The following is a 57,671-nucleotide window of genomic DNA, read 5'->3' on the forward strand; positions in this document are numbered from 1 at the left end:
CTGCGGGCCCCCTCCCGCCGCCCGGGGAATGAAGATTTGCGCAGATAATTCAACGGCTCCGCTTGGCGTCATGTCCACTCCCGCAGCAAGTACAATGGCCAAATCATTGATTTCCTTCCTATCCCAGCAGCCAGGCAAAACAAGCAGAAGAGAGAGGATTAGGGTGATATGGCCCCCTCGTTCCACCAATAATCGCCAGCTCTTTAATCCTGTTCTCCAGACGTTCATTCGGGTGAAGGAGACCGGCTTTTCCGTATGGCTGCAACAAGCAGCAGAAGGCCGGGCAGCAGAATCAGGGCAAACAACGTGTATAGGTTGCCTATGGCGCCAAGCTGGCTAGCCAGCTCGCTCTGATTGGATATCACCCAGAACGAGAAGGCGACAGTCAGGAAAGCCAACGGAAACACCAGCGGCCGATAATCCTTCAGTTGCAGCAATTGGGCAACGGAGAGCGCGTTCAGATAGAGAAAAAAAGAAATTTTAATCAGGATCCCGGTTATCCAAATCGTAATGATTACTGCCTCCAGATGCTGCAAAAAATCCGCATAGCTAATATAACGCGCTGCGATCATCATCGGATAGACGAACCTGTCCGCTACATCGCCTAACAGGAACAGGCAAGAAATATTGACGGCCATCATCGTGAAGGTCGTCACACCCAGTGAGATCAATGAAACCCGCCATATGCGCTCCCGCTTTGTAACGAAAGGAAGTACAAAGCTGAGAAAGAAGTATTCGCTTAGCCAACTGGCCGGAGCCACCGCACCTTTGAAAATCGGCTTCACCCCTTTTTCCGCAAACGGAAGCCATTCGTCGGTTCTCCACTCTGGAATCAGCAACAGCAAGACAATGGTCAGAAGGGCCGCCATCAGCGTCATGAGAATGACAGCGGTTCTGCCTAGCACTTCTAAGCCGCTGATCACATTGACTGCGCATAAGAACATCAGACTGCCCATAACGACAAAAAGAGGCGTCTGCGGAAGGATAGCGCTTAGAATGAATTCCCCGTATTCTCTAAGCACGATTCCGTTCAGTTGAACCAAGTAGAATACAAAAAACAGGCCTAAAAGTCTACCTGGCACTTTGCCCAATATCAAGACGCTAGATTCGATAGGTGTCAGTTGCGGATGACGAATGTTCAGACGGTAGGCGATGTAGATCGCCAGCAATCCTACGAGAGAAGCCAGCAAGGGTGTCATCCACATGTCATGACCTGCATAGCCCATCGTTACACTAGGGACGCTGAGAACTGCAGTCGCAAGAATGGTCGGGAACATAATTGCACTCATCTGCAAAGGGGGAATTCTACCTTGTTCCATCATTGTTCTTACCTCTTTTCATATCGACATTCCCGCGATTCGGCTTCTCGGGTCCCTGATCAGCGCTCAACAGCTCGGGATTCCCCGTACCGCTCCAGATCGGTGCGCGCATAAACACATCCTTAAATTCACGCAATCGAGTCGGTGTGACCGGAGTGAGATACGGAAGCCCGAATGAACGAAGTCTGCACAAATGAATGATCATGGCGATTAACCCGAGCATGACGCCCACGAGACCAAGCGTACCGGCCAAGAACATGATCGGGAATCGCAGCAGCCGAGGCGGAATGCCAAGAGAATAGCGCGGAATCATAAAAGAGGATATCCCTGTGATCGCAACGACAATCACCATGGGCGCGGATACAATGCCCGCCGATGTAGCCGCCTGCCCGATCACAAGTGCCCCGACGATACTGACGGCTGAGCCGACCTGCTTCGGAAGCCGCACCCCTGCTTCCCGCAGAGCTTCAAACGTAATTTCCATGATAAACGCCTCAACCATGGCCGGGAACGGGATCTCCTCTCGTGATTTGGAAATATTGAGGAGCAGCACGGTTGGAATCATCTCCTGATGAAAGGTCGTGATCGCGATATAGGCTGACGGCAATAGCAATGAAATGACAAAAAAAACGTAACGAAGCCAGCGAATAAACGTGCTTACAATAATATTTTGATAATAATCCTCAGGTGATTGGAGCAACGAGAACAGACCGACTGGCGCTACCAGCGCAAAAGGGGTGCCGTCGATTAGAATAGCGACACGTCCTTCAAGCAAATTAGCACACACCACATCGGGTCTTTCGGTTGAAAGCAGTTGAGGAAATGGAGAGAATGGATTATCCGATATCCACTCCTCAATCATTTCGCTTTCCAGTATCCCTTTTGCCTGAATAGCCTCCAGACGTCGGCGTATCTCCTTTACCAGTTTCGGATTAGCTAGATTTTTTATATAGAGGATAATCACTTCTGTCTTTGAGTAGCTGCCGACAGTTGTGCTAACCGTTTTCAAGTCGGGCGTTTTAAGCCTCTTGCGTATAAGAGGGAGATTGACCCCGATCCCTTCAGTAAACCCTTCACGCGGCCCTCGAACCGTTGATTCCGCCACAGGCTCTTCGACTTGACGATGATCCAGCTTGATAAGGTTGAATGACCAGGCTTTGGCAGAAGCATCCAGAAACAGGACGGGATAACCGCCACAAATTTTATCCACGATTTCATTGATCCCAGCATGCTCGGTAGGGGACACCGAATTAATGCGATCCTGCAACAATCCGTCGTAGGATTCGAGTGCATCGTCAGTAATAGCGCCAATCGCCGATAGCACCTGTTTTTCGAGTGCCAACGTGTCAGAGTACCCCAGTACGTATACAACGCAGCAGCGGACAGCATCCGCAATGGTAGAAAAGTGGAAAACGATATCGTAACAATCCTCAAAGACATCCAGAAGGTAGGATATATTGTCATCCAGCGATTCCGACAACTCCACATCACATTCGGCGGCCGAATTGGAAAGAGGGAAAGGGTCTGCCTTGAGCATTTCTGTTCATCTCCTATGACAGGGAGTGTATGCTTTCTAGTCCATTCCCATTATTCCCATTCCATGAAACTGTAAACTTTCTCTACCCGCTGAGCTCCAACTTCAATTGACTTCGGACCCTCGAACCTCCGCATTCAATATTCTCACTTCAAAATGCGGCTTGATGAGCAGTTGAGGATAATCCTTTCTCCACTCCAACGTTGTCCACAGAACTGGGTGAAATGCTCTTAACTCCTTCCAAATGCCAATAACGTCGGAATTCGCTTCTTTCCAGCTCCAGCAGGCAGCCCAATTGGTTCGCACTCTGGAGCACTTCGCTAAAATAGCTAGGTAAATAATTTCCCAAAATCAAAAGATGCAAAAAAAGGAACTTCGATGAAAGATGCAATCAACAATAGGTCCGGTGCTTGGCATCCTTGTATAGTCTGGAACGATGTCGAAGGGCATTCAACACTGATCTTGCTCGTGGCTGGATCGTTATTCGTCACATTTCTCTGCTGACCCACGCCGCGGCCGTTCGTAATACGACCCGCAAGCGTACCATATTGCTCTGTGTTCGGAGATAGAATTGGATTATTCAGCTGCGAAACTGCTGCCACCGTAATCGATTGCGAATCAGCTTTGAGCACATCTCCAGAATTAAAACCGCCACCAGAAATTTCAGCGCATATTGTTTCTCCATCATTGTGAACATTCGCTGCATCCCCAGGTCCCTCTACATAGTTATTTGAGCTGTACGCATCTGATCCAGCAAACTGTGTGAGTCCAGATTGAGTTCGTTATGCACGAATTCATTATAGACCAGCGAAAAAAAAGAACACACNNCTGTAAAGATGGCATATAAAAAAAAAAAAGCAACACTGTCTCTTTCATGGGACTTATTCGATCTGCCCTTTGGATAATTCTTAATCAAACTGGGAACTTTATTTTTATTATTTTTGTCTATGCTAGATTTAGGGGACAATCAGAAGTCAAAATTATACCGAGAAGGGAAGACATCTTACTTTGGTAGTCGTCATTTTTCTCATGTTCGCATGGTACTGTATCCTCTTACAAATCACGCTCCCGAGTAAGCTGCCTTTGTTTGTCAACCTGCTTTTGTTTATGGCAATTGAAGTCATACTCACAAACAAACTGACCATAATTGGTTATAATCTTGGGCTATTCCAAATCAACACAAAAAGTATCCCCCACTTTCTATCTATGATTCTTCATAATGATCTCACCGTTACTTTCGTCCTCCTTACCTTTGCCAACGTATTCCTAACTACCACCAAAGTCAGCATTCGTTGGGCAATATCGGTATATGCGTTTCTCTTCCAATTGTTAATCGGAGCGATGCTTCGATGGAACTACGTCCTCATCGATACTGGCTGGAATTTCGGAATGGAATCCATAATGATCCTAGTTGTAATGATCTATACACTGCTATTGGGATATCTTTTTCAACGAATGGCATATAAGGAAGGATGGGTACGTTGATGGAAAATATCATTTATGACAATCATTTTAATAAGAATGAATGGTTTGTCATGGGAGTAATTCTAGTTAGTTTGGTGCCAATTTGGTTGTTTCCCCGTCGGTTTTCGCCTACCCAAACTATCTTTAATATGCTTATTGGTATTGCATTCGGACTTGTTTTCGATCATACAGTCGCGACACCTCCATTTGACCTTTATGATCTAGGAGACGAATCAACATTCGAGTTGTTTGACCTGTTCTCTTATATTATGTATGCACCGACGGGGTATTGGTTTATTTATTGGTATGAACGTGCACGGATGTTCGAAATAATGACGATTATCTATATTCTCTTTTGGGCCGGAATGGCAGTCGGACTCGAATGGTTGGGAGTAAAGACTGGAGAATTCCATTACAAAAACGGCTATATGCTGCTTTACTCCTGCCCAATCTACTTGTTTCTAATGAGTATTCATCTATTCTTGTATCGTATGGCGTTCACATCGGAGCGTTGGCAGGGGAAAATAACAAGAGAATAGGCCGCCCCAAATACGGGACAGGCCTAGCTGTCGGCGGCATTCGCCACAACGCTTATTGCACCAAGATCGCGCCGTAATGCCCCTCAACCGTGAGCGTGACAGAACCGTTGGAAACTGTGTAAACGGTTCCACTTTATTTTGTCGGTGACTGTGCTGCCGTTAATAATGCTTACTTTGTTCACAGGTACGGTTACAGAATGGCTTACAAAATCATTGTTCAAGACAACTGCGATGCGGTTCGTATTGTCAAAGCGCGCATAGGAATAAATCTTGTGGAGATCGTCTGTCAATAAGGTCATAAATGATCCTATACGCAGAGCTGCGTACGAATTGCGGATCGCTATAAGCTTTTCGTTAAAGCAACGGCACTGTTCGATGTCGTGCCTTGATTCCAATCGATGGTGCGTCGGTTATCCGGATCTGCTCCCCCTTGCATGCTGTATTCCTCGCCAACAGCATTCATTCTTCATCAGCAGCTGTGATATTCCATAAATAATTAGAAAACGGAACCGAAAACCCGCTCGGTTTCGTTTTTGTTGTTCCAGATTTGTTTAGAATTCAATGAACTCCAATACAAAAATCAAGGTTTGTTCCTGAATTCTTTAGAAAAATTGCTCCTGCCACTTGATCATCAGGAATCATCTTTTTTAATCCCCATCGGTAGCGCTCTGTGTTGTATGCGAGCATATATTCGTTGACTCTTTGTCGTAGCTCTTGAATAGTCAGACAGTCTTCATATTCTAGTTCGTCCTTCATGTGGCCGAAAAAGGATTCCATGGGGGCGTTATCCCAGCAGTTTCCCTTCCGGGACATCGATTGCTTAAATCCAGCTTTCTTCACCTTATTCTGAAAGACAGGATGGGTATAATGCATACCTTGATCAGAGTGCAGAATAGCTAGCTTCTGGGTGAATCGTGTAGTTCATATTGCTTAGGAGCCCTTCTAATGTTTTTTCCATAATCCCAAGTTCCAGGGACGTTGAGAGAAAATGTGCAAGTATCTGGTACGTTGACCCGTCTTTGACACAGGGAAAGATACGCCTGCTGTCCATTGCCGTATTTCATGTAGGTAATATCCGTTAACAATACTTTTATTGGGCTCTCCTTGGTTAAATTGCCGCTTATGTACGATGGGGTAGGATGCCTTGCCATATGTGGAGGCTATCAACTGCTTGGCAATTATTACATGACCTCGGACGGTACGCCAATCAAAGGGCTGGATGTTTGTGAGTTTTATTCGGAAGAGAAAAAAAATCGCATGGTAGGCAATGTTGTCGTAGACACACCGGACTTTGGACACCTTCTGGGATTTGAAAATCATTCCGGGCGAACATTCCATCAGTATGAACCATTAGGCAAAGTGATCAAAGGTTATGGCAATAACGGTGAGGATGGAAAGTAAGGTCTCGTCTATAAAAATTTGATCGGATCCTATCTTCACGGCCCCCTCTTACCCAAAAACCCGCTTCTGGCCGATCGCATTATAGCTGCAGCCCTCGATAGGAAATACGGTAAGAAAGCGTTGCAACCGCTGGATGACCGACTTGAACATAAAGCTCACTCGATTGCCAAAGAGATTAGTTTGCGTTCCCCTGTTTGACCCTCGAAAAAAATGTAAGAAGGTTTGAACAGGCGGCTTGCCTGCTCAAACCTTCTTGATGTTACTTATTCTTATTAATTCGAGTCAGTTCTCTATTTAGGGCATATAACAGCTTGTCAGTGAAGTGGTCGGGCGCCATTTCCGCCAAGGTATCGATCTTAAATCCTTGCGTCATGCTATACGTCGGTCTCTCTCTAAAGCTTTCTCCTAAAAACTGATGTAATACCGCTGCTGCTTCTTCATTCTCGAAAAGCTCTTTAAACGTGCAACGCGTCGAGTAAACATCATCCGTGATATGTAATTCTTCTAGTTCTCCATCCAAATCAGGCATTTGGAACCAGTTCTGAACTTCTTCACCTTTTTCCTCAACAGGAGCCTCGTAACTTGGATTTGGTTCGTCTACTTTGTTAAATTTCGCAATATCTACATAGAAATCATTATCTTCAGCGGAGACTGCTCGTATTTCATTCATACCCTCCATTAAGGGGACATGCTCGAAAATGAACACTTTATCATCACTGATTTTGGTTTGAAACTCTATTCCATTAATATACAGCGTTACTTCCTTGCAATTTGAATACACCTTCACACACATGCTGCTCTCTGCTCGGTCCACATGGCGCTTGCTGGTGATGTGAACAAATTTATCGTCCGACCAATGCGCTTTATACATGTAAAAGGCATCTTTCTTGATCTTTCTGTCATAGGTAACAAGCCCTTTATTATTTCTTCCCTTCACGCCGCCTTCATCTCTGATGTTCGCTCCAAAATCAAACATGTTCCATACATACGTCGCCCACAGGAATGGTCTTTCCGCGAAGGTTTTCCAAACGATTTCATGGAATAAGGCATGATATTCTTCCGTATAATCTTTTACCTTTGGATCCGCACTATGGTATTGAACAATGCCTTCTGCCCCATATTCGGATATACACAGCGCTACATCGGGGTTAATGCGGTGAAACTTATCCAGCCAAGGTGCAAAATCCTCAGCCTTCCCGTGGTACCAACCATAATATTTGTTGTAACCAATCACATCCGTCATCCGGTTGTATTCATCTTCCTCATTGACAAATAGAACATTGGCCATCGTCGTTAGCCTTGTGGGGTCTTCCTTTTTCGTCAATGCATTCAGCTCTCGAACGAGTCTTCTCACCTCTGGCCGTTCGCCGCCGATTTGAATTTCGTTCTGAATTCCCCAGAAGATGATGGAGGGATGATTATAGTTCTGCCTGATCAACTCGATCATCTGCTGCTTCGCATTGATCCCATCTAATTCATACTGCGACATAATTGAAATGAAGGGAATTTCTGCCCATACGACCATGCCTTCTTGATCACATAAATCATAAAAGAATTGACTGTGCTGGTAGTGGGCTAACCGGATGGAGGATGCACCGATTTCTCGAATATATCCCATGTCTTCTACCTGCTCTTTTTCCGAAATGGCCCAGCCCATGTCCTTCCTGTCTTGGTGTCTGGATACACCGTGCAAAGGCAGATGCTCGCCGTTTAAGAAGAAGCCTTTTTCAGGATCTACATGAAAGTATCTGACGCCAAAAGGAATCGACAACGCATCGATCGTATCATTAAAGCTAATCAACGATAGGCTGGCACTGTACATATACGGATTTTTCCGCCCCTGCCATAGCGTTGGATTGTCAATGATGCAAGGCAGCTCTACGGTTTGGGACTCTCCAGCGGTTAGCACAACTTCCTTCGTGGCATAGGTGACAATTTGATGATTCGCATCGTAAATATCGACCCAAAGATTAACCTTTTTCTCTTCTCCACCGTCATTAACAACGATTGTTTTAATATTCAGCTTGGCTTTTTCTTTCGATACTTGTTCCTGAACGATATAAACACCCTGTGAGCCATAATCCATCAAGTCAAAATGAACAGGCGCCGTAACAACCATATTCACATCGCGGTAAATCCCTCCGTAGAACGTAAAGTCTGCTTTCTGCGGATACACATCATCAGCTACAGTATTGTCCACTTTTACCGCGAGTACATTGGCAGTGCCGTAGGTAACGACGTCAGTCACGTCAAACCTGAAGGTGGCGTATCCACCTTTATGCTGACCCAAATGTTGGCCGTTAACATAGACATCCGTAATGCTGTTCGAGCCCTGGAACTCAATAAAAAGTCTATTTCCTTCGCAAGAAGGCTCAACTGAGAAAGTCTTCCTATACCAACAGGCGCCTTGATAATATTCATAGCCATTTGCACCATCAATCGCGTTCCATGTATGAGGAATCGTTACATGCTGCCAATGCTCATCGTTGAACGCTTTACGTTCAGCTTGCTCCACGTCTTGACGAATAAATTTCCAAGCCTCATTCATCCCAATCGTTTTTCTCATTGTGCAGCCACACTCCCAACTTGAATTGTAAACTGATATTCGCCGCTTCCCACCGTAACTACTATGCGTCCATCTTCATACCGCGTATCTGGGTAATCGCCCAATACAACCTTGAGATCATCTTGCGTGCCTGGCAGCATGATCGTCGCCGTCGTATTTGCTGGCACCTCAAACTGATAGGTTACGCCTTGATCCGTTATTTCCCAGTTTGATTTGATCGTGCCGTAAAGGGACTCATAGGTCGCCGATGCTTCCGTCAACGATCCGCCAACCAAAGGCTTCAACATAAAATGCTTGTAACCAGGCGTCTCCCATACAGGACGAATGCCCGCTATACCCGCAAAGAGGAAGTTGCACACGGCTCCATACGAATAGTGATTCAGAGACCCCGACAATTCGCCGTCAGGTTTAATCCCTTTCCAACTCTCCCAGATGGTCGTCGCGCCGTTGCTGACCGCATACAGCCATGAAGGGCACGTATCCTGCTCCAACAATCGGAAAGCGATATCCGCGTATCCGTAGTCCGCTAACACTTGAAGAACGAAAGGGGTGGATAGGAAGCCCGTATTCAAGTGGTACCCCTGGTCCACAACCAACTGCGCCAGTTTGTCAGCGACCGCTTGTTTCTTATCCTCAGACGCCAAGTCAAAGGCAAGCGTACGGACATTCGGTGCCTGTCTGCCTTCCAAGATGTAGCCATCGTCTTTAATCAGATACTGGTTGTATACGCGTTTAATTTTCTCGTATAACGCTTGGTAATTGTCTGCTTCCTCCGTCTTCCCGAGCACAGCTGCCATTTCAGCCAACAAACGCGTCGAATAGGCGAAGTACGCGGTGGAGACATCCGGATGGTTTCCTTTTGTTTTGGTCAAAACGGCCATGAGATCTTTCATTTCAGTGTCCGTTTCAAGCCACTCCCCCCAATGGAACCTCGTATCCCAGATGTAATCAGCATCCCGTTCCCCATCCGTAAAATGTTGATAAGCAGGCGAATCTTGAAATAGCTCATTCGCATTCTTCGCACTGGCAGCCATGTAATCGACCCATGCTTTCGCTGAATCGAACTGCTTATCTAAGATCGCCTTGTCTCCGTAACAAAGATACATCGTCCATGGAATGATAACCGCCGCATCGCCCCAGCCGGCAGAACCGTCAAGAATACTGGCTGTACCGGGCTTGGGTCGGCGCATGGCCGCCATCGGATTTTTGTTTTCAGCCATGAATCGTTCCCATTCTTCCATGCTGTGGTGCCCAATAACGGTTGGCACCGTACTGCCGACGGAACCGTCAGCAAATTGCTCTGCTGCAACGTCAGCCATCCACTTCTCAAAGAAGGGGTACACATTCATGAAATCTGACGCTGTTCTACAGAACACTTGCGCATCCCCCGTCCATCCCGCTCTTTCCCGAGTTGGACAATCGGTAGGCACCTCCATGAAGTTGCCCTTCTGGCTCCATTTGGCGTTAGAAACCAGCTTGGTGATTAATGGGTTCGAACAAGTGAAATCACCCGTTTCGTCTAAGTCGGAATACACAGCAACAGCTGTAAAGTTCTCGGGTGTTATTTCTCCCGGATAATTCTTAACGCGTACATAACGGAATCCAAAAATCGAAAAACGTGGACAATAACTCTCTACACCATTGCCCGCTGTGATGTAATGAACCTCTTGGAAATCCTCCACTGTTCCATGCTCGGCTAGGTTTTGCAAGGTGAAGTTGCCGTGCTGATCTAAGGCTTCCCCATGAATGAGCACAATCTCAGTCCCTGCATCGCCTTGCACTTTCATTTCGACCCATCCCGCGATATTTTGACCAAAATCGAGAATCGTCTCTCCATTTGGCGTGCGCATCACCTGTGGAGTAAATCTTTCCTTCTCTCTTACAGGGACGCTTCGAGTACCGATCAAATGATCGAATCCATCGGTTGTGAGTTGGACGGGCGCCCAAGCAGAATCGTCATACGACGGTTGATTCCAACCATCGATGTTGATTCTAGCATCATACACATCTCCCGCCTTCATATCCGATTTCAGCAAGGGGCCGCGGGAAGTTCGAAAAGAATCGTCACTGCCGATGATTTCACGGCTGCCATCTTCGTAGTCCAACACGAATTGTCCTAAGAAAGCTAATTTATAGCCAAAATTGTTCTTGAGATTTGCTCCGCCTGTAGCCCCTCTCCACCAACCGTCTCCGAGGATGACACCTAATGCATTAGAGCCTTCTTGCAGCAAGGACGTGATGTCGTAAACCTGGTACTGCAAACGTTTATGATAGGAAGTGAATCCTGGCGTGAACAGATGATCCGTACCTTCAATACCGTTTAGATAAAAACGGTATAACCCCTTCGCGGTAAGGCAGGCTCTTGCCGATACGAGTCCTTTTTTTACAGTGAATTCTTTACGAATATAAGGGGCAGGTTTATACACGGCTATGTCCACTTCTGCCTCCGGTTCAATCCAATGAGCCACCCATTCCGAAGCATGCAACATCCCCGTTTCAAAGAATACCGGATCACTTAAGGTGCACTCGCCTTCTTGATTGCTCCAAACTTGAACTCGCCAGTAGATGCGCTCAAGCGATCTTAACTCCGGCCCTTCATACACAATGCCCTGCGACTGACTCGTCTCCACCTTGCCGCTGTCCCAGACTGTGTTCGTGAAGCCCTCGGTTGCTGAAGCTTGAACTTGATAGGCAATTTGTAAGACATTCCTGCCGTCACTGCGGAGCTTCCAGCCTAGACGCGGCCTAGCTACATCCAGTCCCAATGGGTTTTCCAAATATTCCGTTCGCAATGCTATGACTTCCAACATGTTGACGACCTCCCAAAACTACGATTTATCTTTATAAGCTCCTTATTCATCAGATACAGCAGCTTTTCTTTGCGAGGATCCTGCGAGAAGGCAGTCAGATTTTCCAAATTCATGGAAAGTACCCTATCATTCATGGAGCCCTCCATCCTTTTGAACAATTTATCCAAGTACTTCTCCGCAATAGCCTTTGCTTCTTCATTAGCCAATAGCTCACGCAGCTCAACTTTTGTCGAAAATACATCATCCGTGATTTCAAGTTCCTCCATGAGGATATCTTCCACATTCGGAACCGAAAACCAGTTGGAAACCGCTTCTCCCTTTCCTTTTTCCGGAGATTCGTAGCTCAGGTTTGGTTCTTGGACCCGATGAAACCGGGCGACATCACCGAATGTTAGACCACCCTGCCTCGATACGGCCTTGATTTCATTCATGCCGTCTTGCAGCGGAATATGTTCAAAAATACAGATGCGGTTATCGCTTGTTTTCGTTGCTACTTCGGTCCCGTTGGCGTATAGCGTTATCGCTTCACAGTTGGAATAAATTTTGACTGTGATCTCGCCGTCTGGACGATCCACATATCGTTTGCTTGTAATATGAACAAACTTCTCATCCGACCAGTTGGCTTTATACAGATAGAATGCATCTTTTTTCATTTTACGATCGTAAGTCACTAACCCTTTATTGTTTCGTCCTTTTACTCCGCCTTCATCCCGATGGCTAGCGCCAAAATCAAACATGCTCCATACATAGGTTGACCACAAGTACGGACGTTGGGAGAAAATGCCCCAAACCTTCTCATGACACAAAGCATGATATTCCTCTGTGTAATCTTTCACCTTCGGATCCTTGCTGTGGTACTCAACAATCCCCTCCGCACCGTATTCAGAGATTCCAAGGCATACGTTCGGATTTTGTTTATGGAAGCCATCCAACCAAGGGGCAAAATCCTCACATGTCCCGTTGTACCAACCGAAGTAACGGTTGTAACCGACCGTATCCGTAATGAAGTTATACGCATCATCATCTTTCACGGTGTAGACATTGGCCATCGTGGACAACCGAGTGGGGTCTTCTTTCTTGGTCAGTTCATGTAACTCTGCGACAACTCTCCTTACTTCCGGTCGATCGCCGCCGATTTGGATTTCATTTTGAATCCCCCAAAAAAGGATAGACGGATGATTAAAATTTTGACGGATTAATTCGATCATTTGCTGCTTGGCGTTGATACCTTGCAATTCCGAATTCGACATCATCGTAATAAACGGAATTTCCGCCCACACGGCCATGCCCTCACGGTCACAGAGATCATAGAAAAATTGATCATGCTGGTAGTGCGCTAACCGTATGGAGGTGGCTCCCATTTCTTTAATCAATGCCATATCTTCCTCTTGATCGTTCTTCGTGATCGCCCAGCCCACATCTTTACGATCCTGGTGCCTGGAAACGCCGCGCAACGGAAGATGCTCCCCATTTAGAAAGAAACCTTTCTCCGGATCTACATAAAAATGACGAACGCCGAATGGAATGGAGATTTCGTCCAGCGTATCATTGAAACTTGCCAAAGATATCTTGGCTTCATAGCAATACGGATTTTTCCGCCCTTGCCATAAGATCGGTTGCTCGATCACAGCCGGCATCTCGACTTCCTTCGTTTCACCGGCAGCCACAATCACTTCTTTTGCCGCATAGGCCACTTGCTTCCCTTCTGCACTAAGAAGATCTGCCCACAATCTCACTTTTCTCTCTTCATCGCTGTCATTGGCAACCCTTGACTTGATCGTTAACTGAGCTTGAACGGCGGAAACCTGATCTTGCACGAGATAAATTCCCTGTGAACCGTAATCTAAGAGGTCAAAATGAAGCGGATCTACAATTACCACATTTACATCGCGATAAATACCGCCATAAAACGTAAAATCAGCAGCCTGCGGATATACATCGTCGACGACGGTATTATCAACCTTCACAGCCAGCGTGTTGATTTGGCCGAACTCAACCGCTTCCGTTATATCAAACCGGAAGATGGAATAACCCCCTCGGTGCTGACCGAAATGCCGTTCGTTCACATAAACGTCCGTCACACTGTTGGAACCATGGAATTCAATGAATATTTTATTCTTTTGTTCTTGCGACGGAATGACGAACACTTTCCGATACCAGCAAGCCCCTTTGTAATAGTCAGACCCGCTTGTACCGTCAATGGCATTCCACGTATGCGGTAAATGAATGGCTTCCCAATGGTCGTCCAAGTAATCCTTATGCATGGCGCCGCCTTCATCTTGTCGAACGAATTTCCAGTTCATGTTTAGGTTAATCGTCTTTCTCATGCACGCATCCCCCTTTTTTATCATCATAAGATTTTATCAAAATGCGCACTAACACTCTCACGACGTATCCATAACGTTTTACCGACCTCTTCTCCAAAAAACAAAAGGCCTTCTAGAGATGCTTTCTAGCAGGCCTTAGATTTTAAGCTATGATTTCAGCCGTAATTGTTTCCTTACTCGATTACTGTGAAAATTCCGCCTTCCGTTATTCCCTTTTCATTAAAAGCATCCACTCTAACATATACAGACTGGCCTTTGATCAATGCACCGATATCGACCTGATTCCTCCCGAACACCATATAACTGTGATACAATTTATCCGGCGCGAAGCCCCAAAGCACATTGTATCCGACAGCATCACCGTCCTCCCATGTTACGGACAGGTCCAGTTCGCTTAAGAGTTTTGTTTGAACGCCATTTACTATCCTCGGCAGTTCACCTTCACCATTCCCGAACACGCGCAAACCGGAAATGCATGCATTCTGGTTAAACGGGAGCTCCTTTACGGTGCATCTGATATACCGTGCTTTAACTCCGCCTTCTTTTACAACAAGGTCATGTGATAAATCGGTATCTGCCTCCGATTTATCTTCTATTACAAAATATTCGATTCCGTCAACCGAGCCCTCTAGGAGCCACCTGGTAACATGCTGCCGCTCGTCAAGGTATCTTCGCGTTTCACCGACTTGCTTTAGAGTTGCTCCCTCAGGAAGCGGAAGGTTCATCTGATCATCCGCAAAATTAAGTTGTACGGCATGCACATCGCAGACATGCTTCAGATCAACCTCAAGCCATTCACCAGACGCATTGGTTGCTGCTTTCCACCAGCTTTGAACATTCTCATTCGTAGCCTTCGAAGCTTCTTTTCCCTCTTCACAGGAAGACGCCTTGGCCGGCTTGCCATATGAGAGAAGCATCCATTCAGGATCACTCCATGGATTCATTGCAACCTGTTCGATCTTCATAGGCCAGTCGCCATAGCGTTGGTTGCAGAATAATTCCCCGTCTTGGTCGAAGCCGGCAGGCCACAGTCCCAAACGTCTTTCAAAAATGTGATTGACACTAATTCTCATCGTTGACGCATGCCACCAATTTCCGTACTTGTCCTCGAGCGTGGATCCATGGCCGGCGCCGGGCATAAATCCGCCCGGCTTGTACGAGTAAGGGTTATTTTTAGCTAAAGTAAACGGTCCCAGCGGATTGTCGGATACGTAAACGCCATCGGAGTAAACATTATATTGCGTTCCAGGGCTGGAATACTGTAAATAATAGGTCCCATTGTATTTATCCATCCACGCCCCCTCAATGTATGGATCGCTGTTGCTGAGAGCAGCCCTTATCAGAGCCATCTTCTCTTCAGGCAAGTTCAAGAGTTTGGCGTAGGTTTGAACCATTTCCTCAATTTGTTCCGGAGTTCTATTGATAACATGATGTTCACCGTTTCTTTCAAACCCATGCAGGGTTGTGTTGCTATAAATTAGCTCGGCCGGCTTGCCTTTCGGTTGCATATCCTCTGGATTCAGTTCCACTCCATAAAGAGGCGTTATATTGGAGCAACCCCAATAGAAATAAACTCTCCCATCGTCATCAATGAACAGATTCGGATCCCAAAAGGGAAAACTCCCAGGTATCTCCTCGAACTCCCCTCGTACGGGATCTTTGGTCCTGAAGAAGGAGCAGCTATCACTTTTGGAAGATGCGGAAAAATACATGTATTCACCGATTACCCGTACATCCGGAGCATAGTCATAAATCGGTACGTCTTTCAGGGGATGGAACTCCCAATCTGCGAGATTATCACTTATAAGAAAACCGGCTGTCATCGACGGAAAAAGGTAATACTTATCTTTAAACAGAATCAATGACGGATCCGCCGCTTCTCTGTTAATCATCATCTTTCCCATGTCGATATACTGATATTTGTATTCCATATTGATCGGATTACATATAAATTTCATCTCAGACATCTCCTTTAATAAATAGGATTTCCATTAAATAGCCAGCATGGTTAACCGTTTCGCTGATCAATGGAAATCCCGTTTCGATCTTCTTTATTTTTTGTTTGCAGCTGCCCATGCATCGAGTTGTTTTTGCTTCTCTGCGATGACTTTATCAATACCCGCTGCTTTCAGTTTGGCTCTGAACTCTGGTAATTTATCGGCCGGATCGAGGGTGCCTGACTCCAACCCTTTCACATACTGATCAGTTACATTCTTAAGCGCCGTTACTTCATTCTTGACCGGCTCCGCATTGAAAGTGAAGCCCAGCGCTTTTGATTTGATCGCTTTTTGATTGGCTTCCGATGTTAATTTCCACATGTCTTGCAAATCGGATTTCATAAGATAAGCAATGGATGGATTCGCATACAACCAGCTATCCCAAGAATACCCTACTGTCTTCTTATCAATTCCAGTTGGATAATCAATCGTATTATCCGACACTTTCACATAGTGCTTCCCTTCAATGCCATAGACGAACAAATTGGCAAGATCCTTATCCGTGTACATGAGATTCAATAACATCATAACTCGTTCAGGATTCGTGGAATTTGTAGATATGGTCCACAATCCCGCCTGTGTGTCAGTTGTAGTCGCATAGATGTTGGACATGACCGGTGCGAAGACGAGATCTGTGCCATAGGTGCGGATTTCCCTTTCCAGGTTGCCCGGTTTAAGGCCGATGAAGTAAGAAAATGCCTTGCCTGCTTTCAACAAATCCGCTCCGCTAGCTTGTGTTGTAGCGGCATCTTTGTTGAAATACCCCGCCTTATTCCAACTATGCATCTTATTCAAATAGTCTTCATACTCTTTGGTCTCAAACAGGTTCACGATCTTTAGCCCATTGTCATATCCAGGCAATACACCTAACCGATCCCCCAATTTATCATACCAAACATACGTTTGCGATGGCAGGGATAATCCAGCTCCCAATGGAACAACATTGGGCTCATTGTCCTTAATCGTCTTGTAAATCCGATCAAGGTCGTCGATATTCTTGATGGAGGATACATCAATTTTGTACTTTTCCACGAGATCTTTTTTCATAAGAACGCCTGGTACCCCTGTGGTATAATCCTTGTAAACAGGGATGCCATAGGTTTTGCCATCAATCTTGGCACTGCTTAGATAAGCGGAATCAATCTGTTTTTTGATGCCCTCGCCATATTTATCCAGAAGATTATCAACGGGAACCATTTTTCCCGCTGCCACACCGGTACTGTATCCCGCACCGAATGTAAAGTATAAGTCCAGTTTCTCCCGGCCCGAGGTCATCAGATTCATTTGCTGCTCCCATGCTCCGATACTGATGGGCATGATCTTCACCGTTGCATTGATTTTGGCTTTCGCGATTTTGCTGATTTCATCTTGCACGGCTTGCATATCCTTCGAGACTGCTCCGAATACCGGTATGGCAATAGCAATCTCATAAGATTCCTTGGGAGCACTACTCGAACTTGTGCTGGCAGCTGGAGTTGCATTAGCAGCACTACTCCCTTCATTTTTCGAAGATGAACACCCGGCAATCACTCCCGTTAACATAACTGTAGCAAGCGAGAGTGTGGCAAATTTCGCTTTCCTATTCATCGTATTCCCCCCAGAAGTATCATTGATTACACCTTCATCATAACGTTCAATCGCTTGAGCAACTAACACTCTACCGACATCATAATAGCGTTTTCACGACTTATTGATCTTTGTTGTTTTGACTTCTATATTCCATCGGCCCTACTCCGACATGCTTCTTGAATAGCTTGGTAAAATAGGAGAAATTCGTGTAACCTAAGGTTGATGCAATGGCACTTACAGGGCGCTCCGTTCGAGACAATAGCTCTTTGGCCACTTTAACTTTTTCAAGAACAATATAATCGGATAGAACCAAACCCGTCTCTTTTTTGAAAATTCTCGTTAAATAATCGGGATGAAGAAAGACTTGATCTGCGATCATTTCGCGCGTCATATCTTGATCCAAGTTCAGCGAGATATACGCTTTTACGGTCTGAACGATCTTTTCTGTCTCTTTAACCGCGTCGGCATGAATCATCGCTTTACTCACAGCATGGCGAACCCAGACTAACATTTCGGATATGGACCGCACCGCTGACTCCGAAATGTGTCTTGACGCTTCATCACCAAATAATTGATTGGCCTCAATGCCTCTCAAATTCAGATAGGAGAATACGACTTGGGTGAAATTTTGATTGAATTGGTGTAACATTTCAGCATTGATGCCATGATTATTGATAAGACTCCTTACAATGGATTCCACTTCATGAATGACTGCATCCTTCGTCGCTGTCTTCATAAGCGAGGCGACGACGCCCAAGGCTGGCAGCTTTGCATGCGGTATGGCGGCTTCGAATTCATGATGAAGAAAGACTTGATTCACGAAGGCAACATTGTTTCGATCATGTCTCCGCAATTGTGCGACCATTCCGGCCATTTCATAGGCTTCTACGGCATTTCCAAAATAACAGGAGAGATCACAATAGAAATAAGCGTTACAAGAATGGATATATCGTTCGCATGCTCGGTAAAGCCGTTCATAATCCCAATTCGTTCCCCTATTTGCGACCATGATGACCAAGAGCACTCCTCGATCCAAATGGAAACAGATCCCGTTAGCACCGTCCCCGATCAGAATTTCCTCAGCTGAATTTTTAAGTGCATACTCAAGGATCTTCTCGTCTCTTCGATTCATCTCTTTTTTCCATTTTTGGACCGAAATGAGGATGGGAAGAAAGACCGACTCTTCGGTAATCGGAATATGATGCAAATCCACTTGATCGCGTATCGCGGCTGGCTGACTAGGTATGGAATGGTTAATTAAATCCACCCAGAACCTTTCAATAATAAAAGCATGATGCTTGAGCCATAATTGATGGGATTGACTATTTCTTTGGAATTCACTGTTTCGCTTAATAATGGCCTGTGCTTTGAAAATGGCCGCTTCCAAGTCAAGAGCACGAACAGGCTTGAGTAAATAGTCAACACTCCCCAACTGCAGCGCTTCTTTTGCATATTTAAAATCAGCATGACTTGTAAAAAAGATCGTCACCGTATTCGGATGATGCTCTCTTACCCAGGTCAGCAATTCAAACCCGCTGCCTTGCGGCATTTCAATATCACACAGTAAAATATCGATTCTTTCCCTCTCAAACAGTTCCTTAGCTTGTCTGATATTAATGGCCGTGAATAGCTGGCTGATGCCCAACTTCGTAAGATCAAGATCAGATTTCACCCCTTCAATAGCGAGAACCTCGTCGTCTACGATGAGCAAATGAATCTTCATCTGGTTGCCTCCATTCCAGGATTCGTAGGAATAATCAACTCTATTGCAGCTCCATGCCGATCTGTATCATTATCAAATACAAGGGATGCGGAATCACCGTACAACAGGCGTAATCTCCGTTCCACATTCCAAATCCCCGTATGCTCTCCACGTTCATTCTCCACGCTTCGACCTGCCTGCAACTTATCGAGGATTTCAGCCTTAAATCCAGGCCCTGTATCACGAATGCTGATTTTCATTCTGGAGCCGATCTCTTCAATTAGAAATTCAATTCGAACCACAATAGTCAGCGGCTCATCCAACGTAACCGCGTGTTTAATGGCATTCTCAACAAAGGATTGAATGACGAGCGGAGGGATAGGAACATCTACCAAGAACTCCGGTGACTCAATGGTCCACTTTAATTTCTCCGGAAAGCGTAAACTCTGGATTTTCAAATAATTACGCGTATGATTAAGTTCGTCTTTGAGCGGTACAAAAGAGGTATTGCTGCGGAACATAAATCGGAAATATTCAATTAAAGACATCGTCATTTCCAAGATCAACTCGTAATTCTTTATTTTAGCCAGATTATAAATGATGTTCAGTGTATTCAGGAAAAAATGAGGATTGACTTGCAACTGCAGCCGCTGTAATTCCTCTTTTTGCTTATTTAACTGCTCTTCATAGACGTTAGTGCGGAGCCGTTCAACCTCTGACATCATGGCATTAAACGCTCCGCCCATCAGTTGAAATTCCCCGGAAGTATGGCTAAGCGCTACCCTGCTGCTCCAATCTCCTTCTCGAACCTTCTTCATCGTGCGCAGCAACCGATATAAGGGCACCAAGACAGATTGCCTCATGGCATACAGCCCTATAGGAATAAATAGGAATGCAGCAATCGTGATGAACCAAACGATGGACTGTAGATAGGGAAGCTTCGCCAATATATACTGATCGGGTATTAATGCGATTAAATGGAAGTCGCCTCGGTTAGACGGGGCTCCAACTACAAGAAATCTCTTCTTGGTACCTGAAAGATAATACGCGTTTATTTGTGGTTGCAGTTCAATCCCATATTCGCTTACTCGTTGAGAATCGGAAATAGGTTCGCCTTGCCTATTGGCTAAGAGAACCTCTCCCTCTTCACCAATCTGAAGAGCGCGAAGGGGCTTCAATAATTCTTCCGTACTCACCAAAGCACCAAGGAAGGCGTCTCCTGCTTTCACAATGTCTATGAGGTAATTTTCTTGATTAATCTGAACATATTTCCAAGCTTTCGAGGAACTCCCCTTGGAAAATTGATCAGCATGAATATAATCAACAATATAACTTTGTATGATCTCATTTTCCTTAATGGCAGAAGGGTTATTCTTTGAAATGTTAAAATAATCTTGCCTGTGATCCGTATAAACAAAAAATGAACTTATCGGATTGTACAAGTTAATATCTTTCGTCAGCTTATTAAATAAATAAATTTTAGAGCTATAATACTCGCCATCGTTAACCTCTTGGCTAAGTGATAGCAAATCATAACCAGAACCAGCTAAGGTTCGCATATACGAGTCAATATCGTCTAACTTGGAATCGCTTTGAGTCGTGTACAGATTCAGCATGTTGTTATAGGAATCCGCAACCTGACCGCGAACGACATGGATCGCATAATAGTTGTTGTACAAGAGCATCCCCACCAGCGGCATCGTCATGATCAATACGCTGATGATTAACTTTGCTCGCAATGAGGCACCTCTCCAGTACCGTGTGGGGGTAAACATGATCGTTACAGCTCCTTTCGGGAAATAGATGTAAACCTATCATACTCCTATACGAACTGACAACGCCACAACCGTAGTCAATCAGTTGTGGCGTTGAACATATCTAGATGCATGCGGCCTCTTATCCTTTAACAGCACCAATCATAATGCCTTTGATAAAGTATTTTTGGAAGAAAGGGTACGCCACCAGAATCGGTAGAACCCCAATGACGGCAATCGCCATTTTCACAGCATCTGTAGGCATTTGTTTCATGGCATCGCCTGCATTGTTCGTCATATTCGTGCTTATGAATTGAATATCTTGCATGATACGATTAAGTAAATTCTGTATACTGAACAGTTTAGGATCCGTAATATAAATCATGCCCAGCTGCCAATCGTTCCAATACATGATACATTCAAAGAGACCAATGGTTGCCAAGATCGGGGTAGAAAGAGGAAGCACAATGGACCATAAGGTCCTGTATTCTCCCGCTCCGTCGATTTGTGCAGATTCAATCAATGCACTTGGAATGGTCGTTTGAAAGAAGGTTCGCATCAACATTACATAAAATCCGTTCATGAGGAGTCCCGGCACAATCAAGGACCATATCGTATTTTTAATATGGAAGATTTGCGTGTACACCAAGTAGGAAGGAACTAAGCCTCCATTAAATAACATGGTGAAGAAGACGATAAACATAATTAAATTGCGTTGTGGGGTCACACTTCTGGATAACGGATAAGCCAGGAGCGCTGTCATCGTGACTCCTATTGCAGTCCCGACTACCGTAACGAATATGGTTACCCCGTAAGCACGGGCAATTTCTCCCCCTCTATCATAGAGGTACTCGTAAGCAGCTGTACTAACCGTATGGGGGATAAACGAATAGCCATTTGCGATAATGTCATTCTGATCCGTTAGCGAAGCGGAAATCAGCAGAATGAAAGGGAGAATACAAATGACTGTGAACAAGAACATCATGATATGGCTGAACCACGTCAACCCTCTACTCTCATTGTTCATAGGTGTCTACCTCTTCCTATTTAGAATAATGCACTATCTTTGCTGTATCGTCGAACTGTATAATTCGCCAGCATGACAAGTAAGAATCCAACAATCGATTGATATACACCAGCAGCAGTGGACATGCCGATATCGCCATTGCCTGTTAAGCCTCTAAATACGTAGGTATCAATCGTAGCTGTTGTGTTAAATAAGGATCCTGAATTCATAGGAACCTGATAGAAGAGTCCGAAATCTGAATAGAATATTCGTCCGATACTTAGCAGCGTCAGCATGATGATGACCGGTGTTAGAATAGGTAAAGTGATATGGCGAATTTGCTGCAATCTGCTTGCACCATCGAGTTTCGCCGCTTCATAATACTCCTCGTCAATGCCGAGTAATGCTGCAAAGAAAACAATGCTTGAATAACCGACACTTTTCCAGAAGTGAACCACCGTTAGAATCCACGGCCAATACTTGTCTTCGGTGTACCAAGAGATCCCGTCTTTGATTCCAAACCAAGGAAGAACCGTGTGATTTAAGAATCCCGTATCTGCACTTAAGAGGGCATAGACCAAATAACTGACGATAACCATGGAAATGAGATGAGGCAGCGTAATGATACTTTGATAAAACTTGAGTAAGAGTTTGTTTTTAATCTCATTCAACAAAATCGCGCAAGCTAGTGACAAAATGGTTCCTAGCACAATAAATACGATGTTGTATAGAATCGTATTTCGCGTAATGATAAAAGCGTCCGATGTCTTAAAGAGATACTCAAAGTTTTTGAACCCAACCCAGTCGCTGTCTAGAATCCCTTTAGCAAAATTGATTTTTTTGAAAGCAATGGCGATCCCAAGCATCGGTAGATAGTTATTAAACAACAGGTAGAGCAGACCAGGGGCCATCATCGTTAGAAGCGGCCAGTATTTGCGGTACCGATTCTCTCTTTTCTTGACCTGGATCCCCACCTGCGGTACAGTTGCCGACACGGCTTTTTCCATATTAAAATCCCTTCCCTTTCCGTTTGTTACTCGATTGACTTACCTTGATCATAATGGATATGCCCTCCCCCCTCTAACAATCTAACGACTTCCTAGTGACGTTTTAACGACTTTCTCTTTTTCCAGAAAAAAGCTGACTCGGGGATATGCCCGGTCAGCTCTTATTGGCAATAACGCGTTAGATCGCGTTTCTTCTTGCGATATTACCGAGATGGTACCCGCTAGGTTTCACGGTCCGCTCTTGCGTGGCACGGTCCACTGCAATGAGACCAAACCGTTTGGAAAAGCCCAGCTGCCACTCGAAATTATCCATCAAGGACCAATGCATATAGCCCAATATCTGGTAGCCATCCGAGATACAAGTATGGACCCCTTTCAAGGCGCGATCGATAAAAGCAACACGACGAGTATCATCATCCGTTGCTACACCATTCTCTGTAATCATAATCGGCATTTTCAAGTGCTGGCTGACATAGCGGACAACTGCACCAAGCGCCTCTGGGTAATATTCGTTCCCCATCTGTGTTGTTTCCGCATTTTCTGGTATCGGAAGAAGGCCATCAGGTCCATACACGGCACGCGTATAGTTTTGCAAACCGAAAAAGTCATCCTCTTGCAAGTAGGATACAAATTGAAGGAACTCCTCTTGCCATGCCTCCTTCGCGTTCTCTTCCCCGCCAGGCGCACTTTGAATGTCGTAGAGCGACAAGGTAACGCCGACTTTGGTTTGCGGACTGATCTGCCGAATGGCTTCTCTAGCTGCCACATGCGCTTGAAAGATAACAGCCAAGCCCTCTTCCGATCGTGGGGCCAAAAAGGAATGAACTTCCGTAGGCGGAACACCAAATGCTTTACTAAGTTCCATATAGTATTTTTGCATTTGTGCCATTTTCTCCATATTCATGCCAACCTGTGCACCTGGAGAGCCGGATTTGAGTTCATAGCGCTTCATGATTTTCTTGATTCCGATGGAAATATTCGCTTCATTAATCGTACAGACATAAGGTATCCATTCGCCTAATTCACGCATGACATGTGTACAATAGCGGGCAAATTTTGCTGGCGTCTCCGCTGACTCCCACCCCCCAAGACGAATCAGCCATTGCGGCGAACTGAAGTGATGGAGCGTCACAATCGGCGTGATTTGATATTCTTTACAAGTTAAAAGAACATCCCGATAATGTGCGATTTCTGCGGCATCGTACTGCCCCTCCTCTGGCTCGATGCGAGCCCATTCCAAAGAGAAACGATAGGCATTCAAACCCATTTTCGCCATCTCTGCAATATCTTCCTTGAATCGGATATAGTGGTCTACCGCACTGCCAGACGGCTCCGCGAATACCGATCCCTCCAAGTTTTCCATCAGCCAAAAATCAGAATTTGTATTATTTCCTTCTACCTGATGCGCTGCTGTTGATGCCCCCCATAAAAAACCTTCTGGAAAGTGCGCCATGCCTACTCCTCCTTAATTGCTGTTAAATAGCTTCAACCTCATTTTATAAGGATCCGATTGCCGCAACTAACAATCTAACGACGCTTCTCTAACGTTTTGACGACTTTCGAACTGAGGATGAAATTGTCGTATAAGTAGCAGTAAATAGTCGGCAAAACGTTAGTGAAGAACCAAAGACTGACTTAAGCTGGTAGTAGATGCCAGCCGAACAGGCATGCTCGAGTCACCGTTATTACTTTATCATTAGGAGGATTATATTCATGACAGACTTTTCGAGTGTAAGAAACAAAGTCGCTATTGTGACTGGCGCTTCGGATGGCCTTGGTAAAGCCATTGCCCTGTGTTTTGCAGATAATGGGATGAAAGTCGTTGTATCGGATATTAATGCCGAAAAGGGAAATAAGGTCGTTGACGAAATTAGAAAGGCAGGCGGAGAAGCAACCTTTTTCAGAACAGATGTAAGTCAAGAGGAAGACGTTAAAGGACTGGTTAAATTTGCTGTCGATACTTATGGTCGTTTAGATGGCATTGTAAATAATGCCGGTATTAGCGCTGAAAGCAGGCCAACTCATGAGTATTCGCTATCTGAATTTGATCAATTAACATCGATTAACCTAAAAGGTGTATTTCTGGGCATGAAGTTTGGAATTGAAGCGATTCTCCGGTCGAAAGTGTCTGGAGGATTCGTAATCAACGTTGCCTCCTTAGCCGGCTTGTTAGGCAACAGTTCCATGGCTATTTATACTTCAGCTAAGCATGGTGTCGTTGGTCTTACCAAAAGCGCGGCACTCGATTATGCACCCTACAACATTACTGTTAATGCCATTTGCCCGGGGACCATCAAGACTTCCATTTGGGGGAATGCGCCTGAGGAGGTTATTCAACAATATGCAAAGTTGCTGTCCCCGAACGGCAGACTTGGCGATCCAAAGGAAGTTGCCCATTTAGCCTTATTTTTAGCCTCAGATTTAGCTCGTTACCTAAGCGGTTCAGCAATCACCGTCGATGCGGGGTCCAGTGCTGGCAAGCTTACTCCTACGCAGTGGGCTCATCCCGAAATATTGGAGTAAATTAGAGACCATCAGATCTCACCAAAAAGCCGCGATTATCGCGGCTCCAAATGAATAATATTCTTCATCAAAATCTTCGAATTGCAGTATTAAGGTTCCGTTACTACTTAATTTCAAGACAAAGCAAGCCTTAAATATTTCTCTTCCAATTTATCACTTCCAGCTTTCAGCGCATTTATGGAAGCGTGCCTAATTTAACATCATTTACAAATTGTTTTATCCAGTCCGCCGCTTTAAGGCCTTCAAGTAGAAGCTCACTTCGAATGGCTTTTACACCACGCAGCGGGCATTCACGGGCGTGTCTCGAGTGGAGAACAAATTCAGGTAGATATCGGACCTTCTGGTGAGCAAATAAATGGCCAAATCTAAACCAAGAGTATATTGTCCCCAAAGGAAAACCTGCCCTAGAATTTCAAGGGGCAGGTTATAGCTTTATCCGTATCGTTTATTTCACATTCGCATACTTATTCCCAGCAAGATCTTTGCCTCTCGCCAACCAAATTTTAAATTCTTCCCCCCGATGATCTGTATCTTGCAGTACTTTAATATTCGTAGAGAAGTATCTCATTGTGTAACCACATCTGCGATATGGACTTGTATTCGCTGCAGCCCCATGAATAATTCTAGAATCGTGCAGAGAACATTCGCCTGGTTCTAACTCAAAGTATACTGCCTGTGAATCATCGACATGTTTGATTTGTGTGTCGAACGTATTCTTAACCCCATCCACTGCCTCATACTCGGAGAAACCGTTACGATGAGTACCAGGAATAACGCGCATACAGCCATTTTCTTTATTGCTGCGGTCCATAGCTAGCCATACGGTGATGATTTGATCAAAGCCATCTACGCGATTTTTCCAATAAGCAGAATCTTCATGCCACGGTGTTGCACGCCCTACAAAGGGATCTTTACAAATAAAATGGCTCGACCACAGTGCGATATTCGGTCCAATAAATGGTTCAACTAAGTCCAACACCTCATCGGACAATAGAAACTCGAGCAAACGCTCATCCCGAAAGTGCGGTGTATCCAACTCGTCCGAAAGCTTAGAGCCTTTTTGAGCCAGCTGCTCCTCGAAAATCTCATTCAGCCTAGCTTGTTTTTCTTTTGAAAATAATTGCTTCTTATGCAGATGATATCCATTCTCCTGATACGCCGCCACTTCTTGATTTAGAATTAAACTCATAGTTTGATCTCTCCCTTGTTATGATTTGAAATTGAGTTGATTGGAATATCCTCATCATACGATCTCTTAGGTTTTTCATGCTTATGCCATCTTCTGAATAAGTACGCTTATTTTCGGGTTTATTTCGACGCTTTGCCCTCACCTGAAAATAAGTTGAATGATTCTGAACATAGGTAAAGTTCCCTGCTAGAATTTCTTTTATAATGAGGCTAAATAAAATTAAAGGAGCTGGTATAATGAAGTTGCAAGTGTTTAAATCACTCTGGGAGTGGGACGGCAACTGGCAGGGGAAACTGGAGATGATAGCTGAAGCAGGATATAACGGGGTGGAATATACACCGCCAGTACAAGCAAAAGAAGATGCTACTTTTCGACGCGCCCTAACCTCGCATCAATTAGAATATATTGCGCAAGTTGTCACACGCGGCCCTGATCATTTCACATCTTTTCGTGAACAAGTCCTTCGTGTTGCAGAACTTGGTCCCGTGCTTATTAATGCACATAGCGCTGCTGACCGTATGACGCTGGAGCAGCAACTTGAATTCTTTAGTGCCGCGCTTCGATTAGAAGAGGAAGTTGGCGTTCCCATCGCGCATGAGACGCATCGTGGCAGAGCCTTTTTTACACCATGGCAAACGGCAGCCGTGCTCCGTTCATTACCAGAACTAAAGCTTGGTGCGGATTTCAGTCATTGGTGCGCTTCCTGCGAAAGCATGCCGAGTTTACACGATGAAGATGTCATACTCAGTATGCAGCGCGCCATCCACATTCACGGGCGTGTAGGCTATCCTGAAGGACCTCAAGTTGCAGATCCTCGCGCACCTGAGTACGCGGAGCACGTGAACACCTTTATCGCATTATGGCTGACTATTTGTCAGAATCGGTTTACTGCCGGTGCCAAGAGCATGACGTTTACACCCGAGTTCGGTCCACCACCTTATCTGCAGGTGCAGCCATTTACCCAACAGCCTGTTACTGATTTATGGGAAGTGAATACATGGATGTTCCATACATTCCAAAAACACTATCAAGATTGGATGTCTTCCAAAAACAATGAAAACCACACCTAACCGGCTATTGAATAAAACCTTCTTTCACGATGATGTTGACGTTCAATTACAAAAGCAAGTTCTTACAGAATCCTTTGAGCTGCATTGGCATGAATTCTATGAACTTACGTTTGTGTTAGACGGTCAAGGAACCAACTGGGTGAATGGCATGCCATATAGCTTGAAGCAAGGAGACTTTTTCTTGCTGACTCCCGCTGATTTCCACGAAATTGCACCAGAGCCGGGAACTAAACTTGAGCTATACAACCTAATTTTCTCGCAATCGATGCTGTCGGATGAAATGGTCAAGCTCTTGTTCTCTCAGAACGATGGACACTATGCCACATTCCTGACTGGAGATTCATTTGCAGATGTGCTTTTCCGATTAAACAGTATGATGAAAGAACAACAATTCCGTTCTGTAGGCCGAGATATCGCCTTGTCAGGAGAACTTAACCGCCTGCTTCTGGAATGGCATCGAAATCGGCCACCTAAGACAAACCTAGTTGAAGGCATAGATAAAGATCAGAATCGCTCTTTTCATTCACCTTCTCATCCAGGTATACAAAAATCACTGATCTACATTCAGCATCATTTTCGTCAATCCATTACTTTAGAAGAAGCCGCTAAACAAGCACATTTATCCCCCAACTACTTTAGCGAACAGTTTAAAAAATCAACCGGCATTTCCTTTCAACTTTATTTGCAAGGACTTCGTCTTCAATTCGCGCATGCCTTGCTCCGTACTTCACAGCTCCCCGTCACGGAAGTATCTTTGATTAGCGGCTTTAATACCTTGACCCATTTTGAACGCGTATTCCGATTGCACTATGGCAAGTCGCCTCGCGAAGCACAAAAGGACAGCACCTATTAGGGGTACTGTCCTTTTTGTACTTTACATCAATGGTTATTCATATAAACGCGGTACAACAGTACAGCAGCTTCTGCTCTTGTTGTTGCGCCAGTAGGATGGAGCTGATTGCCATCACCTTGCACGATTCCTGCTTTAACAAGAGCTGCAATCGGATTCTCCGCATAGGATGCAATATCCTTACGATCCGTGAAGATGCTTACAGCTTCAATTGATGATTCTTTTAACTGACCTTTCAAAATCATAGCTCTTGCAAGCAAACTCATGAGATCTTGACGCGTAATCGGATCTGTTGGATTAAATTGATTGCTTTCATTACCCTGCGCAATGCCTAATGACTTGGCAATTTGGACGGCTTCGGCATAGTAGGCTTGGGATGACACATCACTGAATGTATTTTGAGAATCTGCTGTCAATTGCAGCGTTTTTACTAATAATAAAATAAAATCTGCTCGCGTAATTGAGTCGGCTGGACTAAATTGGTTCTCTGCAGTGCCTTCAATAATACCTTTGGATGCCATCACTTCAATTTGATGATTAGCCCAACTGTATTTGGCCAAGTCTCCAAAGGACCTTACTTCATATCCAATGCCATACTTACTAAAATGTGTCGTGTCAAATGTTACTTCACCTGTTGCAGCATTGTATTTGCCGGAAGGCACTTTGATTACGTTACCTTCTCCATCAATGTACCAAATGGCAATATGCTCTGAATTTTTCAATTCTTCTGGCGACGGAGTATATTTAATGGATACAGTTACTGGCGCTTTATTATTTTTCCATTCAACAAGTTTGCCGTCCAATAGTACCGTAAGCTCTAGAAGCGGCTTGTTACCTAATTGTTTTTTTACAGCATCCTTTAATTGAGATTTATCCCCTTGGCCGATGATAACTTCAAATTGGGAAGCGTTACCCGCAATCTTCGTGTTCATCATATTGTCGGGAATTGTAACGGTGCCTAGAGATGTTTGGATTTCCAGCTTTTGATTACCTGATCCTGATTGGAACATCGGTACAGGTAGTGCTTGCGAATAACGATCGGCCCCCTCCACTGGTTTAATTTCAGCAACGGCGATTCGAACACCAGAAGGGTCAGGGTTAACCTGACTTAGCGCAGTAGTTATAGAAGCTTGTGTGAGGATGGATTTGGCTACGTCCCCTTCTACTGCAGGTGTCACCCGAATGACCCCTGCAGGTGTTACTGGTGTTGGCGGTGTCCCTGCACCTGAAGGCGGCGGTGTTGGTGTTGGCGTTCCGCTTCCGATTGTAATTATAGCCGTAGTACCTAACATTATTGGTGTTGAAGCCAGGTTTTTGTTCACGCTCATAAAACGATCCCATATAACAGTTGCAGTCCCGCTTATGTTATTTTTGACAGAGAAGGTCAGTACGGTTAAGACCTTACTGCCATTCTCAACAGCTGCATTTCCCAATTTCGTAAAAGCAAACACAAGTTCGGAACTACCTGCTACAGGCGGTACACTAAATCCACTCGTTAGCGATGTTGTCGCCGAGATGAAATCGAGCTTTGTCGCATCATACGAGAATTTCGATTCGAATGCATACATATCCGTTACATTCCCAGTCGCCGTTACGGTAAAGGTTCCTCCTGGAGCAACTGTTGCACTGCTAGTCGATAGCGAAAATCCAGAAACTCCCTCTGTGGTAGCAAATGCTGCCATAGTAAAACCGTATACAGTCATAATTAGTATAGTAACGAGACATGTTAAATACTTCATCGTTTAAAACCCCTTTTTCACAAATAGTTTCGTTTAATCCTTAGGTATAATCTTAATATAATCAATGCCAAGCTGATAACCCGTTCCACTTGTTCCTGTTACATAGAATTTAAATCTGCGATCTCCAGCTGCTAACTGGACATTATTCGCGATTGACAATTCCGTATACTGGGCGGAAGCTGCGTACAAATCTTGAATAGTTCCTATGTTCGCACCATCAATCGACATCTGAAACTTACCACGGGTGTTCATTTTTTTGACGCCAACCTTAATATCATACTTCCCATCATGGGGCACGTTGGCATAATAGTTAATATAGTCACCGACACCGTTACTATCAAAAATTTGACAAACCCCACCACTGCAATTAACATCACTAGAATTGGTGAGTGTTTCTCCTGATGTTGTTCCGAGTGTCATCGATTCTGCCTGATAAACTGCTTGCGGCCAGCCATTCCAGAGCTCAAAATTATCCCAATATAGCTGCATGATGCCGCCATTGTTACGGATATGGTCAATATACTCCTCACCCGTATAGAGCTTCATCGGATTAAAATTGGCCAGACCGACCGGTGAAGGATTGTTCGTATTATAGGTCCAATTTTTCACATCGAATAAAATTTGGCGGCTTCCTCCACTCGGGGTAGCGGCTACATAGAATCTTCCCGTTGTTGCATCTCCTTTCTTGTAATAAAACTCCAGCGTGATCCATTGATTGTAGGTTACAGTAAACGATTTGGCATCTGAACGCCAGACCTCAACTCGGGTGTTATTGTCCATGTTTTCTGAGGAAACGCTAAAATACAATGGTTGATTGGACCCTGCATTCGCATCCTTATTCAAACCGAACGTAATGCGGAATGGGTAGCTGCTGCCCGTCCACGTGGGGTCATTCCAGAATTCCGCTAATGTGAGCCAAGGAATGGCGTTGCTGAAGCTCTCCAGTTTCTGCATGTCGGGATGCAGCTTTAGACGTACCTTATAGTACATTTCATTCAATGATTGCTGCGGATTTCCTGGTTCATCATAAATACTGGTTTGAATTCTTCCTTTCATAAAACCATTGTCTTGTATTGCCGCATTCTTCAGCCAATAATGAAGCACTTTATTACCAGAATAAGCGGGGTCAGTAATGATACTCGCATAACGATCTGTTGCTGCTCCCCCTTCATACTGAATTTTAAATGTACCAATTTGGGCATTTCCCTCCAGATCAGTCACCCAGTTGTTTTTCGTGGAGTACGAAGTATCCGTGCCTGTAATATCATCATCCTGCGCGTCAAGCTGAGAAAGCGTTGAACCGCTTTCAAAACCAGATTGGAAAATAACCGAACCAGGTGTTGCTGCAAACGCAGGAGTTACGCCAATTACCATACTTATCATTCCTAGGCATGTTAAAAGCTTCAAGAAACGTTTCCCTTGTTTTCCCATTCATCATTCACTCCTTTGATTGTTTAGTACGTTGTATCTTCCAAACCTACCCCCTATTTGATAAGAGACCAGGAGAGATGAATCTCTCCCCCGGTCATTCTTTGTCTAAAACTTTAGTGCGACTGCGGCAAGATCAACTATATTAATGATGCCATCGTCGTTAATATCACAATTCTTAATCGTTTGCCAATCTAAGGCTGCTGATGTTTTGCCATAGTTCTTAGCGACTAAACCAAGGTCAACAATATCGATACCGCCGATGCCATTGACGTCTTCACGCTGGCGAGCATGGACGGAAGCTGTGAAGACACCAATTGCCGCTTCTAGTGTAGTTACTGCTGATGTTACTTGAGATTGCGAAGCAGATGTATTGTCCCTTACAGCAATAGCAGCAGTAATGGCTGAACTCAGTACATTCTTGGAACCGGCAGGGTATTGTCCTGCATATGTTCCTTCTACAGCGTTAGCAAGCAAGGTTTGCGCAGATGTGATCATCGCTGATAAAGCCGTTTTATCAAGCGCTGGCAATTGTATACTTAGCGAACCGCTGACTGTTGTCTTTTTACTAACCGTATCTGTAATATCGGAAACTGCCGTGATCACGGTTGTACTCGCAGTAGCCGAAGATTTGCCTCTGAAACGAAGGGTAAGCAAATTCTCATTTCCTGTAACGACTCCAGCTTCACCAATACTTGCCATCTTGATGCGAATTTGTCCTGGCGTCAACTCTGGGTCACCAACGATCGTATAGTTTGGTTTTATAGAAGCAGCGCTGACAAACTCCAATTTGCTTGTATCATAGGAGATGAGAATATCTTGTGCATAAATCTTCGGATATGCACTCTGAGCGACACCATTTAAGTGATACGTATAAGCCACTTCTTCACCTGCATTGATTGTCGCTGCGCCTTCAAGCACATTGGCAACTGAGCTTGCTATTGTTAATGGTGCCACCTCTGCCGCATTTTCACTTTCCCAGTCATTCTTAATTGCGCTAACCGTGACATAGTAAGTTTTCTCAACATCTAGACCCGAAATGACATTGCCTTCCGTAAGCGGAGCTTGAACGGTCATCACATTCGTATATTTGTGCGATGCATCACCATACTTGATCAGATAGCCAGATGCACTAGCAATTGCACCGAACTTAACGGTCGCTTGACCGTCACTAGGAACAACAGAAGTAATCACTGGCTTAGCAAGACCGCCAATGCTTTCTACTACTAAGTCATCGTGATAGACATACATGTCTGTAGAAAGGAACCCAGGACTTCCACTCTGAAGTGTTGTAGATTGTGTGCTATCCGTGGCTTCCAACTCTAGGACACCATCAATATACAATTTAATTTGATTGCCAACGAACTCACTTCTGAATACATGCTCAACATTTGTTGTGATTGTCTTTGACTTCTGGACTAATACAGACGTAACGTTATCTTGCTTTTTCTTAATGTACACCGTATAACTATTCGAGCCTGTATTCATTTCATAGCCTGTTAAATAATAATTTGCTGTACTTGACGCTCTGCCGAGCACAAAGATCTGATTACTTGCAACTTTCGTTGGTGTAAATAGAGCTTTGACAGTAACAGCATAATCCTTCCATTCCTGCCCTTTCTTCAGCCACATCCGTTCAAAGGAGGAACCGTCTGCTTTCAATCGTGGCGTTGTGCCGTTATTATCAATGGAGTAGCTGCCAGAAGCTTGGAACCAATCGTCAGCAAATTTCCCATCATTGAAGTTATTGCTATAAAGAACTGCGTTATTGCCAGAGGCACTCAACTCATTCGAACTTGTTCCATCTCCTTTATCATTTGTAGGAACCACCACAAAATAATAAGGCGTGTGTGACGCAGGTAATGTCACCGCGTAGCCGGAGTACGTGACACCAGATACTGTTCGCGTATAGGTGCCAGATTGCTCGCCAATTTTAATCATGTAAGACGTATTAATCGGATTGGTCGTGAAATTGACAACCATGCTGTTACCATCGCTAATAACACTGGTCAACTGTGGCGTTACCGCGGTAGGCGCTGACGGTGCCAACGACCTTTCTTGTGAAAGAGGGCTTTCACCAGCGCCAGATATTGCACTCACTGCGAAATAATACGTCGTATTATTCGTTAATCCGGTTATCACTGGATTAGTTGAGCCTGTTACCACCGTGTTGGTATAGTTCCCACTCGTTGTGCCGTATTGCACCTTGTAGCTGATAGCGCCTGGTACGGCATTATAGTTTAATGTGAGCTTTCCGTTGCCTACAGTGATGGAGGACCATTGCGGCGCTGGCGTAGTCGCATTCTGAACAACAATTCCGTCAAATTCACCTGTAGCATGATCTGCAAAAACACCAATTGCCCCCGTAGCATAGGAAGAATCCGTTGTTGTTAATTCTTGCTGTGCATTCACGTACAGCCTGATCGTACTTCCTGTGAATACTAACTTAAAGCGATAAGCTTTATTCGAAGTAAGCGTGTATGCTTTTTGTACCAGCGTTTGTACCGTAGATCCACTTACTTTACTGATGGTCAATTGACCATTGGCATAAGACGCTTTGTAATAATGACTAGCATCTGTGACTCTGCCCAGCAATCCAACTTCTCCACTAGTTGTATTGGACATTTGTACCCAGGCGTAGTAATTAACATTCGCAAATTGCTGTGTCGTGTAGGCCAATCCTTGACCAGATGGACTCTGAATTTGAAGTACCTTCTCCTCAGGATCCTTAGGTGTTGCACCGATAGCTGAAGTTAAAGTTTGTTTCGTATTATACGGTATTATCGTTTCTTGAGATATACCTACCCCACTGCCGCTAACATTCCAGTTGGTCGCCATCGCGGCTGCACTCGCATAATTAAAGCTTTCATTAAAGATGGAAACATTAATTAGGTTCGTTGAAGCCAAGAGCTCAAGCGGCAATGCCACATAAGGAGAACCGCTAAACTGCTCCGTATGCGTACCCAACCAAGATTGTGTATAGTACCCATTTAACCCTTTCAAGTAAAAATCAGAAACACCCACACGAAGCAGTTGCATAATGTGTTCAACTCGAGCTTCATTACCTGGTGAGTCCATATAACCGAAATATTTCATCAGAACCAGATTGATATTGGATGAGGAAACACCATAACTAACATAGGAGAGTGATTCCCTTGGACCGCTTGCATCCGTACTCGCAAACTCGTGCGCCATGCCGGTTTGACCGATATAATCCCCTTCATCAGCCGAGTGTGTCCATGTATACGATTGCGTTGCTTCGAAGAGTTCTACTGGATTACTCAAGAACTGATCCAAAGAGACCCCTTTGAACGACCACTTCGCTTGTGTGATTGTTCCTTTGATTTTCGCTGCTTTGTCAGTCAGCGAACTGAAGCCAATCGTTTTTTCAAAGCAGGTTTTAATTGAACTTAGCCCTAGTGCATTCAACTCGGCAATAAAAGCCGTATGATCATAATTTTGTAAAATACTTTTTACATTTTCAGTCCCAAGAACAAAAGCCGCTGAATAGAACATCGTCAAGTTTGGCTCCCAATAATTCGGTCCTGTTCCTATCCAGGTATTGGTATCACCATTCATCGCTGTGCGATTACCAGGTCTAGCATTGCCATTCTCATCAAAGTCACTGATGGTGTAAGCTGTAGACACTAAAGCCGCTTTCATAAAAGTAACAAATTTGGATCTCTCTGCAGATGTGAATTGTGACATGACCCCTTCATCGTTCCATAATAGAGCGAGCGCGTAGACCATAGGCGCTTGAGCTCTTGAATCAAGTCCCCCTTGCAAATTGGGCATATTTGTTCCGTTCGTAATCATCTTACGCATCGTAGATACATATCGCTCGATAAGCTCTGGACTACGATTACCTGAAGCAATCGCTTGAGCGATAGAAGCAAATTCCGTCGTAGTGACAACACCGCCATCACTTGCCGCATCCGCATTTGTGAATGTAATATTCCCTGTATCCAACATGGCTTTATCTAAGTAGGACTGCAACGTTGTTGCATAAGGATAACTGACATTACCAGCCGCAAAGAGTGCAGATGTCGTGATATTGGGTATCACATTATTGGATGCATCTTTAATTGCGCCAGCCGCTAACTGAATCCGATTGTTATTGCCTGTAAGAGCACTTGAGAACGACAAGACAATTTTATTGCCGTTTGTCGCCACGGTAGCATCAGTTGGTAGCGCTTGATAGGTGCTTCCCCCATTATTGGATATAGTTAGAGCTGCCTTTAACGCTGTGATGTCGGATAGGGCATTAACGACATTCTCATTAAATGTCAAATTAATCTTTTTGTTAAAGTTATAAATATACGTGCTTTGCAACTCAGGCGCTGAACTATCTGCTGTGATCGGCAAAGTTGTATAAGCAGTCGTGATCACATTACCTGCTGCATCTTTCAGCGTGTTTCCCGCTAGCTTAAAGGTATTAGCCGTTCCGTTCAGCGGGTTTTCCAAGGTGATCTTCATCACACCTCCACTGATCGTTACAGTGTCATTAGAGCCAAGTGATTGATAGGTGGTCCCGTTCGCAGCGAAAGTTACAGCTGCTTTCAGTGACGCAGCATCCACCGCGTTACTAAACAGAGGCTCATCCCCGGTTATGGTGACGATTTTGTTGGATGTATCCAAGCTAGCTGAACTTACGAGATTAGGTGCTGTTGTGTCATATTGTAATGCTTCTGTTCTCAACTCTGTTGTCAGGATGTTATTATTAGTATCTTTAAGCGTATTGCCAGCAATGATGAGTTTGGCTCCTTGTTGCATCAATCGATTCTGGAGCACAACTGTCAGTTGCTTGTTTGCAATTGTCACTTGATCCCCTGCACTTAGTGGAGTAGCATTCACACCATCAGCAGCCAAACTAATTGCTGATTTAAGGGCAGCGGCGTCAGCTTTATTGTTTACAAGGTTATCGTCAAAGTTCAACGTAATTGTTCTGTTCTCATTACTAACCACTGAACTTGTATATACTGGCGGCTGAGTATCGTAGTGCAGAAGCAATTGTGGGCCTGTAGCACCGCTTTCTCTATTCGCAACTACCCGATTCGAGTTTGAAGCAGAACCAACGACTAAGATAGATGCCGTGCCATCTGCTATAACTTGAGATTGAATATAATTGGTCACATCCCACTCATACCAACCGTTCGTAATGCCTACAGGTACAGTACCTAATAGAGCACCTTGTTCAGGCTGCGTATTATACGTCACACCACCTGCACCGCTCTCTTGCCAGGCATCGCCAATCGCATAAATACTAATTGGATCTACAGTTGACAAGGTCTCTGTAAAATAAAGCCTTAGCTTAGCCGAGTTAAACGTATTGGCATTTGCTAGATCAAACTTGACCAGTACTCGACGATTAAACGCGCCTCCTCCTTCTTTCAGAACAGAAGTAGCTTCGGTACCGAAATTGGAGTCAATGTTCGTTGCCCCGCTATCAACCCTAGCATCCGCAGTAGCGGGGATGACTTGATTGTTCGCATAAATTGGAACGTAGTTTGCGCCTTGTAAAGCAATTGTCGTCGTGTCCGTGGTAAGGATATTATCTAAATTATCCTTAATGGCATTACCAAGCAGCCTTATTTTGTTGGTCGCCCCTACTATCGCAGTGGCAAAATTAATCGTAATACTAGATGAATTAAGGACAACTGTGTCTCCAGCACCTAAAGGCTGGAAGTTGGTTCCATTTGTTGCAAATCGTAAGCTGTCCTTAAGATTCCCGCTTGTGTTGTCAAAAATGTTCTCGGAGAAACTTAGCGTAACTTGCTTATTATCGGAACTAACAACCGCACCGGTTAAACTAGGTGCATCTGTATCTGCTGTAAACACAAGTACAGGTTGTTGTGACACCGTAGAACGATGTCGACTATAGATGTTTTTTTGGACGTCAACACCAGCAGCTGGCTCAACTTGTAGTGAGATGCTCGCTAAACCGTCTCCTTGCATCTGCTGCTTGACGTAAGATGTAAGATCGACTTCCGTTGCTACACCATTCGTAGCAGCAACAGGAAAAGAAGTGATTAATCCCATACTTGCAGGTTTATTATTCCAGGTAATATAGTTGTTTTGTGTTCCTGTGGTATCTGAGAAATCAGCAGCCGTATATTCATTCCAGTTATCCTCCGTGCCATAGACATAGGTTGTTACAGCATTTGATGTGGCATTCACTGAGGTCACTCTTAATTTTACACTCTTTATTTTGCTAACAGCTGGCAATATCGTGTTCTTGGCAGGGTTCACATTAAAACGCATATAAGCGCGATTCTGTACCGTTGAACTCTCCCTTATTAGTAACTGCCCCGGACTATTGTTGGAATAAGACACATTTGGGTTTTGATTATTAATATAGGCATCTGCTTCAGGTGCTAGTGTTGTCGTCGTATCTGCATATGCGCGATCAATCGGTGTCAGTGCCCCCCCTAAAGTGGCGACAACCAAACTGAGCATTGCCAGCCCACTTATTGCTTTCTTCCACCATTTCCTTTTAAACATAATGGTTACACACCCCCAACTAATGTTTACGCTTTCATTTTTTTCATAAAACGGAATGTGAGAACTCACACTCCCACATTCCGTGTATTGCAATCCTACTTTTTCCCGTTCGCGTTATACCAATCCGTCGCTTGCTTCACCAGATCGTTACCGCCACGCGTCTTCCAATCCTTCACAAACTGATCGAAGTAATCTAGAGGTTGATTGCCCAAAACAATCTTTGCAGCTGTTTCAATGAACATTGTACCAGGAACACCGAACTCACCGATTTCCGGCTGTGTGGACTTGAACGTCGGAGCTCCTAATAAAAGATTCGGTTGTCCTTCTTTTTTGCCCACTGTAAAAAACTCTTCTAATTTCGCTACAGCATCAGCGCCAATCTGAACCTTCTTCAGTTCCGGGTTCCAACCTGCGAGGTTGAACATCTGGCTTCTCCACAGGATCGATTTGTCATCTGTATCTTTTTGTTTGTTATACGTGATTTTACCCGCTCCATCTTTAGTAAACGTATTACCAGGAACACCGAAATTAATAAATTCTTGACCTTCTTGCGTCACTAACCAATCGAAGAATTTGACGATTGCTGCTGGATCTTTTGCTTTTTTGGTCACGGAGAACGTTTTGTTGAAAGCGGAAATGCCAAATCCGGCATATTGAACGCCTGGTGCTTTAGGAGAAAGCAGTGGAGCTACTATAGCACCTTTGCCTGGCAGTGCTTTGTTCAATTTATCCTGCCAATCCCACGCGAGGTTAGGATCGTGAACCCATACACCAACTTGGTCATTTTGAATTTTTTGTTCCCATGTGTTACGCTTATTCGTCATAAATTCGCTGTCCAACAATTTCTCGTCATTCAGCTGTCTTAAATAGGCAAGCGCTTGTTTCATTTGAGGACTCGTATTGGAAGGAACCAGCTCCCCATTAACTAAACTAGCGCCGAATTCATTGGCCCCAAACATCCCTAATACCGTATCTAACCAGGTAAAATTTTCCCGTCCGGATAATGGGATTTCATCCTTTTTACCATTGCCGTTCGGATCTTTATCACGGAATGCACGCAACATATTCAAGAATTCGTCTGGTGTTTTAGGCGCTTCTTTAATCCCAACTTTATCCATCCAGTCCTTACGTACGTAGAACATCCGATTGACAGGCGAATCTCCTGCAGCTGATTCAGGTATTGCGTAAATTTTTCCGCCTCGCGTCACGCCATCCCATGCTGCTTTCGGGATGACCTTTTTCAAATTCGGTCCATATTTATCAATATACTCATCTAGGGCAACCAATTGATTGTTTGCAAATAGATCGCCGTTAACCCCGTAATCCATGATAACATCCGGCAATTCCCCACTCGCAAATTTCACCTTCTTAAGCTGTTCAGCTTGAGCGGCTGGCAAGAAGGTGATATCTAAGATTGTGTTCGTTTTCTCAGCCAAATATTTAATTGTAGGGTCTTCCATCGGATTGCCACCAGGAACAGGCTGATTATTGTCAGTTAACAACATGCTGAATTTAGCAGGTGCTTTCGGCGCTTCTGTACCTTTCGCAGTTGCAGCCGGACTAGTTGTCGAGCTACTTTCTGTTGCTTTAGTTCCACATGCAGCAAGTACACTGACCATCGATACAGCTACAGCTAAACTAACCCATTTTTTTGATGAATTCATTTCGGTATTTCCTCCCTTTTTGTGTACATCGCTGTAATTTATTATATATGAAGACTAGCGGAAAATGTCGAACGCATACGGCATGAAACATTTCCCAAGTGTCAACATAGCGACTTATTCTTTCACTGAGCCAAGAGTGGCTCCTTTCACAAAATGCTTCTGCAGGAAAGGATACAGAATGACGATCGGTGTTGTAGCGAGCACAATGGTTGCCATTTCAAGTGCCTTCGGAAGAAGCTTGCCCCCCGTATCACCAGCGACCGCAGCAGCAACATCATTAGAGCTCCCTGCAGCGATCAAGAAGTAAATGTACATTTGCAAAGTCTGAAGATGACGATCGTTAATGTAGAGCAGCGGAGCAAAGTAGCTATTCCAATGACCAACAGCGTAGAACAATAGCAATGTCACCATGATTGGTTTGGATAACGGAACTACAATTTGCCAAACGATCCGATAGTCATTCATGCCATCCACCTTGGCAGCATCAAATAGCTCCTCCGGCAAATTGCGGAAGAAGGTAATACACAGAATCATGTTGAATGCGCTAATTGCGCCTGGAACAATTAAAGCCCAAATGGAATTAATGAGGTGCAATTCTTTGACTACCAAATAAGTAGGAATTAAAGGAGCCTGGAAGACCATTGTAAAAATGATGAACAGCATGATGCCCCTGCGGCCTCTTAAATACGATTTGGACAGCGGATATGATCCCACAATCGTGAGTACCATATTGAGCGCTGTGGCAATCACGACTACTTTCACCGTCATCCAGCCAGCTCGCCAGAAAGTATTGTTGGCGACGACATATTTGAATTGCTGCAGCGTTGGCTCGACAGGCCAGAATGAAACTCTGGACTGTATGAGCGCATTATTCGAGGAGAATGAGCCGGCCACGACATGAAGAAGCGGCAGCAACGCGAGAAGACTCATGATTACCAACAATGTGATATTGAAGGCATCGAATGATTTCTCGCCCATGGATTGTTTGATTTTCATCGGAAGCCTCCTAGTATAAACTTTCACCCGTTGTTGATTTACTAATTTTATTCGCGCCAACCAAAAGAACAAAGCCAATTACCGACTTGAATAATCCGATTGCCGTTGTTATGGAGAATTGTCCGTTCATAATACCTAATCGGTAAGCATATGTGTCTAGAATCTCCCCAACTTCAAACGTAATGGGGCTTAAGAAGATGTATACCTGTTCGAAACCCACATCCATAACATTTCCAATTTTCAGGAGAAGGAGTATGGTTATTGCCGGAAGCAAACCCGGGAACGTGACATACTGGAATTGCTTCCAACGACCTGCGCCATCCATTTTCGCCGCTTCGTAAAGAGATGGACTAATACCCGATAGGGCAGCTAAGAAAATAATGGTGCTCCATCCCATCTCTTTCCAAATACCAGCCGATACAACAACGCTCCGGAAAGCCGAAGGCGATTGAAGGAAATCAAATGTCGGTAGTCCCACGCCTTTAAACATGTCATTTACAAGGCCGCTTTGTTCCGAAAGCATCATGTAAGCCAAACCGTATACGAGTGTCCAAGATAAAAAGTGAGGCAAGTACAGTACGGTTTGAACCGACCGCTTAAAGGCCATATTCCGAATCTCGTTCAATAGACAAGCTAGAATAATCGGCGCTGGGAAAGAAAACACAATCTGATATAGGCTAATCAACAACGTATTCTTAATTAAGCGAATGTATTGCGGATTTGAATACATCAGCTCAAACCATTGGAATCCCACCCATTTACTTTTAAGAAAACCTTCAAAAATATTGTAGTCCTTGAATGCAATTACACTGCCCAGTAAGGGTACATATTTAAACGTTATGAAATAGATAAATACGGGAATCAACATGATGTAAAGCGCACTATTTTTTCTGACAAATCCGATGAAACTAAGTTCTCCCGATCGCTTCCCACTAGCAACAGTAGACTTGATCGATTGGACCGATGCCACTCCTATCGTCTCTTTATTCAATGCTCCCACTCCTTCTCTCTGTATACTCCAATTATATAAATCATCATTCTACGGTCCTAGTAGGGAATCTTTCGAAGTTTATGGTAATCTTCTGTTCTTTTTTCAAGATTCGACACAATACGCGATGGTTCGATCTTCCAAGCTCGAGATCACCATAGGCACAGTCCCCTTTTCCCAATCCGCAAACAATAGAATGGGCACTTGAAGGGAACCTCGAATGGGGGCAAAAGATTTTGTCCCACGGACCGCATCATATACGAATCCTGCTGCTGCATCTAGATATCCGAACACGGCTACCCCTCTTGGATAGAAGCTCAAGCTGTTGCCGTAAAATGTTTCGAAGAACATCGCAAGTTGCTGCGAGTTCGTCGTACTTTGCCAGCTCCAGTAGTTTTCCGTGAGATGTAGAAGGTCCAGCCCTCGATATGCCGCAGCGATGTCTCGGAGCATATTCATGGAGATCCACCCCACCTTACGAGAATGGCTTGCCAGCCCTGGAACAAAGATACTCTTATCCTGCATATCGATATAACTGGTGTGACGGCAACCATATCGGCCCAATGTTTTCTCTGAAGCCAATGCCATATCACGATAGAGCCTTCCATCGCGCAAGCCTGTTTGATGACCGACCATATCGAGCAAAGATAGACCGTTAGGCGTGTATATATGATAGGCATCCCAACCAAGAAGCTCGCCTGTCTGAGGTTCCCCAGTCCATGGATCCACCGTGCCGTCCATCGTTCGTGATAGTGTAACGGCGTAATGGTCGTCCAGCCAACCGAACTCTTCAATCGTAGCAAGGGCGGTTTGGGTAAAATGATCATACGCCTGTAACTCCAGCACTCCAACGTGCCGCAAGATCTGAGTCCCAGCCTGAATTGCCGCCAAGGACTTCACACCTAAATATACTTGTTCAGAGCCATATTGAATGGCTGGCGATGCATCATCTACCGTATTGGCGCAGCCTTTGTCTGGAATTCCATTGCCCGTCGTATCACAACGAACAATAAAGTCCATTAATTGACGGATAAAACCCGCGTGTTGCACAATCGTCGCGTCTCTTCCTGTTCGTCTCCAATGCGTGTAAGCAAGCAAAATGTAATTCGTGCTCTCCTCGACTTCCATCTCATGGTGATAATACTGTTTCGTGCTATCGCCAAAAACACCCATATCGTGTGATAAAAATAAGGTGCCCTCACCTCTTGCTCCCAAGACTCGCTGACCATCTTTGCCGAACAACGGCCATTCATTCAGCTCAAGCTCTAGCAACTCTGGCCAGAAGGCTAAGTAGAAAGGTCCTTGCGTATATTCAACATCCACCGTGGAGTGGAAGTAACAATTCCCCTCCCACACGGTGAACCAGTCTTGGCCGTTATCCCTCACAACCCACCACGTATTCATTAACCAAGCGTGCAATGTTTGCGCCAACAATTTAGAGGTGGTATCACCTAGCGTGTGATTGGATATAATACGATCCACTTTGATCGAATTCTCTCGCACATCATCGGCATGCTGGATCGACCAACTCACGACCTGTTCCACATTCTCAAAGCGCGCTGTGTATTTGAAAGGGCAACGTTTCCCCAGAACGTTTAGCAGCGGTTGATCCCATACACACCAAGCGAGTGCAAGCGTCGTCCCTTTCCTCCCTTTGCGCAATGAGAACGGTGCCGTAATACACGCTCCATCCCACTCGCCTGATAAAATAGCAATGTGATCCTTGCAAGCAATTATTTCTTCATTAGAGCGGATTGCTTGACGATGGTCATCCTCTTCGTAAGGACGTAAAATCACCGAATTGTACGTCGTCTCAAGATGGCCTGACGCTGGATGAACTTGGAAGTCGAACCCTTTGCCCGAAAAGCCAAGAAACACCTTGCCTTTTACGATTTCGTCGTACTGTGCTGTCCATCGAAACGAAGAGGGTAATCGTTTCACTTCTAATTCCAAGTAAACAACCGGTACAGTACTGAAGAAATTATCTCTTGGCCGAAAAGGAATGCGTGCCGTCAGCTTTACATGAATCCCTGTTGTCGGGTCAATACCGCATAATGACATCGTCGTGGCCGTGATTTCTTGATCCATGAATTCGAAGGATTGCTCTTCACCAGCGAGAGGCAAGGTGATGATGCGGTCTCCCAGATCGATACCCGCATGAAGTTGAAGCGGTAATCCGGGATGGTTACCGTGTCTTACTAGAAAAGCTTGATGATTGGCTGGATCCCAGGCAAGTCCCAACCTTGATCCCAGCACTGTTAATGCATCTCCCATTAATTGCAATGTTCATTCCTCCTGAAAGTTCACATGTAGCGAAGTATAAATCCAATTATAAAACTAGCCTATTCCAACTGAAACTGGAGCAAGTTTCGATTTACTATGACAATCTTCGGAAAATCACGGCGTCTAAAAAAAACAAAAAAAAAGACCGTACCTCACCAGGCACGGTCCATCCCTTATTTTAAGTTAGGATTTCATACGTTTCTTATAGTCCAGCGGACTTAACCCGTAGTGTTTCTTGAACAGCTGCGAGAAGTACGTTACATCTTCATAACCTACTTGATTGGCAATCGTATAAATTTTCTCTGACGTTTCCATCAATAGATTTCGCGCTTCCTTCATTCGAATGGCTACGGTGTACGTTCCAATCGTCATCTCAGTTTCTTGCTTGAATAAGGTGCACATATAGGTTTTATTCATGGCGACATGATCCGCAAGATCCTGTAAGTTAATCTGATCACCATAGTGCTGATCGATGTAATGCTTGATTTTATGAATTACCTTCACCGATTGCTGATCGCGGATGCCTCGCATAGTGTCGACTAATTCGTTCGCACCTTCCTCGAGCCTCCGCACCGCGCATAATCGAAAATAGCTTCGAACTGCTTGAAGCGTAAGCGTCGCATCTCCGAGTCCAAAATCATTTCCTTCCTCAAGCTTCAAATTGAATCGTTCAGAGGAGAGTTCTTCGATAATTGTACTCAGCCATAAGTTGCTAAGCGGGTTCAGCAAGTTAAAGTTCCCTTCCACCCATCCTTCCAGCAACTCCAACGTCTCAACGATAAGTAATGGAAGTGTTTCCACATGCAGGGTGCGGATATGTTCGAGCCACTTGTCCACCATTTGCTTATGATGGGGCAACTTTCTTAGCATTAACTGAGCAGCATCACGATTGCGATCTTCATCCAGCCTCTCTTTAGCCTTATCCAAGGCACTGAAAAGAATTTCTTCATCTACAGGCTTCAGAATATAATCCAGAGCATGAAGCTGAATGCTCATTTTCGCATATTGAAAATCGTCATAACTCGAAACGACCAGGCAACGCACCCATGGATAACGTTGATTAACCTCACCGATTAAGGCCAACCCATCCATGACAGGCATCCGGATATCCGTTATACAGAGATCGACATAATGAAATTCCAGCCAATCCAAAGCTTTTGCACCGTTGGCTGCCGTACCTGCAACAACCGTTGTATGATTATAATTTTCTATGGATGCCGATAAACTATCTCGGATCAGGGAGGAGTCATCGACAATAAGTACACGTATCATCCGTTAATTCTCCTTTATCTTTTTGGGGAATATGACACTGACTCTCGTGCCTCCATCCTCTGAAACACGTTCAACCCGAATCCCGGTAAGGTTATGATGCGGGTAATACGTCTTGAGACGGTAGTGAACATTCAACATCCCGATCCGTGACAGCTGCAGAAATTCTTGTTCGGTCCTCACCTGATTGAGCGCTTCTCTGATCTCACTCAACTTCTCATTAGAGATACCAATTCCATCATCTTCAATATCGATGCGAATATAGTCGTGTTCATAACGGTAAGCTGTGATTTCCACACGCAACTTCTCACCTGTCATTTCGTAACCATGCTTGATACAATTCTCTACAATGGGCTGCAAACAGGCTTTAAGACACGCTGACTCCGCAATGTTATGATCGATTTGAAAATGAAACTCCAGTTCACCTGGATATAGGTTATTCATGATATGCATGTAATCTCGAATATGATTAATTTCCTCTTCTAGGGTAACCAAAGATTCTCTGTAATTCGATGTATAACGAAGCATATTGGAGAGGGCTACCGTTGACTTGCGAATCTGTTGATGCCCAGCCAAATTGGCCATTGCATTTATCGATTCTAACGCATTGTAGAGAAAATGCGAATTAATTTGCGATTGCAAGGCAGACAAGACAGCCTGCTGTTGGACCACCTTGGATTCCGCTAACAGATGAATTGAATCGTCAATCCGATCCAGCAGCAGATTGTATGTTTCCGCCAAATCCGCGACTTCATCCGTGCCTTTTACATCAGTTCGTATATCAAATCGACCAAGTTTTGTTGTATTTATCGTCCTACGGAGCAGCTTCATTCGTTTCGTAATGGAATGCGATACAAGATAGACGAGTACAATGGCACTGATTAAACTTGCCAAAGCTATTGCCATCGTCCAATTTCGAATCTCAATAATGCGTTCTGCCAAATCTCGATATGGCACAAATACGATAACATGCCAATTTACTTTGGGAATCGACTGATACACAATCATCTGTTGATGATCTTGATCATAGACATAGCCTGATGCCTGATGACCCATTTTCGCTAAAATATCTGCATCTAACTTCGTATCAATCATCTTCAAATCTGGGGCTGAAATAACACTTCCATGTTCATTCGTAATCAACGCTTGCCCATTTCGACCCAGCTCAATCTGATTAAGAATCTGCTGAGTCGGCATTAAGGAGATATCAACAGCCAGGTATACGGTTTGTTCATTATATATGATCTTTTGCACATAGGTAAGGATGGGAAGCTCGATGCTTTTTCTGTTACTATTTTTGTAATCTTGACGCAATTGAACAAAGGACTGCATGCGTCTCGAATCTGTCAAACGCTCCATAAATCCTGATTTTAGAAAAGAAAAATCCGTATCCAAAACGGTATCCATATTACTATTGCGATATACGATCTGATTTCCATTTTCATTATAAAGCACAATTGAAAGCGTTTCCTGATGAAAGTTAATGTAGGGCTGGATAATTCGATTTTCCATATCTTTAATTTTACTGTAATTGCTATACGAATCGCCTGGCTGTACGTTCGCCCAATCCTGAAAGTCCAGACTCAAAATCAACATTTGAAAAAATTGCTCATTATCATTAATATAACGCGTTAAATTTAACGTCGCTTGCTTCAAAATTTGATTGCTGAAACGCTGGGCATCGGATTCAATCGCTCGTGCGCTTTTGTAATAACTGAAGCTGCCAATCGTAATAACAACCAAGATGACAATGCATGAGATCATGAGAATGAGCTTCCATTGCAAGGAACTTTTGATAAAGTTGTACAACAAGGATGCCCTCCTTCCTTTCTATCTAGCATGCATTATACACCTTAAATGGTTACTTGTTTAGTATTGTTTGAACTGAAGGATAACAGCATCATTGGCGGCCACTTTTACGGTAGATCCTCCCTCGCCATGCTGTGGATCTCTGCCGTACAAACTTTCGCCAACTTCCCAACCCTCTCTCAGGATTAGCGATACCTCTCTTGCATCGGGTGAATAATTTATCAGCACACAAATTCGTATATGAGAACTAAGTGCATGCTCGGTTACCCCAATGTGTGGCTCCTTAACTTGAACAACCCTATTACTGCGTACGTCCCTAGAAATTACTTCATACAATTTCCAGTATGGATAAAGCTCTGGAGTGTAGCTTACCCCTGGTTGTGTAGACATCGCCAACTCCAGTGGCAGTGCGCAGAAATACACAGTTCCCTTGCCATAAGTTGCTTTGGTCAGAACTGGATTGCCATCCGTTTCCACGGCTAAAACTTCAGCACAATCATTGCTGAAATCCAGTTTAAATGTGCTTGGAATTGACAATGGAATGTCGCCGTGCTCATCTTGAAGGATCGCAATGGCTTCACTTGCTCTCCGACTGCGATTTTGCACGGTTAAGCCCGTTAACTCGGAGAAATTGAGCATGTATCCATCGTTCGAAGATACATAAAGAGTTGCTCCCTGACGAACTTTATTCAGCAACTGCTCCCAACGCTGCTTCGGTACGCCATATACGCCTGTTACACAAGGCAGCATATAGAAATTAGCATCCGGGATCGGTTGATCCTCGAATCGGAAATCGATATCAAAGCCCGTTTGCTTCGCTAATAGAAAGGCTCCGATGGCTGTTGCCCAATGATCCTGTGTACTGTTTAGGATACAAACCGCCTCAACACTGTGTGCAGGTAATTTCCCAAACGGCATATCTTGAATGACTTTTTTGAGAGTGCCCATCTCTTGAAGCGCAGGCTTTATTCGCCCTACTTCTGTTATTAGGCCAAGTTCACCTTCGCAAGCTACCCAATCATAGGGTGCATGATTAAGCTTCGTTTGATCATTTGCACACCACCATAATAAGCCTGGTAGACCATGTGCCCACTGAGATAGCATGCTTGTACGGGCAAATGCTGCAGCGACTTCCTCACTGCACACCATTGGACCCATGGTCCCCATTTCTTCAGCGAAGCAAGGTTTCTCACCAATTTGCGCATACAACAGACTTTCCATAGTGGCGTGAATCGTTGGACGCATAGAAGTCAATGGATCAAAATCCATATATGGCGTCCAGAATGGGTATGGGTGTGTTGTTAATATATCGGTGAGCTCCCCTTGATCCTGCATCGTCCAGTTGCCCTTTGCCTGCAGGCTGTGCATGCCCGAAATAAGCGGTCGCGTTGCATCAGCGGCCTTAATCGCGTTCGCAACCGACGCTGTCCATACGAAAGCTTCTTCCTGGGAAGCCACTTTTCCCATCACATTACACTCGTTCCCAAGGTCCCACGCAATGATAGTGTCATTATGTTTCATATGATTCACGAAATATCGCACGAAACGAACCTGCCAGCGGATCGCGTCGGGATCGGTCAAAATCGCTTTGCCTCTTAGTGCTGGCGGGACGAATAACCGACCGCTCATCCATCCTGTAATCAAGCCAACTATTAACTTGATGTCATATTTCTTTGCGATTTCCGTAAAAGCCTGGAATCGCTCCATCATGACAACGGACATCCCTGCTCTCCCAGCCTCAGTATCAGGAAGTCTCTCTTCCCCAAAGCGGTAACCGAAGTGTTGGCCTTCACCCGAGTACATATTCTCAATGGGTTGAAAGTCGGGCCACAGCGGGAATACACGAATAACCTCAATGCCCGCTTGGGATAATCTTTTCAAATCGATTTCCACTTGCTCCGGCATCCAGTCCGACCACATCGCGGTTCCAGCATGTGAGGCCCAATAATTACAGCCAACAAAAAAAGTGCTTGGCAGATCTAGTAAATGATTCATGATAAGTTCCCCCTAAAAGAAATGAATGATTGCATATCCTAAGCGTACAAAATATCCATTACTTACTCTATAATAGAACTATCAAAAAATATAACGATTCTATTTATCAGATCTGAGGGGACTAGTTCGTGATTCAAATTAACCAACCTTATTTTGAGCAAAATAAAAACCAAAGCGGATTGCGCGATATTGATCGACCTTTCTATGTTGGTATCCAAAATACGGAAGATGAAGGGTACCAAATCGCTTCACATTGGCATTATCATATGGAAATCATCTACGTCTCAGCAGGAAATGCTTGGATAACGATTGGTAATGAAAGCTTTGAAGCTACCGCGGGCTCGTTTATTCTCATTCATCCGTGTGAAGTTCACAGTGTCAGGATTGCAACGAATCAACCCTCCAGACACTATGTCATTGGCTTTGATTCTGAGTTGTTGAACCCAATGCCGCAGCTTGCTTTCGAGTTGCAGTATTATTTGCCATATACGACTCCCTTGTACGGACTTCAAAAATGGATTCAACCTGAATCCACTGACCTAGCTCCCTTACACGCATTAGTCGAGAATATGTACAGGGAATATCAGGCCAAGGCATTTGCCTTCGAATTAGCAGTGAGCTCCAGCATTTACAAACTCATTCTCTGGCTGCTTCGCTATCAGCGCACGCTTTTTTCCCCATCTGCTGCTGAGAATATCATCGATGACTCGGTCAAAATGGCTGCTCTTCGAGAGGTCCTCATCACGATTAATGAGAATAGCTCTCTGCCGATTACGGTTGAAGAAGCTGCCAAGATGTGCATGATGAGCTACAGCCAATTTGCTCGGTTCTTCAAACAGGTAATGAATACCACATTCACACAATACGTCATGTTCATCAAAATACGAAGAGCCGAGCAGCTTCTGCTCGACCACACGAAAAGTATAACGCAAATTGCATTAGAGACTGGTTTTCAAACTTCCAGTTATTTCATTAAACATTTCAAGCGCATCAAAGGCATTTCTCCAAAACGGTATCGAAAGGAGCGGTTGCATTTGGAGGTGGGTGCAGTTAAATCGCTGTAGTTTCAGTAGACATTAAACCCGCTGTACCCTCCTGACTCCGTAAGGTTCTATTTCTATTTTGCCTGCTACTATTTCTGTTGTAAGGCAATTTCGGACAGATTCCTTAAACTCAACGAACTGGGAATGGGACGTATAATTGAGAAATATCGCTATCTCTCCGCTGGGGTGATTTCTCGTAACGACTTCTACTTCCGCAGGGGCATGAACCCAAAACTCTAATGGATCGATAAGAGGAATATTATTTAATAGCTGGTCCGTGTTTTCCTTTGTGAAAAACGTGCCAAAGTAAATGACCTCACCTCGCCCAACCTTATGTCGAACTATGGCTGGACTGTCTTTATAATAATCTGTTGTATATCGCGCTACAACCTTTGTTTGCGGTGAATCCACTTGCAGAATTTCATTAAGGCATCATATATGCACGGTTCGATCGGTCCTTATATCCGCTCCTTGGGCCCATCACTAAGGTCCCCCCTTGTTCTACATAAGCGGATAACAAGGCTGCATCCTCCTTGTCTAAAAGTTGAGCATTTGGGGAAAACAGTACTTTATATTTATACAAATCACCCTGTTGTTCTATTACTTGTATGGAAATCAGATCCGTTAACACATGCCACTCATTTAATTACTGATAGATGGCTTCTTCAAGTCTTCTATGTGGTTGATTGCCATAATGATTCAAACCATGCCATAAAGTTTCTGCACCAAATGTACAAGTCCGCCATCGAAAAAACAATACACTATCCGCTCCATGCGCGATAGATTGCCACGCCCAAAGACGCATTTGGCCAGGTTTAGGCGTAACTTGTAAATAATCGCCAAATCCCTGTTGATTCAACACACTGCCTGACTGTCCCCCCAGGTCCTGCCTGCTGTTGCCTACTATCTTTTCCGTAACGCAGTAGGATAATCTTAATTATCCTTTAGGGAACAATCTGTTTAACGGTTTATGGAACATTTCTATTTATATATGGAATTTGACACAGAAGCAGCAGTATTTCCTCATAGACACATCCCAACTTAAGTGGTATTATATTGGTATTAAATAAATTTAATATTGGTCTTATACGAATGGTGGTCCCCCCGGGATGAAGAAATCTCCGCTTTTGAAAGAAAAACTAACCGCACAGCTTCGCGAGCAAATCCAGACACTACAAACCGACCAGCTCGTCAAAATTCCTTCGGAACGCGACCTGTCCGAAAGCTTTGAAGCGAGCCGGGTCAGCGTGCGCGCAGCGATTCAAACGCTAGTTCAGGAAGGCCTGCTCGTTCAACTTCAGGGCAAAGGCACGTATATCGTTCCCTCTGTTCATGTGGACACGCTCTATCTGATGCGTTCGCCGGACATCAAAGGAAATGACCCGTACTATACCAATTTCCTCGTCGAAATTACGAATTTGGCGGCGAAGCAAGCGATCCGACTATCGATGGTTAATCCGGAAGGGCCGTTGGATGCAGCTGTGAAGGGGCCGATCATCGTCATCGGTCAAATGGACGACGCCAAGCTCGATGAGCTGAAGGCTGCGACCGGCCAGCTGTATGCGGTTCAGCGGTATGCCCATCGCGAGGACATCGTCCAGATTTACTACGATGACTACCGCATCGGCAGCAAAGCTGCTAAGACGCTGTATGACGCCGGACACCGTAACTTCACGCTGCTGGCCGGGCCGGACAAGTACGACTCTTCCCGGCTTCGCAAGCAAGGTTTTCTCGCCTATGCCCAGCAAGTCGGGATAACCGTCCAGATCATCACGGACAAAATGAACTGGGAAGGCGGCAGGCGCGCCGCCGACCAACTCCTCACCGGCGAGCTGCCCCACGCGATTTTCGCTGTGAACGACTGGATGGCCGCTGGTTGTCTGCAAGGGCTGCGCGAGCACGGGCGCAAAGTGCCGGACGACATCTCGATCATCGGCTGCGACGATATTCCGTTGGCCTCGCAAATTTCACCGAGACTCACGACGTTCTCGCTCGATGCCAAGCATCTCGTTGAAGAGCTGCTTTCTGTCATTCATCGGGGCAGTCGCACGCAAGCCCACGGCACACACGAGCAAATGATTCTCACGGCCGCTCTCATCCATCGCGAGTCGGTCTCCACCACAACCCATAAGGAGTAGATCCCACCATGGCAAAGCTGACGATTCATGCGAATTCACCGAAACAGACGATTAACCGAAATATTTACGGACATTTCTCCGAGCATCTCGGCCGCTGCATTTATGAAGGCATCTGGGTTGGGCATGATTCCCCGATTCCGAATACCGAAGGCATGCGCAACGACGTGCTGGACGCTTTGAAAAAACTGAACATCCCCGTCCTCCGCTGGCCCGGCGGCTGTTTTGCCGACGAATATCACTGGAAAGACGGCGTTGGCCCTGCCGAGAACCGCAAACGGATGATCAACACGCACTGGGGCGGCGTTGTGGAGAACAATCATTTTGGCACGCACGAGTTTCTGCGGCTTTGTGAATTGATCGGCGCGGAGCCGTACATCTCCGGCAATGTGGGAAGCGGCACCGTACAGGAGATGTCCGAATGGGTCGAATACATGACCTTCGACGGCGAATCGCCGATGGCGAATTGGCGTCAGGAGAACGGCCGTGAAGCGCCGTGGAAGCTGACTTATTTTGGCGTAGGGAACGAGAACTGGGGCTGCGGCGGCAACATGCGTCCTGAATATTACGCAGATCTGTACCGGCAGTATTCCTGCTATGTGCGCAACTACGGGGACAATCGCGTGTTCAAAATCGCCTGTGGCGCCAACAGCGGCGACTATCACTGGACCGAAGTGTTGATGCGTGAAGCGGCGCGTAATATGGATGGTCTCTCCCTCCATTACTACACGGTTCCGACCGGTAACTGGAAGGACAAAGGCGCGGCGACCGACTTCACGGAAGCGGATTGGTTCAAGACACTGCAGCAAACGTTCAAAATGAAAGAACTGCTCGTCCGCCACTCCGAAATCATGGACAAATACGATCCGGATAAAAGAGTCGCTCTCATCGTCGATGAATGGGGCACCTGGTATAATGTGGAGCCCGGCACGAACCCCGGCTTCCTCTATCAGCAGAACACGATGCGCGACGCGTTGATCGCCGGCATTAACCTGAATCTGTTCCATCACCACAGCGACCGCGTGCGGATGGCGAACATTGCGCAGGTGGTCAACGTCCTGCAAGCCGTGATTTTGACGGAAGGTGCCGACATGGTGCTGACACCGACATATCATGTCTTCGATATGTACAAGGTACATATGGATGCCAAGTTCTTGACGACCGATGTGGAGAGCCCGGCCTACACGATGAACGGGGCGCACCTCGATCAGCTTAGCGCTTCCGCATCCGTGAATGAAGATGGGCATATTCACATTTCCTTGTGCAACCTGCATCCTAGCGACGCGCTGGAAGTATCATGCGATGTTCGCGGTTATACCGGGCAAGCCGTTCGTGGCACCATCCTGACCTCCGACACCATGCAGGCACATAACACGTTTGAACAGCCAGAGGCGGTGAAGCTGGCGGCGTTCGAAGCGTATCGTTTTGAAAATGGAGAACTGCACGTCACCCTGCCAGCACGCTCGGTCGTGACGCTTCGGCTCGCCTAAGGAAGGGGTAGCTTGCTATGATCCCCTCCGTTAACCGAGACGAAGAGATGTTAGCGTCCGCATGCAAAGGGTGCACCGCAACCGTCCATGTCACACCCGAGGAAATCGCCAAGTTGTTCGGCGAAACCCTTCGGGTCCGGAACCTTAAGCTGACAACCGAAGTGGAGTACGAGAAGCGGATGGCCGCCTGCCGGAGCTGTAATGACTACCAGTTCGGCACGACGTGCCGCTGGTGCGGCTGCCTTATGGATGTCAAAGCAAAGCTGAGCGCTGCACGCTGCCCTTCGCCGCAAGGATCGAAGTGGGCATGAGCCGGCTGGGTCGCATCCACCGGTCACATGAACATCCCGTTGGCTGTACGGATCGAATAACGTCCAAATAATAAAACGCCGCAAGGCTGTCGTTCTGACAGTTTTTGCGGCGTATTTGCATAATGGCTGTGCAAATTAGATTGGCCAGTAACTCCGCAGAGGAACGTAAGTGCGCCATCTCAGCTTAACAACCGAAAACAAGAACGTCAGTTCCCTGTTTTCGGTAAATAGATTCTGTCCCCTGCACCTCCATTAATTCTTGTCGAAAATTCTGTACAAAACCGCTGCAGCCTGTGCTCTGGTGGAGAAGCCTTGAGGCGCAAATACGCCCTCGCTTATTCCATTCAGTATTGCCGCTTGCTGCATGACGGTTACCACCTCCGAAGCATACCCTGCAATGTCGTCTTGATCGCTAAAGCGGCTTGCAGAATCCCCCGGTTTCAATCCATAGCCGAATGTCCGGGCTGCCCGATACATCATCACCGCCATATCTTGCCGCGTTATTTTATCATCGACGCCAAAGGTGGTGTCGTTCTTTCCTTCCACGATGCCTAATTTCTCAGCCGTTGCAATCGGTGTATAATACCATGCCTGTTCATGAACGTCGGAAAGCGAGCTCTTTGCCGTTGCGTCGGCAAGATCGAACAGATTGACCAACATCGCAATAAACTCCGCGCGACTTACATCGCTATTGGGACTAAATCTGTTGTTTCCGACGCCATTCACCGCTTTTCTTGCGGCTAAGGCTTCGATTGATTCCTTAGCCCATGCCGCTTCCGACAAGTCGTTAAACGTACCGCTTTCATGAGTTGGGAAATACATGCTGAAATGCTTCGGTTTAAAGCTTACTTTCCCCGTTGCCGGATCGTATTTCGCATTTTTCACCACTTCTAGCTGGCCGCTATTAGAGACATAATATATCACGATATTGCCCGGTTTTTCCCCTGGTTGAAGCGTGTAAGGCACCTCTACCGCCACTTCTTTTCCGACAAATTGGCTTACACTTCTTCCATCCAGCTTCAGATCAAAATCATATATCGGATGGTTGCCTACAATTGCGCCAGCAGCTGCCGGCAAAGATGATGCATCTACTTGCGACACGGTAAACTGCAAAACGGAAGCGGATGAGCCCTCTCGAGCAAATAAATCTTTATTCATGTACAGCGTTGCAAGACCGCTATCGATGCCAATCATTTGAACGTTTTTGGAGGCGGCGTATCGAATTTGTTCCATAGGGATTTCTACTTCAATCTTCTTTACTTCGGCATCGGATTGAATTGCAATCGTGACGCGATCCCCAGCCACTTGATCGATGACGCTCTTCAGATTGCCGGGATCCACGCTAATCTGAACCACTCCATCCTGGTTAGGGGACGCTGTTATTTGAAGCTGGGAGCCGGAAGCTTGCTGTCCATTTCCTTTTCCGTTATTCCCGTTATTCCCGTTATTCCCGTTATTCCCATTGTTGCCGTTGTTGCCACCGCCAACACCACGATCATGAATGACAGCCTGGGCTTGGACATTCGGTGTATATTTCGTGAATTTGTCCTCCGACTCCCCTAACTGTCCTACCAAAATAGAACGGAGTGTAAAGGTAGCGGACCCGTTAGCTTTCGCTTTAAACTTCACTTTCCCTAGGATCACATCTCCATTTTCACCTGCTGAAGCACTTATTTTCGTATATACCGCTTGAAAATGTCCTTCGCTCCACAAGTTCTGTTGTGTCACAGAACTGAATCCTGCCAAGCCCGAGCTGTATTGAATTGCGCTTGTATCCCACAATTGAGGATTAAAATAAAGATTAAGCTCGAAGGCAACCATATCCTTGACCTGACTCGCCTTAATCTCCACTTCGATCTCTTCGCCAACAGCCGGAGCCGTTTTCGAAACCGACAATGAAAACCTTGGCCCCTCCTCGGCAAATGCGGCGCCAGGCAATACGATACTCATCAGAAGGATCATCAAGCCGAGTATTCCTAACTTTTTCGCCAATGCATTCATCGTCCTTTCTTCATAATGTCACCTTCATTGATACATCGTAAGAAAAAAGCGTGTGAATGAACATCCCCATTCACACACTTTGCATTTCTCACGAGCCCGCTTCCTCGAAGTGCTCGATAAGAGCTTTTATTCTCCGATAATTTTCCCTGCAATCATTGTTAGATCTATCAAGCCGATTTCACCGTCATTATTCAGGTCGGCCGCTTTATACAGACTCCATTCCGGATCTGCGTCGGTTTTGCCGTATATGCCGATCAGAATGCCCAAATCCCCGATGCTGAACTTGCCGTCACCATTCAAATCTCCGAGTTCGATGGTCAGAATCGACACCGGAAGTGGTGCGGTAACAACTTGTGATTCCAATCCTTTACTATTGGTGATCACATTCGGCTGCACCGTAAATTGGCCCTCCGCCTGTTGACCCGGCGACAAAGATTTCGCGATAAACTTCAGCTTCAGTACGCCGCCGTCAGCAGTCACCGCACTGCCGATGCCGCCCGTACCGGCCAGGATCAAACGGACATTGTCCGCATTAACCTTTTGAGTGACAATGGCAACGTTCGGCAAGAGAGAATCCACAGAGACAAATTGGAACAATGCAGGGTCGAACCCGATCGTCAAATCTTCACCCACAATTTTGCCAGTCACCTGCTCCAGGCTGAAAGTAAGCTCATACTCCTTCCCTCCCTGAACAGTCGGTGAACCGGTTAGTGTACCGGATGCCGTTACCGGAAGATCAGCCCCGTTGGTTTTCACTGTGGTGACCGGTCCGTCCGCACTCCAGTTGCCTGCTGCATCGCCCGCTTGCACCTGGAAGGTATAGGCCGTATCCGACGACAATCCGTCCACCGTGTAGGCCGTTCCGGCTACAGTCGCAACCTCTTGGCCATCCTTGTAAACCCTGTATTTCGTCACTCCGATATGATCGGATGCGCCGGACCAGGCCAGTGACACGGAAGTGGTGTCTTTGCCCATGACCGTCAATGTACCTGAAGTCCAGACAGGAGGCGCCACATCACCGGGCACCTGCCCCTGTGTGACGATGACAATAGCCTCAGCCCTCTTGCCTTGATATTCCGCCGTCAGCTTGGTCGTACCTGCCGATACAGCTGTTAGGATCCCCGATCCATTCACCACGGCGATTTCCGGATGATCCGTCGTATACGTAACCCCATAAGTCACTTGCGTGACGGATTGATCGGTGTACACAGCCTGGGTCACAGCGAGCCTGCTTTCGCCTACGGCTAAGCTGATCTGCTCCTCATCCAGACGGATCGACTCGATTACATTCCCTTGACCCTGCATAGGCTTCAGTTCAATTACATTGTCTCCGTTATTATAGGTGTAGACATTGAGGTATCCTTCTGCACCGATCCTGGTGTTCCCGTCATT

The 57,671-nt window shown here is 45.3% G+C and carries 40 protein-coding genes (1 of these 40 running past the window's edge); 9 read left to right on the forward strand and 31 right to left on the reverse strand.

Annotated elements, in window-relative coordinates; genetic code table 11:
• The 3 genes from EJQ19_RS33130 to EJQ19_RS12425 all read right to left on the reverse strand — a co-directional run.
• The coding region (locus EJQ19_RS33130; RefSeq protein ID WP_478354292.1) for a Ger(x)C family spore germination protein at nt 1-228 on the reverse strand (228 nt) is incomplete at its 3' end.
• Entirely contained in the window at nt 225-1,322 is a 1,098-nt protein-coding gene (locus tag EJQ19_RS12420; protein WP_126141549.1) for a GerAB/ArcD/ProY family transporter, read from the reverse strand. The genes EJQ19_RS12420 and EJQ19_RS33130, both read right to left, overlap by 4 nt.
• Nucleotides 1,306-2,856, reverse strand: a complete 1,551-nt coding sequence (locus tag EJQ19_RS12425) for a spore germination protein (RefSeq protein WP_126141550.1) — start codon at nt 2,854-2,856, stop codon at nt 1,306-1,308. The genes EJQ19_RS12420 and EJQ19_RS12425 overlap by 17 nt, the downstream gene beginning before the upstream one ends.
• Before the next feature lie 1,481 nt (nt 2,857-4,337).
• On the opposite strand from EJQ19_RS12425, the gene EJQ19_RS12435 reads away from it, so the two are divergent.
• A complete protein-coding gene (locus tag EJQ19_RS12435; protein WP_126141551.1) occupies nt 4,338-4,856 on the forward strand; it encodes a hypothetical protein in 519 nt (172 codons plus the stop codon).
• Nucleotides 4,857-4,939: 83 nt separating this feature from the next.
• On the opposite strand, the gene EJQ19_RS32195 is transcribed toward EJQ19_RS12435, so the two are convergent.
• Both EJQ19_RS32195 and EJQ19_RS12445 read right to left on the reverse strand, forming a co-directional pair.
• Nucleotides 4,940-5,155, reverse strand: coding sequence for a hypothetical protein (locus EJQ19_RS32195; RefSeq protein WP_206438410.1), 216 nt, complete (start codon nt 5,153-5,155; stop codon nt 4,940-4,942).
• A 259-nt stretch (nt 5,156-5,414) separates the two neighbouring features.
• Nucleotides 5,415-5,729: an integrase core domain-containing protein gene (locus EJQ19_RS12445; RefSeq protein WP_126141552.1), complete on the reverse strand. Its 315-nt coding sequence runs from the start codon at nt 5,727-5,729 to the stop codon at nt 5,415-5,417.
• A gap of 231 nt (nt 5,730-5,960) precedes the next feature.
• Here EJQ19_RS12445 and EJQ19_RS12450 point away from each other — a divergent pair, with 231 nt between their 5' ends.
• Nucleotides 5,961-6,257 carry a hypothetical protein gene (locus tag EJQ19_RS12450; protein ID WP_126141553.1) on the forward strand — a complete coding sequence of 99 codons (297 nt, stop codon included), beginning with the start codon at nt 5,961-5,963 and terminating at the stop codon, nt 6,255-6,257.
• A 259-nt stretch (nt 6,258-6,516) separates the two neighbouring features.
• Here the strand turns inward: EJQ19_RS12450 and EJQ19_RS12455 are convergent, their stop codons facing one another.
• The 10 genes from EJQ19_RS12455 to EJQ19_RS12500 all read right to left on the reverse strand — a co-directional run bounded on the left by EJQ19_RS12455 (nt 6,517) and on the right by EJQ19_RS12500 (nt 24,448).
• Nucleotides 6,517-8,823 (reverse strand): glycoside hydrolase family 2 protein, encoded by a 2,307-nt coding sequence (locus tag EJQ19_RS12455; protein WP_126141554.1) that lies wholly within the window; start codon nt 8,821-8,823, stop codon nt 6,517-6,519.
• Nucleotides 8,820-11,633, reverse strand: a complete 2,814-nt coding sequence (locus EJQ19_RS12460; protein WP_126141555.1) for a family 78 glycoside hydrolase catalytic domain — start codon at nt 11,631-11,633, stop codon at nt 8,820-8,822. The genes EJQ19_RS12455 and EJQ19_RS12460 overlap by 4 nt, the downstream gene beginning before the upstream one ends.
• On the reverse strand, nt 11,618-13,960 hold the full coding sequence (locus EJQ19_RS12465; protein ID WP_126141556.1) for a glycoside hydrolase family 2 protein: 2,343 nt from the start codon (nt 13,958-13,960) through the stop codon (nt 11,618-11,620). The genes EJQ19_RS12460 and EJQ19_RS12465 overlap by 16 nt, the downstream gene beginning before the upstream one ends.
• 173 nt (nt 13,961-14,133) lie before the next feature.
• Nucleotides 14,134-15,918, reverse strand: coding sequence for a family 43 glycosylhydrolase (locus EJQ19_RS12470; protein ID WP_126141557.1), 1,785 nt, complete (start codon nt 15,916-15,918; stop codon nt 14,134-14,136).
• A gap of 93 nt (nt 15,919-16,011) precedes the next feature.
• A complete protein-coding gene (locus EJQ19_RS12475; RefSeq protein WP_241242873.1) occupies nt 16,012-17,613 on the reverse strand; it encodes an ABC transporter substrate-binding protein in 1,602 nt (533 codons plus the stop codon).
• 31 nt (nt 17,614-17,644) lie between these two features.
• Nucleotides 17,645-19,249 (reverse strand): response regulator transcription factor, encoded by a 1,605-nt coding sequence (locus EJQ19_RS12480; RefSeq protein ID WP_126141558.1) that lies wholly within the window; start codon nt 19,247-19,249, stop codon nt 17,645-17,647.
• On the reverse strand, nt 19,246-20,967 hold the full coding sequence (locus tag EJQ19_RS12485) for a sensor histidine kinase (protein WP_164716516.1): 1,722 nt from the start codon (nt 20,965-20,967) through the stop codon (nt 19,246-19,248). The genes EJQ19_RS12480 and EJQ19_RS12485 overlap by 4 nt, the downstream gene beginning before the upstream one ends.
• A 157-nt stretch (nt 20,968-21,124) precedes the next feature.
• Entirely contained in the window at nt 21,125-22,009 is an 885-nt protein-coding gene (locus EJQ19_RS12490; RefSeq protein ID WP_126141560.1) for a carbohydrate ABC transporter permease, read from the reverse strand.
• Nucleotides 22,010-22,029: 20 nt separating this feature from the next.
• Complete coding sequence (locus EJQ19_RS12495) at nt 22,030-22,995, reverse strand: ABC transporter permease (RefSeq protein WP_126141561.1); 966 nt, start codon at nt 22,993-22,995, stop codon at nt 22,030-22,032.
• A 178-nt stretch (nt 22,996-23,173) separates the two neighbouring features.
• Nucleotides 23,174-24,448: a glycoside hydrolase family 1 protein gene (locus tag EJQ19_RS12500; RefSeq protein ID WP_126141562.1), complete on the reverse strand. Its 1,275-nt coding sequence runs from the start codon at nt 24,446-24,448 to the stop codon at nt 23,174-23,176.
• A 260-nt stretch (nt 24,449-24,708) separates the two neighbouring features.
• Between EJQ19_RS12500 and EJQ19_RS12505 the strand changes: the two genes are divergently transcribed.
• Complete coding sequence (locus EJQ19_RS12505) at nt 24,709-25,518, forward strand: SDR family NAD(P)-dependent oxidoreductase (RefSeq protein ID WP_126141563.1); 810 nt, start codon at nt 24,709-24,711, stop codon at nt 25,516-25,518.
• 445 nt (nt 25,519-25,963) lie between these two features.
• Here the strand turns inward: EJQ19_RS12505 and EJQ19_RS12510 are convergent, their stop codons facing one another.
• A complete protein-coding gene (locus EJQ19_RS12510; protein ID WP_126141564.1) occupies nt 25,964-26,707 on the reverse strand; it encodes a phytanoyl-CoA dioxygenase family protein in 744 nt (247 codons plus the stop codon).
• Between the two features lie 236 nt (nt 26,708-26,943).
• Here EJQ19_RS12510 and EJQ19_RS12515 point away from each other — a divergent pair, with 236 nt between their 5' ends.
• Both EJQ19_RS12515 and EJQ19_RS12520 read left to right on the forward strand, forming a co-directional pair.
• Nucleotides 26,944-27,777: a sugar phosphate isomerase/epimerase family protein gene (locus EJQ19_RS12515; protein WP_126141565.1), complete on the forward strand. Its 834-nt coding sequence runs from the start codon at nt 26,944-26,946 to the stop codon at nt 27,775-27,777.
• Complete coding sequence (locus EJQ19_RS12520) at nt 27,761-28,630, forward strand: helix-turn-helix domain-containing protein (protein WP_126141566.1); 870 nt, start codon at nt 27,761-27,763, stop codon at nt 28,628-28,630. Before EJQ19_RS12515 ends, EJQ19_RS12520 begins: the two co-directional genes overlap by 17 nt.
• A gap of 26 nt (nt 28,631-28,656) precedes the next feature.
• On the opposite strand, the gene EJQ19_RS12525 is transcribed toward EJQ19_RS12520, so the two are convergent.
• The 10 genes from EJQ19_RS12525 to EJQ19_RS12570 form a co-directional block, all read right to left on the reverse strand.
• Complete coding sequence (locus tag EJQ19_RS12525; RefSeq protein ID WP_126141567.1) at nt 28,657-30,366, reverse strand: S-layer homology domain-containing protein; 1,710 nt, start codon at nt 30,364-30,366, stop codon at nt 28,657-28,659.
• A gap of 33 nt (nt 30,367-30,399) precedes the next feature.
• The gene (locus EJQ19_RS12530) at nt 30,400-31,797 is read right to left on the reverse strand and encodes a carbohydrate-binding protein (protein WP_126141568.1); all 1,398 of its coding nucleotides are present in this window, start codon (nt 31,795-31,797) and stop codon (nt 30,400-30,402) included.
• A gap of 105 nt (nt 31,798-31,902) precedes the next feature.
• The gene (locus EJQ19_RS12535) at nt 31,903-38,295 is read right to left on the reverse strand and encodes a CBM96 family carbohydrate-binding protein (RefSeq protein ID WP_126141569.1); all 6,393 of its coding nucleotides are present in this window, start codon (nt 38,293-38,295) and stop codon (nt 31,903-31,905) included.
• Nucleotides 38,296-38,390: 95 nt separating this feature from the next.
• A complete protein-coding gene (locus EJQ19_RS12540; protein WP_126141570.1) occupies nt 38,391-39,959 on the reverse strand; it encodes a type 2 periplasmic-binding domain-containing protein in 1,569 nt (522 codons plus the stop codon).
• Between the two features lie 114 nt (nt 39,960-40,073).
• Nucleotides 40,074-40,955 (reverse strand): carbohydrate ABC transporter permease, encoded by an 882-nt coding sequence (locus EJQ19_RS12545; RefSeq protein ID WP_126141571.1) that lies wholly within the window; start codon nt 40,953-40,955, stop codon nt 40,074-40,076.
• 10 nt (nt 40,956-40,965) lie between these two features.
• Nucleotides 40,966-41,946, reverse strand: coding sequence for an ABC transporter permease (locus tag EJQ19_RS12550; protein WP_241242874.1), 981 nt, complete (start codon nt 41,944-41,946; stop codon nt 40,966-40,968).
• 102 nt (nt 41,947-42,048) lie between these two features.
• Nucleotides 42,049-44,217, reverse strand: a complete 2,169-nt coding sequence (locus EJQ19_RS12555; protein WP_241242891.1) for a glycoside hydrolase family 52 protein — start codon at nt 44,215-44,217, stop codon at nt 42,049-42,051.
• A 192-nt stretch (nt 44,218-44,409) separates the two neighbouring features.
• Complete coding sequence (locus EJQ19_RS12560; RefSeq protein WP_126141573.1) at nt 44,410-45,498, reverse strand: response regulator; 1,089 nt, start codon at nt 45,496-45,498, stop codon at nt 44,410-44,412.
• Nucleotides 45,499-45,501: 3 nt separating this feature from the next.
• Nucleotides 45,502-47,304: a cache domain-containing sensor histidine kinase gene (locus EJQ19_RS12565; protein WP_126141574.1), complete on the reverse strand. Its 1,803-nt coding sequence runs from the start codon at nt 47,302-47,304 to the stop codon at nt 45,502-45,504.
• Nucleotides 47,305-47,364: 60 nt separating this feature from the next.
• The gene (locus EJQ19_RS12570) at nt 47,365-49,299 is read right to left on the reverse strand and encodes a glycoside hydrolase 5 family protein (RefSeq protein ID WP_126141575.1); all 1,935 of its coding nucleotides are present in this window, start codon (nt 49,297-49,299) and stop codon (nt 47,365-47,367) included.
• A 128-nt stretch (nt 49,300-49,427) separates the two neighbouring features.
• On the opposite strand from EJQ19_RS12570, the gene EJQ19_RS12575 reads away from it, so the two are divergent.
• Nucleotides 49,428-50,363: a helix-turn-helix domain-containing protein gene (locus EJQ19_RS12575; protein WP_126141576.1), complete on the forward strand. Its 936-nt coding sequence runs from the start codon at nt 49,428-49,430 to the stop codon at nt 50,361-50,363.
• A 12-nt stretch (nt 50,364-50,375) separates the two neighbouring features.
• Here the strand turns inward: EJQ19_RS12575 and EJQ19_RS33060 are convergent, their stop codons facing one another.
• The 3 genes from EJQ19_RS33060 to EJQ19_RS33070 are packed head-to-tail and all read right to left on the reverse strand — an operon-like array spanning nt 50,376 to nt 51,147.
• Nucleotides 50,376-50,753: a Beta-galactosidase C-terminal domain gene (locus EJQ19_RS33060; protein WP_126141577.1), complete on the reverse strand. Its 378-nt coding sequence runs from the start codon at nt 50,751-50,753 to the stop codon at nt 50,376-50,378.
• Between the two features lie 13 nt (nt 50,754-50,766).
• Nucleotides 50,767-50,973 (reverse strand): beta-galactosidase trimerization domain-containing protein, encoded by a 207-nt coding sequence (locus EJQ19_RS33065; RefSeq protein WP_126141578.1) that lies wholly within the window; start codon nt 50,971-50,973, stop codon nt 50,767-50,769.
• Between the two features lie 15 nt (nt 50,974-50,988).
• Nucleotides 50,989-51,147: a beta-galactosidase gene (locus EJQ19_RS33070; RefSeq protein WP_420901677.1), complete on the reverse strand. Its 159-nt coding sequence runs from the start codon at nt 51,145-51,147 to the stop codon at nt 50,989-50,991.
• A gap of 304 nt (nt 51,148-51,451) precedes the next feature.
• On the opposite strand from EJQ19_RS33070, the gene EJQ19_RS12595 reads away from it, so the two are divergent.
• The 3 genes from EJQ19_RS12595 to EJQ19_RS12605 are packed head-to-tail and all read left to right on the forward strand — an operon-like array spanning nt 51,452 to nt 54,278.
• The gene (locus EJQ19_RS12595) at nt 51,452-52,480 is read left to right on the forward strand and encodes a GntR family transcriptional regulator (RefSeq protein ID WP_126141580.1); all 1,029 of its coding nucleotides are present in this window, start codon (nt 51,452-51,454) and stop codon (nt 52,478-52,480) included.
• Between the two features lie 8 nt (nt 52,481-52,488).
• The gene (locus tag EJQ19_RS12600; RefSeq protein ID WP_126141581.1) at nt 52,489-53,967 is read left to right on the forward strand and encodes an alpha-N-arabinofuranosidase; all 1,479 of its coding nucleotides are present in this window, start codon (nt 52,489-52,491) and stop codon (nt 53,965-53,967) included.
• 17 nt (nt 53,968-53,984) lie between these two features.
• Nucleotides 53,985-54,278, forward strand: a complete 294-nt coding sequence (locus EJQ19_RS12605; RefSeq protein ID WP_126141582.1) for a hypothetical protein — start codon at nt 53,985-53,987, stop codon at nt 54,276-54,278.
• Between the two features lie 252 nt (nt 54,279-54,530).
• Here the strand turns inward: EJQ19_RS12605 and EJQ19_RS12610 are convergent, their stop codons facing one another.
• A complete protein-coding gene (locus tag EJQ19_RS12610) occupies nt 54,531-56,270 on the reverse strand; it encodes an S-layer homology domain-containing protein (RefSeq protein ID WP_164716518.1) in 1,740 nt (579 codons plus the stop codon).
• Nucleotides 56,271-56,405: 135 nt separating this feature from the next.
• A protein-coding gene (locus EJQ19_RS12615) for an Ig-like domain-containing protein (protein ID WP_126141584.1) crosses the window boundary here: on the reverse strand, nt 56,406-57,671 show its 3' end. It continues 4,473 nt past the right edge of the window; the window shows 1,266 of its 5,739 coding nt (coding positions 4,474-5,739); the start codon falls outside the window, past its right edge; the stop codon is at nt 56,406-56,408.

This window comes from Paenibacillus whitsoniae (genome assembly GCF_003955665.1).
Lineage (GTDB): Bacteria > Bacillota > Bacilli > Paenibacillales > NBRC-103111 > Paenibacillus_E > Paenibacillus_E whitsoniae.

What these genes read in the sequence shown, in the direction of transcription:
- EJQ19_RS12420 (WP_126141549.1), bottom strand. Translation starts at nt 1,322, where the DNA reads ATGATGGAACAAGGTAGAATTCCCCCTTTGCAGATGAGTGCAATTATG.
- EJQ19_RS12425 (WP_126141550.1), bottom strand. Translation starts at nt 2,856, where the DNA reads ATGCTCAAGGCAGACCCTTTCCCTCTTTCCAATTCGGCCGCCGAATGT.
- EJQ19_RS12435 (WP_126141551.1), top strand. Translation starts at nt 4,338, where the DNA reads ATGGAAAATATCATTTATGACAATCATTTTAATAAGAATGAATGGTTT.
- EJQ19_RS32195 (WP_206438410.1), bottom strand. Translation starts at nt 5,155, where the DNA reads ATGACCTTATTGACAGACGATCTCCACAAGATTTATTCCTATGCGCGC.
- EJQ19_RS12445 (WP_126141552.1), bottom strand. Translation starts at nt 5,729, where the DNA reads ATGCATTATACCCATCCTGTCTTTCAGAATAAGGTGAAGAAAGCTGGA.
- EJQ19_RS12455 (WP_126141554.1), bottom strand. Translation starts at nt 8,823, where the DNA reads ATGAGAAAAACGATTGGGATGAATGAGGCTTGGAAATTTATTCGTCAA.
- EJQ19_RS12460 (WP_126141555.1), bottom strand. Translation starts at nt 11,633, where the DNA reads ATGTTGGAAGTCATAGCATTGCGAACGGAATATTTGGAAAACCCATTG.
- EJQ19_RS12465 (WP_126141556.1), bottom strand. Translation starts at nt 13,960, where the DNA reads ATGAGAAAGACGATTAACCTAAACATGAACTGGAAATTCGTTCGACAA.
- EJQ19_RS12470 (WP_126141557.1), bottom strand. Translation starts at nt 15,918, where the DNA reads ATGAAATTTATATGTAATCCGATCAATATGGAATACAAATATCAGTAT.
- EJQ19_RS12480 (WP_126141558.1), bottom strand. Translation starts at nt 19,249, where the DNA reads ATGAAGATTCATTTGCTCATCGTAGACGACGAGGTTCTCGCTATTGAA.
- EJQ19_RS12490 (WP_126141560.1), bottom strand. Translation starts at nt 22,009, where the DNA reads ATGAACAATGAGAGTAGAGGGTTGACGTGGTTCAGCCATATCATGATG.
- EJQ19_RS12495 (WP_126141561.1), bottom strand. Translation starts at nt 22,995, where the DNA reads ATGGAAAAAGCCGTGTCGGCAACTGTACCGCAGGTGGGGATCCAGGTC.
- EJQ19_RS12500 (WP_126141562.1), bottom strand. Translation starts at nt 24,448, where the DNA reads ATGGCGCACTTTCCAGAAGGTTTTTTATGGGGGGCATCAACAGCAGCG.
- EJQ19_RS12505 (WP_126141563.1), top strand. Translation starts at nt 24,709, where the DNA reads ATGACAGACTTTTCGAGTGTAAGAAACAAAGTCGCTATTGTGACTGGC.
- EJQ19_RS12510 (WP_126141564.1), bottom strand. Translation starts at nt 26,707, where the DNA reads ATGAGTTTAATTCTAAATCAAGAAGTGGCGGCGTATCAGGAGAATGGA.
- EJQ19_RS12515 (WP_126141565.1), top strand. Translation starts at nt 26,944, where the DNA reads ATGAAGTTGCAAGTGTTTAAATCACTCTGGGAGTGGGACGGCAACTGG.
- EJQ19_RS12520 (WP_126141566.1), top strand. Translation starts at nt 27,761, where the DNA reads ATGAAAACCACACCTAACCGGCTATTGAATAAAACCTTCTTTCACGAT.
- EJQ19_RS12525 (WP_126141567.1), bottom strand. Translation starts at nt 30,366, where the DNA reads ATGAAGTATTTAACATGTCTCGTTACTATACTAATTATGACTGTATAC.
- EJQ19_RS12530 (WP_126141568.1), bottom strand. Translation starts at nt 31,797, where the DNA reads ATGGGAAAACAAGGGAAACGTTTCTTGAAGCTTTTAACATGCCTAGGA.
- EJQ19_RS12535 (WP_126141569.1), bottom strand. Translation starts at nt 38,295, where the DNA reads ATGTTTAAAAGGAAATGGTGGAAGAAAGCAATAAGTGGGCTGGCAATG.
- EJQ19_RS12540 (WP_126141570.1), bottom strand. Translation starts at nt 39,959, where the DNA reads ATGAATTCATCAAAAAAATGGGTTAGTTTAGCTGTAGCTGTATCGATG.
- EJQ19_RS12545 (WP_126141571.1), bottom strand. Translation starts at nt 40,955, where the DNA reads ATGAAAATCAAACAATCCATGGGCGAGAAATCATTCGATGCCTTCAAT.
- EJQ19_RS12555 (WP_241242891.1), bottom strand. Translation starts at nt 44,217, where the DNA reads ATGGGAGATGCATTAACAGTGCTGGGATCAAGGTTGGGACTTGCCTGG.
- EJQ19_RS12560 (WP_126141573.1), bottom strand. Translation starts at nt 45,498, where the DNA reads ATGATACGTGTACTTATTGTCGATGACTCCTCCCTGATCCGAGATAGT.
- EJQ19_RS12570 (WP_126141575.1), bottom strand. Translation starts at nt 49,299, where the DNA reads ATGAATCATTTACTAGATCTGCCAAGCACTTTTTTTGTTGGCTGTAAT.
- EJQ19_RS33070 (WP_420901677.1), bottom strand. Translation starts at nt 51,147, where the DNA reads ATGCGTCTTTGGGCGTGGCAATCTATCGCGCATGGAGCGGATAGTGTA.
- EJQ19_RS12595 (WP_126141580.1), top strand. Translation starts at nt 51,452, where the DNA reads ATGAAGAAATCTCCGCTTTTGAAAGAAAAACTAACCGCACAGCTTCGC.
- EJQ19_RS12600 (WP_126141581.1), top strand. Translation starts at nt 52,489, where the DNA reads ATGGCAAAGCTGACGATTCATGCGAATTCACCGAAACAGACGATTAAC.
- EJQ19_RS12605 (WP_126141582.1), top strand. Translation starts at nt 53,985, where the DNA reads ATGATCCCCTCCGTTAACCGAGACGAAGAGATGTTAGCGTCCGCATGC.